Genomic DNA, 57,671 nt, shown 5'->3' with positions numbered 1-57,671 from the left:
TGAGATAATTCTCCTTTAAGAAGCTCGTTAATAATATTAACGCGTGATATTAATGATTCTCTCTCATCACGTGACATCAGCATGGTTAGCAGCATGTCATCTTGCTCACTGTCCATGCTAGTTCGAATTAGCTCAATAATCTGTTGCCAGTCTTTGTACTCGGGTTCGTGCGACATCAAGTTACCTCACTCAATACTTGGTATTGATCTCATGTTGATTCAAGAACGCGCCATCGATACCCAAAAGATCACGGTAATATGTTTCAAACATCAGGATGTTTTGTACATAACCGCGTGTCTCTCTAAATGGAATTGCCTCAATAAAGGCATAAGCATCCACTTTTCCTTGGGTACGCTCTCGCCACGTTTTTACTCTGTTAGGACCTGCATTATAAGCAGCAAGAGCAAAAATACGATTATTATCGTAATCCTCTAATAAGCCTTGCAAATAATGGCTACCAATTTCGATGTTTTTTCCCACATTGTAGAGATCCTGCGTACCTTGATAACTCAACTTATATTTACGTGCCGTGTACTTTGCTGTAGCGGGCATGATCTGCATAAGACCACGAGCACCAACTGGAGAACGGGCTTCGACATCCAACGCACTTTCCTGTCGAGCCAGGGACATCATCGTCACGGGATCTATGTTGTGTTTTTTTGCATAAAAGTTAAACCACCAGCGATGCGCAATCGGGAACCTCAGTTCGATATTATCCCACATCTGCGCTTGGATACTCGCGGTCACCGTTAGGTTATGCCAACGCTTAGAAGACGCATAAGCCGCCAACATCGCCTTTTCATCTTTCCCTACGCGGCGCAATAAATGTGCCCATTCACTTTTCGCTGCTGCGATTTTATCCGTCGCGATCAACTCTTCAATACGAACTAACGAGTCTTGGTAGGGTTGAACCACTCGCTTATCAAACTTAACCGTATGCGTAGGGTATTTGATTGATTGTCCAATCGCATTAGCGGCTGCCACACTATAAAAGTTTCGCTGCCCGACCAAAGTCGCTAAACGCTGTTTCCCTGCGATGTCATCACCTAACGCAATTTCACTTCGTCCAAGCCAGTATTGCCAGCGAAGCGACGCTTGCTCTTCTTTATTGAGAACGGCAATCCACTCTTGTACGCCCTTCCAATCCGCGTTCTGAATCGCTAAGCGAATGCGAGTTTCAATGAGCGGTAAGTACTGGCTGGTTTTCGTTTTATCATCGCGCCACTTAGCTAGTGACTCAGACTCAGTACGGGTCAATCGAAATGCGATATAGTCAGCCAGGGCTTGCGCCTTTTCTGGAGAAAACTTCTGCCCTTTAATGACGGCATCATACGCACTCTGCGCTTGACTGGTATTCATGCGAGCTAGCTTTTCCAACGCATATTCGCTTTGCGCTCGATTAAAATCATTAGCCGGTTTTTTCTTCGCGAACTCCGCAACGCTTGAAGGGTTATCAAACAACGCCTTCATTTTTTTCGCTTGTTGCCTTGCCTGCGAGGATTTAGGCAATTTAAGTAAGTAACTCATCAAACTGCCATTACGTGCATCAAACGCCAGTAGCATACGCTGGAGAATTAATTCATCAGTACGTTCACCGGCCTTGTCCCATGCTGCGAATAATGGATCGCACTCATCGGCAATACTTCTGCCACGCAACCACATATGCTCAGCCCCTTTAAACGCGGCGACTTTCTTACCTTGCTCTAACTGAGCCACGTAGAAAATACATTGGTAACGCTCGCCACTTGGAATGACTTTTTGAAACTCAGTAATGGTTTTCCAATCTTTTTGCTTATAAAGATGGTTGAGGTATGGAGCGCGAACACGACGAGAAAAAGGAAACGACTCGTACTCCGAAATAAATTCGTTCACCTGCTGTGGCGATTTTTCCGGTAACTGTCTAATAAATGTTCGGTAGTCCACATAAGGCGTCAGTGGATAGTCAGAAATTTTAGGACGGATCGAAAGGTATCCGTCGATGTCATTTTTATCTAATAAATCTTGAGCTTGCTCATAAACTTCACGCTGCTTTTCCAAGCTCAGCGCGGCATTAGCACTCAAACTCATCGCACACAGCGCGGCTGCGCAGCATACGTTTTTAGCCAATTCAGATACGTTGAATCTCATTTGTGTCATTTTCCCCAGACATATACTGCCCCAAAGCCTCGTTTTGTTAGCGTTCATGTGATGTTAAGGCAATTTTCACACATGCATCTATTTACACAGAATGCAGATGTCCATGTAAAGCAACTTAGTGTATTAAAAATTGTACTCGTGAAACTTTTAAGACGATGGAGACAAGGAGTTCCTAACTTGTGCAGAAAGCACTTCGTCATTTATAACGAATAACAAAAGTGTATACCCTAACCGTGTAAGTTTCCGGTCAGCTCAAAATAAGAAATCCATTCGAAAGGGAAATTCTTGCAATGCGGTAACAAAAACAAAGCACTTGGTATAAAATGATGGGTTTGAATGACAGTTAATTTAGGAACGATCGGCAATGGCTGAATACGTATATACCATGTCGCGGGTGAGCAAGATTGTGCCACCTAAGCGTCAAATTCTTAAAGACATCTCTCTGAGCTTCTTCCCTGGTGCGAAAATCGGTGTTTTAGGTCTGAACGGTGCAGGTAAATCCACACTGCTACGTATCATGGCAGGTATCGACACGGATATCGACGGTGAAGCGCGTCCACAACCTGGTCTAAACGTAGGCTACCTACCCCAGGAGCCAGTATTAGACGAATCAAAAACCGTTCGTGAAGTTGTTGAAGAAGCGGTTGCTGACGTTGCTGACGCACTGAAACGTTTGGATGCGGTCTATGCGGCTTACGCAGAACCAGATGCAGACTTCGACGCACTTGCAAAAGAGCAAGGCGAACTTGAAGCTCTGATCCAAGCGAAAGATGGTCACAACCTAGAAAACGCACTTGAGCGAGCTGCAAACGCACTTCGTTTACCTGAATGGGACCAAAAAATTGCGCACCTATCAGGTGGTGAACGCCGCCGTGTCGCTATTTGTCGCCTGCTACTTTCTAAGCCAGACATGCTGCTGCTTGATGAGCCTACCAACCACCTAGATGCAGAATCTGTCGCTTGGCTAGAGCGCTTCTTAGTAGATTACACAGGTACTGTAGTCGCTATCACCCACGACCGTTACTTCCTAGATAACGCCGCGGGTTGGATCTTAGAGCTTGACCGTGGTGAAGGTATCCCATGGGAAGGTAACTACACCTCATGGTTGGAGCAAAAAGACGCTCGTCTACAACAAGAAGCATCTCAAGAAAGTGCTCGTCAAAAAACCATCGAGAAAGAACTTGAATGGGTACGTAAAAACCCTAAAGGTCGTCAAGCGAAATCAAAAGCACGTATGGCACGCTTTGAAGAACTGCAAAGCTCTGATCACCAAAAACGTAACGAAACCAATGAACTGTTTATCCCGCCAGGTGAGCGCCTAGGTGATAAAGTTATTGAAGTGAAGAACCTAACGAAGTCATTTGACGGCCGTGTTCTCATTGATGACCTATCATTCAGCATCCCTAAAGGTGCGATTGTTGGTATCATCGGTGCGAACGGCGCAGGTAAATCGACCCTATTCAAGATGTTAAGTGGTACTGAACAACCAGATTCAGGCACAATTGAAATGGGTGATACAGTAAAACTAGCATCGGTCGATCAGTTCCGTGACAGCATGGACGATTCTAAAACCGTATTCCAAGAGATTTCTGAAGGCGCTGATATCATTAAGATCAACAACTTCGAAATCCCAGCTCGCGCATACTGTTCACGCTTTAACTTTAAAGGCAGCGACCAACAAAAAATCATTGGTGAGCTATCAGGTGGTGAGCGTAACCGTGTCCACCTTGCGAAACTGCTTAAAGCGGGCGGTAACGTGTTACTACTCGACGAACCGACCAACGACCTTGACGTGGAAACACTGCGTGCTCTAGAAGAAGCACTACTAGAGTTCCCTGGTTGTGCAATGGTTATCTCGCACGACCGTTGGTTCCTTGACCGTATCGCGACCCACATCATTGACTACCGTGACGAAGGCCAAGTTAACTTCTACGAAGGTAACTACACCGAGTACATGGACTGGTTGAAGAAAACGTTGGGCCCTGAAGCCGCAGAACCACACCGCATCAAATACAAGCGTATTGCGAAGTAATCGTAACCCGCAAAGTTTGATTGTAATTTGTACAAAGGCCGCTATCATAGCGGCCTTTGTTTTCTTTGTTATAAAAAAGAGCTCATTAGCCCGTCTCGTTCGTTAAGAACATGACATTGCACTTACGTCACTCTGTAGCGACCTCGACACTTTTCAAACAGCAATCGAACATTTTTTGTTCGCATTGATATACTATTCAATTCTGTTTGAAGACATGACGAGAAAATGCACATGGCAGAGAGACGACGCTTTTCACGCATTCTCCATCAAGCGCCAGCGAAGGTAGAACAACGTGACTTGGCAATTGAAGCTAGGATTCAAGATCTTTCCTTACATGGTTTACTCATGAAAGTGGAAGAGACTGAGGCTTTGGATCCAGCCCTTCCAGCCCATGTTACTTTTTCATTTGATCAATCCGAACAAGTGATTACGTTAAAAGCGCAAATTGTGGATGTTTCTAAGTGTGAGATTAGGTTAAAGATCATCAAGATAGACATCGAGAGCATTAGCCAACTAAAACGATTTATAGAATTGAATGTAGGCAATAACGACCTTCTGAACCGAGAGTTAGAACATCTCTCTGATTTAGGAGAAAAATAAATGAACGCCTATTTAAGTAACAATAACTATGTCTAAAAAAATCATCATGCAGATCCCGACGAAAGACGGCGATCAGCAGTTCTATTTGGGCCGCAGTTCGGTCCTAGCAGTATTTGCTTCGGTATTGGCATTACCCGCCGTCGTTGGTGGCGCGTGGTATCTCAATCAACAGCAGATACACAATAAAGACGAACTAACACAAACCATCGCCAAACTAGAAAGTGAAAAGGCCGAAATCACCGCGCTTTATGAAGAGCAGCTTGATACCAACCACTCGCTTTCTCAGTCATTGACCGATAAAAACAATCAAATTCAGCTATTAGGAAAACGGGTATTCGACGTCGAATCGGTTCTAGGTCTCGCTGACGAAGAGCTGATGATCGATGAAAACAACATGGCGTTAGAAGAGCGAATTGATGCAGCAGCTATCGATTCCGCGGTTCGAGCAACCATGTTTCGTTTGATTCCAAATGATAGCCCAGTGACATACCAACGTATTTCTTCTTCCTATGGCAGTCGCATTAATCCTATTTCAGGTAAACGACACGTTCATACTGGTATCGATCTTACCTGTAAACGAGGAGAAGAAATCCTCGCACCTGCAGACGGAGTGGTGGAAACCGTTCGCCCGAGTAATCGTGGCTATGGCAACTATGTCACTATTCGTCACTCATTTGGCTTTATGAGCTCCTTTGCTCACTTACAACGCTTTAAAGTGAAAAGCGGCCAATTTGTCAGTAAAGGCGATGTGATTGCTCAATGTGGTAGTTCAGGTAATTCCACTGGCCCGCACCTGCATTACGAGGTTCGCTTTCTCGGGCGAGCACTCAACCCTCAATACTTGATGGAGTGGACACCTGAAAACTTCAATTATGTATTTGAAAAAGAGAAAAAAGTGAAATGGGGCCCTTTAGTTCAATTGATTGATAATGTCGTGCGTCTGCAAGTCAATTTAACCAACTCCCCCTATCGCGACACCAGTATCAATACAGTATCAAGTGAAGATACCAGCAATACCGCGACTAACTGATTTATCTCTCGACACAAAAAAGAGCAGCGTAAGCTGCTCTTTTCGTTTCGGGCTCCACACGGATAGATAACCCGCGATTAACCGCGATGAATATTATCATTCGCCTGTTTGAGTAAGTTTTGGCTCTCATTCATAAATTGTTGTGAATAATCACCAAACCACTCACTCACCTGCTCAAAGCTTTCGACAAATTTGGCTTTATCTTTGCTATCCAAAATCGCAAGTGCTTCGCCGAAGCGTTGGTGGAATCGCTTAATCATGTCGATGTTTTCTTGCGATGAGAGAATAATGTCACCGTAGAGGTTTGGATCCTGACCAAACAGACGCCCTACCATCGCCAACTCCAGGCGGTAGATTGGTGAGCTCAACTTTAACAGTTGCTCAATGTTCGGGTTCTCTTTGCTTAGATGCATGCCGTAAGCAAATGAGGTGAAGTGACGCAGCGCTTGGATTAACGTCATGCCATGATCGTGCTCTTGCGCATCAATCTGGCACAAGCTCGCGCCCCAAATACCAAACTGTTGCAGCAACCATTGGTATTGATCATTTCCACGCCCATCACAGTACACAATCACCTGCTTGGCAAGGCTCGGCACATCTGGACCAAACATTGGGTGTAAACCAACCACCGGTCCTTGGTGCACATTCAACATTGCTTGCAGTGGCTTAGATTTTATAGAAGTCAGGTCACACAGAATACAGTCTTGTGGCAGATTACCTAGCTTTTCAATCACACCTTCTGTTAGGTGAATTGGCACAGTAACCACCACCAGGCCCGCATCTTTTAGGATGTCATCCGCACGCTCCCAGTCTTTGCTACCAAGCACTTTGACTTGATAACCAGATAGCTTGAACATACGTCCAAACAGGCCGCCTAACTGGCCATTACCACCAATAATGACAACTGAGCGTAATTCAGGGTTCAAACACTTAAAACCGGAGTCTTTTTCACTGGCATAAGACTCACGCATGGTACGACGCAGAATATCTTCAATAAGCTGTGGAGGAATTCCCATTTTCTCAGCTTCTGCTCGGCGAGAAGCCAGCATCGCCGCTTCACGATCAGGGGCATAAATAGGCAAACCATGTTCGCTTTTTACTTCCCCAACTTTCTCTACGAGCGCTAAACGCTGAGCCAATAGCTCCAACATTTGCTTGTCGACTGCATCAATCTGATCGCGTAATGCGTTAAGTTCAACTGCCATTGATGTTCCTTAAATCCTGTATTAATTAGCCTTTAGACGATTTTCTAAGAAAGGCACTAGCTCTTCATGTGCATGACGTAATAGTGCCTCAGTTGAATCCCAATTGATACACGCGTCAGTGATAGATACACCGTATTTCATTTCTTCGAGAGCTAAGTCAGAAGATTGATTTCCTTCATTGATATGGCTTTCAATCATAAGGCCGATAATGGACTTATTACCTTCACGGATTTGGTGAATAACATCTTCTGCGACCAATGGCTGGCGACGGTAATCTTTACGTGAGTTGGCGTGACTACAATCCACCATTAATGATGCATCAAGGCCAGATTTCGCCATTTCTTGCTCACACTCAGTAACTGACACTGAGTCGTAGTTAGTTTGCTTGCCACCACGTAAGATCACGTGTCCATTAGCATTACCCTGAGTGGTCAATAGCGCTACTTGTCCCTCACGGTTGATCCCCATAAAACGGTGGCTAGAAGACGCAGCTTGCATCGCATTGATTGCGGTTGCCAAACTGCCATCCGTGCCATTTTTAAAACCGATTGGCATAGACAGGCCACTTGCCATTTCACGGTGAGTTTGTGACTCCGTAGTACGTGCGCCGATCGCAGCCCAACTAAAAGTGTCCGCCAAGTATTGTGGGCTAATTGGGTCCAGAGCTTCAGTCGCGAGCGGGATTTCCATCTCTGCCAATTCCACTAGCAGTTCGCGTCCAACATGCAGACCATGTTCAATATCGAAGCTGCCATCGAGGTGCGGATCGTTAATCAGCCCTTTCCAGCCGACCGTGGTGCGTGGTTTTTCAAAGTAAACACGCATAACAATATACAGTTGGTCACTTAGTTGTTCAGAGAGCGCTTTAAGACGTTTTGCGTAATCCTTCGCCGCTTCCACGTCGTGGATAGAACATGGACCACATACAACCAGCAGGCGATGATCCTTTTTATGAATAATATTAGCGATAGTTTGGCGAGACTCTTGAATAAAGCGGCGCGCTTTTTCACTCAAAGGAAGCTTGGTTTTTAGCTCCTCTGGGGTAATAAGAACCTGCTCTTCGCTAATATTAATATTGCTCAACTCACTTTTCTGCATAACTCTAACCTGTATATTTATTTTTACACCCAACCAAATCCTTGGTGAGACAACTAAGCTTTAACGACAAGATAACAGGCTAAAAAAGAAAAACAAGCGTACACAATAAAAAACATTTGGTGTAAATTATTATTTACAGTCAAATAAAAAGCCAAAGTATAATTAACTTTGGCTTCTAATCGGTGTTTTGAATCGTTTACAAGAGGTTTAGCTGGTCAAGCGTTTCATCGCTTCACTCGCCGCTTTCCACTCTTGAGATAACTTGAGATCGCTTAGAGAAAACGACTGTTTTTTCAGTAACGCATCCGCCAGTGGCACTGTTGATACTGGCAAGTTATCCAACACCTCAATGTGTGCTTCACGCTTATTACACATCAATAGCATATCGCAACCGGCTTTCAAGGCTTGAACCCCACGCTCGGCAGGACTACCCATGATTGCAGCGCCTTCCATCGTCAGATCATCGGAGAAAACCAAGCCTTTAAAACCGAGTTGCTGTCGCAAAACTTGTTTCAACCAGTATTCTGAACCACTCGCAGGCTGAGAGTCGTAGTTCGGAAAAATCACGTGAGCAGGCATCATGGCATCTAAAATACCGGCATCAATTTGCGCTTTAAAGATGGCCATGTCTTGTTCAAAAATGTCGCTGCGCTCGTCGTATGGCGTTTCTAAGTGTGAGTCAGCAATCACACCACCGTGACCCGGGAAGTGTTTGCCTGTTGTTGCCATTCCAACGCTCTTCATGCCCTGCATGTAAGCGGTGCTAAATCGAAGAATGGTATCGGCATCTTCGCCAAATGCTCGGTTACCGATCGCTTTACATTGATGACCTTTATCGAGCACGGGTGCAAAGCTTAAATCAATGTCGTGTGCGATCAACTCCGCTGCCATTAGCCAACCGCCCATACGTGCTAGCTCTTCGCCATTTTGATGTTTGGCGTATTCTTCGGCTGCAGGGATCAACGAGAAACCTTCACGGAAGCGTTGTACTCGCCCCCCTTCTTGATCCACACCGATCAAAATCGGGCGCTTGGCAGCCTTGCGGATTGATTGAGTAAGTGCTTGAAGCTGTTCACTATCATGATAGTTGCGAGCAAATAGAATTAAGCCACCAACCGTAGGATGTTCCAGAATTTCTTTGTCTTCAGCGGTCAGTTCATAACCCGCGACGTCAACCCATAACGGTCCCATGTTTTCTCCTCAAAATCGGCTGAATATCTCGTATTCGATGAGGTTATTCGCTTCAGATTTGCTTTACAATAAGTGAATGAAGAATTGACGAGATCGGCTATGAAATTTAACGAACTGTACATTGGTGTGATGTCTGGAACGAGTATGGACGGCGTTGATACCGCTCTGGTTGAAATAAGTGATGAGCACGTTCGTCTGGTTGCGCACGACGATTACCCAATGCCCGCAGCACTGAAAGAAATGCTGTTATCTGTTTGTACCGGTCAAGCCACAAATTTAAAAGCCATAGGTGAATTGGATCACCAACTTGGCCACCTCTTCGCTGACGCCGTTTTACAACTGCTCAATAAGTCTGGCTGCGTCGCGGAACAAATTCGTGCGATTGGTAATCACGGTCAAACGGTATTCCACCAACCTACTGGAGAGTTACCCTTTACCACTCAGTTGGGTGATGCCAACATCATCGCAGTGAAAACAGGGATTGATACGGTTGCAGATTTTCGACGTAAAGATATGGCGCTAGGTGGTCAAGGTGCACCGCTGGTTCCCGCTTATCATAAAAGTATCTTTGCCATGCAAGATTCCACCACCGTCGTGCTGAACATCGGTGGCATTGCCAACATCTCTGTACTGCATCCCGAGCAACCAGTCATTGGCTATGACACAGGTCCGGGCAACATGTTGATGGACGCGTGGTGTGCTCTGCACACTGGGCAAAGCTTCGACAAAGATGCACAATTTGCACTGAAAGGAACGGTAAACGCTACTTTGTTGACTCAATTACTTAAAGAAGCTTACCTCGCCATGCCAGCCCCTAAAAGTACCGGGCGAGAACTGTTCAATATTGACTGGCTGCATCAGCAACTGGCTCATTACAATTTACCAACCGAAGACGTACAGCGTACACTCTGCGAATATTCTGCGATTACCATTGCCAACGAAGTCGACAAGTTTTCTCATGGCATCACACCTCAACTATTGGTCTGTGGCGGTGGAGCAAGAAACCCACTTTTAATGCAGCGATTGACTAAGTTATTGCCACAATGGCACGTTGCGACAACGGCAGAAAAAGGCGTTGATGGTGACTACATGGAAGCCATGGCATTTGCTTGGCTTGCGCAGCGCTATATTCATAGCCTCCCTAGCAACTTACCGGAAGTTACGGGGGCAAGTCGTCTCGCTTCACTGGGTGTACTCTATTCAAAAAATTAAGGGCAATAGATCCTAAACAAAAAGGCTTAATTCATTATGACGAACGATGCACTTATCGCAGCTTTATCCCATCTGGTATCTGAAGGGCGAAATCCAGACACCATGGACATCGACTTGCTGCCTTCTCTCGATATTGTTCAACGCATCAACCAACAGGACAAACTCGTTCCTCTTGCCGTTGAAAAAGTGTTGCCTGAGATCGCTGAAGCCGTTGATAAGATCACGGAAGCATTTAAGATCGGAGGTCGGTTGTTTTACATCGGTGCGGGCACCAGTGGTCGGCTCGGCGTCTTGGACGCTTCAGAATGCCCACCAACTTTTGGCACGGATCCAGAGATGGTCGTTGGCATTATTGCGGGTGGAAAAGAGGCAATGTTCCGCGCGAAAGAAGGGGCAGAGGACGATCCTGCACTAGGCGAGCAAGATCTTAAAGAGAATGCGCTAACACAACACGATGTCGTCGTTGGTATTGCGGCAAGTGGACGGACACCGTATGTGATCGGTGGCTTAGAGTATGCGAACGAACTTGGTGCCACCACTGTAGCACTATCTTGTAACCCTGACTCTCCGATTGCAGATATTGCCGATATTGCGATCAGCCCCGTTGTTGGACCTGAAGCGTTAACGGGATCCACTCGCTTAAAATCAGGGACGGCGCAAAAGCTCGTCCTGAACATGCTCACTACTGCAAGCATGATTCGCCTAGGCAAAAGTTATCAGAACTTAATGGTAGATGTGAAAGCGACGAATGCAAAGCTAGTTGCAAGAGCGGCTCGTATTGTTATGCAAGCAACAGATTGTACTAACCAAGAGGCTAAAACTGCGCTCAAAGAAACGGACTACGACGCCAAGTTAGCGATTTTGATGATTTTAACCGGGCTGGATAAAGAAAGCGCGACTGAGCAACTGAAAGCCAAACAAGGATATTTAAGAAAAGTCGTGATCGATCAAGCGAATCAATCTTAATCAATAAAGCGCCTCACTTATTTAAAAGTCAGGCGCCTTTTATGGCTTAATTTAGTAGTTCAATCGTTCAATGTGAGTAATACCGACTTTACCTTCAAGGTCGCTGAACATATGAACCATTGCTGGGTATGGTTGTGCTCCAGGGTAGACAACTTCTGCATTACAGAAAAACGCATAGTTTTGTCCGGCTACGACTTGAGTAGCCACAACCAAAGGGGAGTATTTGACGCCGACAAACCCCTCGATACCTTTAGCAAATACTTCTTTATCCTCTGCTTTGAGTTCATTAAATGGACTCCAGCCACCAGCCATTTGCGTTGACATAATGTGATTCCTTTTTTCTGTGCTCACTATCAAGCAATATGAACATAGTTTAATAATAGAGATTTTGCCACATTTATGTTATGCAGACGGTATCACAGCGGCTTTATTGACTATTAATTTGAGTACTCATTCCAGCCACGCTGCCATTCCATACGGAATTTTTGTGCTTGCTCAGTACCCTCACAAACCCCTTCATAATACTGACCAGATAACCCCATTTGATACGCAAAAGCAGGGTTACAGTATTCACGTAGCCCCTCTAAATAACCTTGGTCGTAGTCACTTTGCTTAACGCTACCCAACTCACGCAGCTCGCTCATCGTGCGTGATGTATGTCCGGCTACACCATCTTGATATCCGATCTGATGCCAATCTCCTGACTTGGCAAGATCTTCCGTCGTTGCAGCGCATCCTGCAAGTAAAGCCAGCGCCAAACCTAACGTTGCCTTTTTCATGGTTCTTCCTTAAGTAATTGTTTTCAAAAATAAGCTTACCACTAATTATTGGCGTTTGCCGCTTAGCTTGCAGATTAAACCACTGACGCCTCGAATCAACCGCTCACTACTGCAATCAACCGTTCGCCAATTTTAAAAACCGCTCAAGCAGTATATCGACCACTCAGTGCTCTATTCGACCACTCATCTACTAACCGAATGCATTTAACACAAGTGACGCATAACATGCATCCTGAGATTAAAAAATTACCCTACCCAACTAAGACCAAGGACAATTGCTATGATGTGGTTTCTAACCTGTGTCGCAGCCCTAATCGGCGGATACTTCATCTACGGCGCTTTCGTCGAGAAGATTTTCGGCATCAATGAAAAACGCCAAACGCCTGCTCACACCAAATCGGACGGTGTTGACTTCGTTCCAATGTCAACAAAGAAAGTTTATCTAGTTCAGCTACTTAACATCGCTGGTGTTGGTCCAATTTTCGGCCCAATCATGGGTGCACTATACGGTCCAGCGGCAATGCTTTGGATTGTTGTCGGTTGTATTTTTGCTGGCGCAGTACACGATTACTTCTCAGGCATGCTTTCAGTGCGTAACGGCGGCGCATCTGTACCTACTATCACAGGTCGCTACCTAGGTAATGGCGCAAAACACTTTATGAATATTTTTGCCATTGTCCTACTGCTTCTTGTTGGCGTAGTGTTCGTTTCTGCTCCTGCAGGCATGATTACTAACCTCATCAATGATCAAACAAGCTTGAGCGTAAGCATGACTACTATGGTTATCGCTATCTTCGCTTACTACATCATTGCGACGATTGTTCCTGTCGATAAAATCATTGGTCGTTTCTACCCACTGTTTGGCGCCCTACTCATCTTTATGTCTGTTGGCCTAATGACAGCCGTTGCTTTCTCTAGCGAACACACAGTAATGGGTGACTTCCAAGTTTCGGACATGTTCTCTAACCTCAACCCAAATGACATGCCGTTATGGCCTGCATTGTTCATCACTATTGCATGTGGCGCTATCTCTGGCTTCCACGCGACTCAGTCTCCACTGATGGCGCGTTGTATGGAAAACGAGAAAAACGGTCGTTTCGTTTTCTACGGAGCAATGATTGGTGAAGGTGTTATCGCGCTAATCTGGTGTGCTATCGCTCTGTCTTTCTTCGGCTCTCTAGACGCACTATCAGAAGCTGTGAAAAACGGTGGTCCTGGTAACGTGGTATACAGCGCATCATTTGGTCTGCTTGGTGTGTTCGGTGGTATCCTTGCGTTCCTAGGTGTGGTTATCCTACCAATTACGTCTGGCGATACAGCATTCCGTTCAAGCCGTCTGATCCTTGCTGAATACTTCAACATGGAACAAAAGACGCTACGTAACCGCCTACTGATGGCACTTCCACTGTTCGTTATCGGCGGTATCTTAACTCAAGTAGACTTCGGCATTATCTGGCGCTACTTCGGTTTTGCTAACCAAACAACAGCAGTAATGATGCTTTGGACTGCGTCCGCTTACCTACTACGTCACAACAAGCTGCACTGGATTACCACTATCCCTGCTATCTTCATGACCACGGTATGTGTCACGTTCATCTTAAACAACAGCTCGCTAGGTTTTGGCCTGCCAATGCAACTATCAACTATCGTCGGTATTGTGTTTGCCCTAGCAGTGACTGGTTACGTTATCAAAACCTCTAAGGGTAAAGGTGAAACTGAACTGGCTGACGAAGAGAAACCACAAGCCGTGTCAGAAACAGCGTAATACTCGTCACATCCGAGTGACTAAGATAGGAGCCTGCCAATTGCAGGCTCTTTTTGTTTTATACCCAAGTCACTTTAAGATTCAGAACTCGGAGCGCAGCGCCATGTATTTAGGTGTCTTTATTTATCTGAGCCAAGCATCTTGAGGTGACTTAGGTATACAATAACAACATTGATTCTAGGTTAGGTTCACTATGGAACTGGTCGTTTCCCTTTTACAACAGATGTGTGTGTACTTAGTTTTGGCTTACATGCTAAGTAAAACGCCAATCATCTTACCTTTGCTGAGTATTTCTTCGCGCTTAAGCCACCGCCTAATTTGTTACGTACTCTTCTCTGGCTTTTGTATTCTCGGCACCTATTTCGGTCTGCACATCAACGATGCTATTGCTAATACTCGCGCGATCGGCGCGGTCATGGGCGGGCTGTTTGGTGGACCTGTTGTAGGTTTCGCCGTCGGATTTACTGGTGGCATCCATCGATACTCTCTTGGTGGCTTTACTGACCTCGCCTGTGCAATTTCAACCACCGCCGAGGGTGTAATTGGTGGCTTGCTCCACGTTTACCTTATCAAGCGAAATAAAGGCGCATTGCTGTTTAATCCAAGCGTCGTATTCAGCGTCACGTTTGTTGCAGAAGTGGTGCAAATGATTTTGCTGCTCGCCGTCGCTAAACCCTTTGATCAAGCCTATGAGCTGGTGTCTGCCATTGCAGCACCGATGATCATCGCGAACTCATTTGGTGCGGCATTGTTCATGAGTATCCTGCAAGACAGAAAAGCGATCTTTGAAAAGTTTTCTGCGACGTTTTCGCGTCGAGCACTCACCATTGCTGATCGCTCAGTGGGAATTCTAAGCAACGGCTTCAACACCGAAAACGCAGAGAAAATCGCGCGTATTATTTATGAAGAAACCAAAGTGGGCGCTGTCGCGATTACCGACCAAGAAAAAATCTTGGCGTTTGTGGGCATTGGCGATGATCACCATAAACCGAACACGCCGATTTCATCGCAAAGCACATTAGACTCCATGGAGAAAAACGACATCATTTATCTTGATGGCGCAGAACGTCCATACCAATGTTCCATCGCAAAAGACTGCAAACTTGGCTCCGCGCTGATCATCCCACTGCGTGCGGGAAAAGAGGTCATTGGTACCATTAAGCTGTATGAACCGAAGCGTAAATTGTTCTCCACGGCCAACATGTCAATGGCGGAAGGGATAGCTCAGCTTCTCTCTAGCCAAATCTTGTATGGCGACTACCAACAACAACAAGCCTTACTCGCTCAAGCAGAAATCAAACTGCTTCACGCTCAGGTGAATCCACACTTTTTGTTTAATGCACTCAATACTATTAGTGCGATTACTCGTCGTGATCCTGACAAAGCGCGCGAGCTAATCCAAAATTTATCGCACTTCTTCCGCAGCAATTTAAAGCAGAACATTAATACCGTAACGCTAAAGGAAGAGCTTGCACATGTGAACTCGTACTTGAGCATCGAAAAAGCTCGTTTTACGGACCGCTTAGAGGTTGAAATCGATATTCAACCTGAATTGCTGGACATCAAATTGCCAAGCTTTACACTCCAGCCTTTGGTTGAGAATGCCATTAAGCACGGCATTTCAAACATGCTTGAAGGTGGTAAAGTTCATATATACAGCGAAGCACACCCACAAGGTCATTTGATTACTGTCGAAGACAATGCAGGCAGTTTTGAACCGCCAAAAGAAAACCACTCCGGGCTAGGTTTAGAAATTGTCGACAAACGTCTCACTAATCAATTTGGGCGTGATGCATCGCTAAAAATTACGTGCGAGCCACATCAATTTACTAAAATGAGCTTTATCATTCCCCAAAATCATAAAAGCACGCTGAAGCAATAAAGGTAATGTTGGATGTTAACCGCACTCGTCATTGATGATGAACAGTTTGCTCGTGAAGAGCTGACAGAGTTATTGGATGAAACAGGACAAGTTGAAGTGGTGGGCAATGCCTCAAACGCGATCCTTGGTCTAAAAAAAATCAATGAGCTCAAACCTGATGTGGTGTTTCTCGATATCCAAATGCCTCAAGTCACTGGGATTGAACTACTTGGAATGCTTGATCCAGAAACCATGCCTTATGTGGTTTTTGTCACGGCTTACGACCAGTATGCAATTCAAGCGTTTGAAGACAACGCCTTTGATTACTTGCTCAAACCTGTCGACCCATGCCGTTTAACCAAAACGGTCAAACGGCTAAATAAAGTCATTAGTCAATCCGCCCTAACTCAACAGCTGTCTGCTATTACGCCCGACACTTTAGATCAGATTCCGTGCATCGGGCACAACCGTATCGTCATCATGGCCACCGACACGGTAGAATGTGCATACAGTGACATCAGCGGCGTGCATGTACGCTCCACCAGCCAAGCCGCGAGCACTCAACTAACATTAAAAACGCTAGAAGAGAAAACCCCACTGGTACGCTGTCATCGCCAATACTTAGTCAGTATTAAGGCCATCAGCGAAATCAAATTACTCGAAAACGGATTAGCAGAAATCATCACCAAAACTGGCTTTGAGATACCAGTAAGCCGCCGCTACCTTAAAGTGCTCAAAGAGATGCTGGGCATTAGCCACTAACACAAAAAGTTCACACATCACCGCAGAGTTTCCGCTAGCGTATAAATAAGACGCTCCGGAAAGACGAGGCGATGATGTATAAAGTTTTGTTCATATGTAAGCACAATGCTGGACGAAGTGTGCTCGCTGAGTCGATCGCAACCCATATCCTGCCAGCAGAGTTTAGTGTCGCCAGCGGCGGCTCTCATCCTACAGGCACAGTTCACCCGGTGGTGCAAAAATATTTAGATGACCACCAACTTCCCATTCCACATATCCACACCCATTCATGGGAAGAGCGAACTCAGTTTCTTCCTGACATCGTGATTATTCTCTGTGACTCTTTGCATCAAGAGGCAGCTCCTCAGTGGCTTGCGGGTGGCGTTCGAGTAAACTGGCAAGTCGATGCCTTTCCGACTGAAGGTTCTGATGAAGAGGTGTACGCACATTGCGAAAGGGTTGCTCAGTCGCTTGAGCGAAGAATCACGAAGATGTCCGATATGATTATCGATGGTTTAGGGAAAGACCAAATTCGTGATTACCTAAATGAACTGAGAGAGATGTAAAAAAGACGACCCGCTGGTCGTCTTTTTAATATTCGATAAATGGAGATTAATCCACTTGCTTGATTTGCAGTTCTTTGGGTACTTCAAAGAACATATTCTCTTCACGACCAAGTACTTCATCAACCGCTTCGGCACCGACGAGTTCTTTGATTCGCTCTAGAATCTGATTAACGAGTTCTTCCGGAGCAGATGCCCCCGCAGTCACGCCGACCTTTGTTTTGCCTTTGAACCACTCAGGTTTGATATCTTCCGGACAGTCGGTTAAGTAGCCAGGTGTCCCTAGCTTTTCAGCTAGCTCTTTAAGACGTGTAGAGTTTGATGAGTTTTTAGAACCCACCACAACCATCACATCTACGTCACCCGCTAATTCACGTACGGCATCTTGGCGGTTTTGTGTCGCGTAACAGATATCGTCTTTACGTGGTCCTTGGATATCTGGGAAGACGCGGCGTAGCTCTTCGATAACATCGGCAGTTTCATCTACAGAAAGTGTCGTTTGGCTTACGTAATGAAGATCAGATGGATCTTTCACAATCGACTTCAGTTTCTCAACATCGGCCGGGGTTTCAACCAAGTACATACCACCGGTTTCACTCGCGTACTGCCCCATTGTGCCTTCCACTTCAGGGTGACCTGCGTGACCAATCAGAACCACTTCCATATTGCGGCGGCTTGCTCGCGCTACTTCCATATGCACTTTGGTTACCAACGGGCAAGTCGCGTCAAATACCGTCAAATCTCGCTGCTTGGCTTCCTGACGAACCGCCTGCGATACACCATGAGCAGAAAAAATCACAATGTTGTTGTCTGGCACTTCATGCAGCTCTTCAACGAAGACAGCGCCACGTTGTTTTAGCCCTTCAACCACAAAACGGTTATGCACCACCTCATGACGAACATAAATCGGTGGCTGATACATCTCTAGCGCACGCTCTACGATGCTAATCGCACGGTCTACACCAGCACAAAAGCCGCGTGGGTTAGCTAATAGGATTTTCATTTCATTGCTCATGGAAATTATCTTTATTGGGTTCGCTATTCTACTGACAAAATTTCAACTTCGAAAGTCACGTCTTGTCCCGCTAGAGGGTGGTTGAAGTCCACAGTGACTGAATCGCCAGCAATCTCTGTAATAATGCCCGGGATTTCCATGCCATCAGGACCACTGAACGCCATGATTGTACCCACTTCTACTTCTGCATCACCTACAAACTTAGTGCGATCCATATGGTGTACATGGTCTGGGTTTGGCATGCCAAACGCGTCTTCTGCTTTTAGCTCAATCGCTTTTTGTGCGCCTGTTTCGAGGCCTATCAAGCACTGCTCAAAGTTTTCACTCAAGCTGCCATCACCCATAACAAATTTCGCTGGTTTACCCATGTTATGAGTACTATCCGCAACCGATCCATCTTTCATTTTAATCGTAAAGTGAAGGGTTACTACAGATTCATTGGTTATTGTTGTCACGTTACTGCTTCCTTGTTCTTGGGTTATTACGCTGTCAGCTTGGTCTTTTTATACATTGATATGCTGATTGGCGCTCCAACATAATAAAAAGCGTCGCTCGAATCAACGGGCGACGCTTAGGGTTATTCAACTTTTCGCAATATACACTGCCACTACTTAGGCTTTCGCCTCGTCTTTCTTTCGAAAGCCGTCAAGAATAATCATCGCGGCACCAATACAGATCGCCATGTCTGCAAGGTTGAACGCTGGCCAGTGATAATTACCCCAGAAAAAGTCCAAATAATCCACGACAAACCCATGTATTACTCGGTCGAATACGTTGCCTACTGCGCCACCAATAATCATGGCATAAGCAATATTATTCCATTTCTCTTTCGCTGGTAGTTTGCTCATCCAGTAAGTCAAAAGACCTGTAACGATAAAAGCAATACCTGTAAATAACCAACGTTGCCAGCCCGCTTGATCACTCAAAAAGCTAAAAGCAGCACCATAGTTATGCACGTACAAAAGATTAAAGAATGGCAAAATTTCTATGCGGTTTGCCCAGCCATATCCCATGTTGTTCATTACAACATACTTAATGCCAATGTCAGCTAAAAAGATAACCACCGCTAACCATAACCAGCGAATACCAGATTGCTTTAAAGACAGTGCTTTTTCACTCATTACTTTACCTACAAACAGCCCCAGTAAATACTGGGGCTGTTAATTTTAAAAAAAGTTCAGTCGTTCTAGGCAATTACGCGAATTTACGTACTTCACCTTCGCCTTCTACGTTAGACACACAACGACCACAGATTTTCTCGTGACCTTCAATTGTGCCTACGTCTGGCGTATGGTGCCAACAACGATCACACTTCTCGCCTTCAGCTGCTGCTACTTCAACAAACAAGCCTTCGATATCCGTGGCTTGTGCTGCATCAGTCTTCTCACCTAGAGGCTTAACTTTCGCCGCAGAGGTTAGTAGAACAAAGCGCAGTTCATCTTCAAGTTTGTTGATCTTCGCCGCTAAAGCGTCATCAGCAAATAGAGTCACTTCAGCTTGTAGTGCACCACCGATGGTTTTCTCTTTACGCGCATCTTCTAGAAGTTTGTTTACTGCACCACGAACCGCTTGGATCTCAGCCCAGAATTCATTGTTCAGCTCTTCACCTTCAGCAAGGCCGAATAGACCGTCGAACCACTCACCAGTGAATACGAACTTGTCGCGCTCGCCTGGCATTTCGTTCCAGATTTCATCTGCAGTGAACGACATGATTGGCGCCATCCAACGAACTAGCGCTTCTACGATGTAGTAAAGTGCAGTCTGACAGCTACGTTGAGCGTTGCCGCCACGTTTTGCTGTGTACTGACGGTCTTTAATTACGTCTAGGTAGAAAGAGCCCATTTCGATCGAACAGAATTGCATTAGACGCTGAGTCACACCGTGTGTGTTGTACTCTTCGTATGCTTTAACAATCTCTTCTTGTGCTGCTAGCGCACGACCAACTGCCCAGCGATCTAGCGCAACCATCTCTTCAACAGGAACGATGTCTGTTTCAGGGTTGAAGCCGCTTAGGTTAGCAAGGAAGAAACGCGCTGTGTTACGGATACGACGGTAAGCATCTGCGCTACGTTTTAGGATTTCATCAGAAACCGCAACTTCACCAGTGTAGTCTGTTGAAGCAACCCATAGACGAAGAATGTCAGCACCTAGCTTGTTAGTTACGTCTTTTGGCGCAACCACGTTACCGATAGATTTAGACATCTTACGACCCTGACCATCAACCACGAAACCGTGTGTCAGTACTTGTTTGTAAGGCGCTTCGTCTTTCATCGCGATAGATGAAATTAGAGAAGACTGGAACCAACCGCGGTGTTGGTCAGAACCTTCTAGGTATAGGTCTGCACTATTACCGTTGTACTCTTCACGAGCATCAACAACAGAGAAGTGAGTCACACCTGAATCGAACCATACGTCTAGCGTATCTAGTACTTTTTCGTACTGGTCTGCTTCGTCACCTAGTAGCTCAGCTGAATCAACATCCCACCACGCTTGAATACCTTTCTCTTCAACCAACAGAGCAACCTTCTCGATAAGCTCTAGTGTGTTTGGATGAAGTTCTGCTGTTTCTTTATGAACAAACAGAGCAATTGGCACACCCCAAGTACGTTGACGAGAGATACACCACTCAGGGCGACCTTCGATCATACCTTCGATGCGGCTTTGACCCCACTCAGGCATCCACTCTACATTCTTGATTGACTCTAATGCTTTAGCACGTAGGCCAGCTTGGTCCATAGAAACGAACCATTGAGGTGTAGCACGGAAGATGATTGGAGTCTTATGACGCCAACAGTGTGGGTAGCTGTGCTCGTAAGCGTGGTGGTGTAGTAGTGCACCTTTTTCTTTTAGTACTTCTACTACTGCATCGTTCGCTTTAAATACGTGCTGACCAGCAAATAGCTCTGTATCTGGTAGGTAAACACCGTTTGAGCCAACTGGGTTTGCTACTTCTAGGTTGTACTTGTTACCAACCGCGAAGTCTTCTTGACCGTGACCAGGAGCAGTGTGAACAACACCAGTACCTGAATCAGTCGTAACGTGATCACCCAGGATCGCCGGTACAGTGAAATCGTAGAATGGGTGTTGGAATTGAGAAAGCTCAAGCTCCGCACCTTTAGCAAAGCCAAGGTTGTGGAAGTGCTCGATACCCGCACGGTCCATTACGTCTTTCGCTAGCTCAGCAGCAACGATGATACGCTCAGGTTGCTCGCCTTCAACTTGGATAAGTACATACTCAAGGTCATCACGTAGACACACAGCACGGTTCGCGGGAAGCGTCCAAGGAGTTGTCGTCCAGATGACAATAGAGATATCGCCTTTACCTTCATGACCTTCAGTCAGCTCAAACTTAGACAACAGTGCCGCTTCGTCAGCCGCTTTAAAACGAACGTCGATAGATGGCGATACTTTATCTTTGTATTCTACTTCCGCTTCAGCAAGAGCAGAACCACAGTCTGTACACCAGTGAACAGGTTTGAAACCTTTTAGCAGGTGACCATTGCTTGCGATCTTACCAAGAGCACGAATAATGTTCGCTTCAGTTGCGAAATCCATAGTGCGGTATGGCTTGTCCCACTCACCCATGATACCAAGGCGTTTGAAGCTCTCTTTCTGACCTTCAACCTGACCTGCTGCGTATTCACGACATTTCTCGCGGAATTCTGCTGCCGTCACTTTTTGGCCTGGCTTGCCTACTTTTTTCTCTACCATTAATTCAATAGGTAGACCGTGGCAATCCCAGCCAGGAATGTAAGGTGCGTCAAAACCTGAAAGTGTTTTGGATTTAATAATAATGTCTTTAAGAATCTTGTTTAGTGCGTGACCAATATGAATGTCACCATTTGCGTAAGGAGGGCCATCGTGCAATACGAATGACTTTTTGCCTTTCTTAGCTTTACGGATTTCACCGTAAAGATCTTCTTTGTACCAACGCTTAAGCATTTCTGGCTCACGATTGGCCAGATTGCCGCGCATTGGAAACCCTGTTTCAGGTAAGTTCAGGGTATCTTTATACTCACTCATCGATTCTTAATTCCGTTATATTGGGCGAAAATTAGACATTATGTTGAACGGTGGAATAAACCGCTCAACGCTTAAGCTGACGCAACCACACCCTTGCTGCTTCAGCATCCAATTCGATTTGTTGTTTAAGTGCTTCAAACGACTCAAACTTTTGCTCATCTCGAAGTTTATGCAAAAGTTCCACTTCTAGTTGCTTGCCATATAAATTGGCATGAAAGTCGAATAAGTGTACTTCTAACTGCTGGCGAACGCCATTGACAGTCGGTCTTTGACCAATATTAGCGACACCACCAATTGGCTTATTTCCTAAGCCAAGCGCTTGAACAACATAGACTCCGGAGACCGGAGAAACACAGCGTTTCAAAGGAATATTCGCAGTAGGAAAACCTATCGTTCTTCCCAGCTTTCTTCCGTGAGAAACACGACCGCTGATGCTGTAGTTTCTTCCCAGCATCTGTTGCGCGGAATGCAAATCGTCACGCGCCAGCGCTTGACGGATAGCCGTACTGCTGACACGTAATTGTTGTAAACAAAAGCTCTGGGTACTCACGACATCAAAACCGTACTTTTCCCCTGCTTCCTGCAGCATTGCAAAGTTGCCAGTTCGGCCTTTGCCAAAGCAGAAATCATCACCAACGACAAGAAACTTAACACCCAAACGCTCGACCAACAAGTCACGGATAAACTCTTCCGCGGTTAAACTTGCAAAATGACGATTGAAATTGACGCAGAGCAAGCGATCAATATCGAGCTTACTCAATTGCACGAACTTATCGCGTAATCGCGTCAACCGTGCAGGCGCCTTATCTTTGGCAAACAGCTCCATCGGCTGAGGTTCAAAGGTCATCACAACAGAAGGCAATGATAGCCTGTCCGCTTGCTCAGACACTTGCTGCAATACTTGTTGATGGCCTTTATGGACACCATCGAAATTGCCAATAGTCAGCACGCAACCATGATGTCGCGGGGTGATATTGTGAATGCCTCTAATCAGTTCCATTGGATACTGCTTTCTGCCTCTGTTTTTACTTTACACTGTGTGAAACTGACGGATTATATACTAATCACCCTTAGTCTGTCCCAGCTTTTAGGTCTTTTAAGCGTGCACCAGTTAAAAATAGAACCACTAGGTAAACCACGGCTCCTAGACCGATCAACATTCCTAGTACACCGCTGCGGTGAGCAAAGCTCCAATCTAGCCACACTGACATGTCTTCCAATTGCCATAAGATCGCAGCCACCATCGCCGCACCTGCAATAACCAAACGTATAATAAAGAAGACGGTTCGTTTGGTGATTTGGTATACCCCTGCGATATGTAGACCACGATACAGCAATGCCATATTCACAAACGCCGAAAGTGCCGTCGCGATAGCCAAACCAACGTAACCATAAAAGTACGCAAAAATTGCGTTAAATACCATGTTGGTCACCATCGCAATGATGCCGTACTTTACTGGCGTTTTAGTATCTTGACGCGAGTAATAACCTGGCGCGAGCACCTTAATCAGCATGAAGTTCAACAAACCTGAAGCGTAGGCAAAAAGCGACAATGATGCTTGATGTACGTCTTGAGGAGAAAATTCACCTCGCATAAACAGAACCATCAGCATAGGTTTTGCCAGTACCATCAGACCAAGCATTGCAGGAAGGCCAAGCAAGATCACCATGCGCACCCCCCAATCCATGGTTTGCGCGAAGCCTTCACTTTGTGCGTCAACGTGTTTACGTGAAAGCGCGGGTAAAATCACAGTCGCAATCGCAATACCAAACAGACCTAAAGGAAATTCCAATAAGCGGTCTGAGTAATATAGCCAGCTAATCGAACCGGTTTGCAAAAAACTGGCGATGAACGTATCAAACAACAGGTTAATCTGACTGACCGATACACCAAATAAAGCGGGGATCATCAAAGTGCGGATTTTCACTACACCCGGATCGCGCCAGCCCCATTTTGGCTTAACCATGACGCCTGCTTTAATAAGGAAGGGAATTTGGAATAAGAACTGGACCAAACCACCTAAGAAAACACCAATGGAAAGCCCTATTTCTGGCATTTCCATTTGCGGCGAGATAAACCACGCCGCCAAAATAATCATCACATTGAGGAAAACAGGGGTAAAGGAGGAGACAGCAAATTTACCTAATGTATTGAGGATAGCGCCCGATAGAGCGACAAAGGTAATGAACCATAAATAGGGAAAGGTGATTTTGAGCATCACGCTAGCAAGCTCAAACTTTGCTGCAGCCGGGCCACCATGCATCCAGTCAAGGAACCAACCAAAACCAAACACAGCAGTGACCACGCCGGAGCCTAGGACACCTAAAATGGTAACAATCGAGACTATCACCCCTAACGTACCCGCCGCGCGAGCAATGAGCTCCCGAGTTTTATCCATGTCGCCTTGAGCATGGCTTTCCGTTAAAACAGGTACAAACGCTTGGGAAAAAGCACCTTCAGCAAACAAACGTCGTAAAAAATTAGGAATTTTATTGGCGAAGAAAAAGACGTCTGCGCTTGCTCCTGCCCCCATTAAATTTGCCACTACAACATCACGAACTAGGCCAAGAACGCGGGAAATAAATGTCATAGCACTGACGATCATGCCAGACTTGAGTAGTCGTTTACTCACTGTAACCTCGGAATATCACCATAAGACAGCTAACCCTATACTGTTTCTCTGACAGGTGCTGTAAATAGACGTCAAAAATCTATCCGCGGGTTGTAAGGAATAAGTGTGCCTTTCGCGGATAATTATTAGCATTGGTATAAAAATGCTGTTAGAATCCCCGCCATCTTAACCGCGATAACCTCTCTTACCAAAATTTGTTTTGGCTTAGATCGGTTTTTGCACAAATCATTTGACATTTAAGCGCAAATGAGGGATATTCCTCGCCCTTAAATTGTCACAGAACTAAGTTTTTGGGAGTTAGACCCTTGGCAAATAGTAAATCTGCTAAGAAGCGCGCTATCCAAGCTGAGAAACGTCGTCAGCACAATGCTAGCCGTCGCTCAATGATGCGTACTTACATGAAGAAAACTGTTGCTGCTATCGAAGCAGGCGACAAAGAAGCTGCAACTGCTGCATTCGCTGTAGTTACACCTATCCTAGACCGCATGGCAACTAAAGGCCTTATTCACAAGAATAAAGCAGCTCGCCATAAGTCTCGTTTCGCTGCACAAATCAAAGCTCTTTAATAGAGTCCTGATTTTACAGTGAAGAAAAAACCGACCTTGTGTCGGTTTTTTTATATCTACAAAATTTTCTTAATAAAAAAGCTGGCAATGCCAGCTTTTTTTTTCTGCACGCCTATTCAAAGGCATCAGCTTATTTACCTTATAAAGCTCAAACTGGAAAGCACCAATAAAACACTTGAGAACAAAGCAAATTGGTCGATGCGCAGCAACTCTACCATCAAAAGTTTAACGCCACTCTCAAATATTCCAACGAGTTAGATTCACAGCCTAAAATGAACGATATATTAGGTATATGTAATTAACGCTAAGCGCTTTCAGCACAATAAAGACTATGCAGTGTTTTTATTAACGCTTTCACTTCATCACTCTTCAATGTGTAGTACACGGTTTGTGCTTCTTTCCTTGTCGTGACTAGCTCATCACGGCGAAGCCAAGCAAGATGCTGAGATAATGCCGACTGGCTTAGCTCTAACTTTGCACACAGCTCTCCCACGGACAGCTCTTGGTTATGCAGCATACAAAGGATTTGTAGGCGTCTCTCGTTTGCCATCGCTTTGAGCAACACGACGGCTTTTGCGGAGTTCTGCTCCATTTCTTGTAGATTCATGTGTTGGACCTCTAGCTACAACTTACTTATTCCAACCCTGGCCAGCTTGTTGTGTTGCACTGATTTATATATCTAAGAAAATCAAGATACACTTCCAGAGTCTTCATTATTAGAACCTCTAATTTAGTTGTTAGTGATACACCAATATTATCCACCAAAGTGGAGAATTGATGCGCCATCAATAATTAATAGTTTTGCTCACTAAAACAAGTATCTTGAGTTACTTAGGTATTATTTAGAATTATATTTTTATTGATAGTAATCTATTTATTTGCGCAACGATACGGGTTTACTCAAACATTTGACTGAAATCAGCATCACAAACATTTTTTACCGCTGGGTGTTGGATCATTCGTTCCGCAAAAATCACGTAGTACTCTTCTTTTAACCCATCGACATGACCAATTAGCTGTAGATTTCGGTCGTCCTCAATCTCCGACATATATACGGTCGGCGCTAAGAAAATCACATCATCGTGATACCGTGCGAAAGCCTTCATCAACGCAACATCATCAAATTCTCCCAACACATTAGGCTGAAGACCTTGACGATCAAACCACTGAATAACCTTACGCCCCATTGCTGTTCGGCTTGCAGGAATCAAAAGCTTTTTCTGTTCCAGAATCTCAGGGAAACGCACATTTTCAATTTCAGAAGAGGCGAAAAAGCTCATGCTGCTCTCACCTAGCTTTTTGCTATAAAGGCCAGGGCTTTGAGTTGAGTCAACGGGACAATCCGAGAGGATCATATCCAGCTTGTGCTGAGACAGTCGTTCAAGTAGCAATTCGTGGGTTGACTCATAACAGCGTAAATGAATACTGTTATCTTCCGGGACAGTCGTCATTAGTACTTTACTGACCAAGCGCTTAGATAACGCATCGGCTACGCCAACTTCAAACAGAATGTTCGAGTGCTGACTGTAATTGACGATATCTAACATCTCATAACTCAAACCAAACATTCGGTCGGCGTACTTAAAAACAAGTTGCCCTAACTCAGTTGGCTCAACTGTACGACCATTTCGTTTGGTTAACTTTCCTTTCATGCGTTCTTCAAGCGCTTTAATCTGCCCTGTCACGGTTTGCGGTGTTAGGAAAAGCGCATCGGCCGCTTTAGTTACAGAGCCCTGTTTGCACACCATCCAGAAATAATATAGATGGTTGTAGTTTAGATGTGACATGATCAAGTCCCGAAAAGAAAGTGATGCTTTTTATACCAAATGTGACAGAGACAAACAATAAACTCGACAAAACCATACAATACATTACAAAAACATAAGTTTTACCGAATATATAAAATTAACACTGTCATAAAAGTTGAACTGAGGCGCATTTTCTTTCTAAAGAAAACGCAAAAACCACACAAAACAAAAGTCAATTTTATTCATTAAATTCAAATGGTTAAAAACCTTCATTTTTCCCTACTCACACCACTATCAAAAAGAACAATAAAAATTACTCACAGCAAGAAATCTGTAATATTACTGAAATATTTGTTCTCTAACATCGCCCGCAGTTTCAACTACAGACCGAAAAATGAACTGAAAGGTCAACGGAGAAAATTATGATGAACCAAGCTACTTCAACAGTGGCGCCAATTTCGAGCACTGCTCGTTGGTTACGCTGGGCTAACTTGGCATTCATGTTGTATCTGCTTCTTCTAGCAGTATCTATGGTTGGTAGTGGCTTCAAATGGGCAACTGGCGATCAAGCTAAGGTGCTATTTGAGTTTGCCGCTCACCCTGTTGCAGGTCTAATGATCGGCTTGGTGGCAACAGCCTTAATTCAGTCCTCAAGCACTGTAACGTCTATTATTGTAGGTTTAGTTGCAGGTGGCTTACCAGTAGAAACCGCGATTCCAATGGTGATGGGTGCCAATATTGGAACCACAGTGACTAATACGCTTGTTTCTCTTGGTCACGTACGTTGTAAAGAAGAGTTCAAACGTGCATTTGCAAGCGCAACTATTCACGACTTCTTCAACTTACTTGCTGTTGCTATTTTCCTTCCGTTGGAAATGATGTTCGGCATTTTAGAGAAAGTTTCTCATTGGCTTGTTTCTCCACTACTTGCTACTGGCGATATGAGCATTAAAGGCTTCAACTTCATTAAGCCAATAACAAAACCAGTTGTGGGTGCAATTAAAGAGCCACTTTCAACATTCGGTGATACTGTTGGTGGCATCATGCTTATCGTTTTGGGTATTGCGACAATCTTCGTTGCAATTACGGTAATGGGTAAGCTAATGAAGAGCCTAATGGTTGGCCGCGCACGTGAAATTTTGAAAAACGCGATTGGTCGTGGCCCTATTCACGGTATTGTATCGGGTTCAATCGTGACTGTGTTGGTACAATCTTCATCAACAACAACTAGCTTGATGGTTCCACTTGTGGGTACAGGCGTTCTTAAAGTTCGTGATATTTACCCATTCACGCTAGGTGCAAACATTGGTACTTGTATTACGGCGCTACTAGCAGCAACAGCCGTATCGGGTGAGTTTGCGGTATTCGCGCTTCAAATCGCTCTGGTACACCTAGTATTTAATATCATGGCAACGCTGTTTATCTTTGGTATTCCGTTCCTACGTGAAATTCCAGTGAAAGGCGCTGAGATGATTTCTGAAATGGCTATCAAGAACAAAGCTGTTGTCGGTGGCTACCTAATGTCTGTATTCGTTATTTTACCAGGCGCGATCTTAGCCCTAACGACATAACAATAACTTACATACCATCGCTTATTGTTTAGGCTCCACATTGTGGGGCCTTTTTTGCGTTAATGACGCTGTTCAAATTCGTTGTCTGGTGATAATTTGAGCCATACCAGCATACTTATGCTGGGCTACCTCATTTGGAGTCGACAACATGACGCAGCTTAATGGCACTATTTCTGATCAGCTACTCGCAATAGACGAAAACCTAACTCAACTGGTTGCTGATATTGATATCCTCAGTAGCGTGAATCCTCTCAATTATGCTCAGGAAAGAGAGCGCTTTATTAAGAACAAATACTCTCAAGAGCCTAACTTCCAATACTCAACTACCAATCTAGATACTCACAGCGCAAAGCGACGTCTGTATGAACTGCCTTTAGAAAATATTCAAGACACCCAATTACAAAAGCTGTACGCGGATGTGATTCAGTCTTACGCAGATAAATTGGATCAAGTGAATACTATCGGTACACAAGAGTTTCTTTATAACTCCTTGCGCTATTACGGAGAGCCGAGCGCCAAAGATATTGCCAACGCCCATTTCATTTTACACCTTCCCACGGAAGAAGAGAGCAAACCGCAGCATGATAGCCGTGCGATAGCACACTTCATGCAAAACTTTGCTCAACGTAATGGATATGAGTGTGAAATACAGGTGTTGGATGGGATGTTAGCAAACGCACTCGTTTCGGGGTCTCGAGTCAAAATTAACCACGCAGCATACATCACGACCGATGAGTTAGAGGCTCTCGCACATCATGAAATGGGTGTACACCTTCTTACTACGCTTAACGGTCGTCAACAACCGCTAAAGGTCCTGAGCTTAGGGTGCCCAGCTAATACAAACACCCAAGAAGGGCTGGCTATATTGTGTGAATATCTGTCAGGACATTTCAGTATCAAACGCCTAAGAACCTTAGCCTTACGAGTCCTGGCGGTAGAGTCGATGATCAAGGATCGCGATTTCCGCCATACGTTCATGCTATTAAAAGAACAGTATAAAACGTCTGACCTTCAAGCATTTACAACGACTGCTCGTGTGTATCGAGGAGGCGGTTTAACGAAGGATTACTTGTATCTAAGGGGGTTCCGAGAGGTGCTCAATGCCTACGATAAACTGGGCGATGACTTTTCATTGTTGCTATGTGGAAAAACAGAACTGAAGTATTTTGAGCTTATCCGCTCATTAGTGAGCAAGCAAATATTCACCCAACCCAAGTTTATTAGCCCGGCACTGTCTGCACCGATGCAGACCAACCCTATTCACCGCTATATTGTCAGTGCACTCAAGTAATACCTTCAAAGTACAAAAAGCAAAAAAGCTCCATTTGGAGCTTTTTTCATATCTTGAAGAACAATACTGGTTACACTGAGAATGGGTAACGAATAGGGTCGTGATGCTCATACCCTTCAACCCAAAAGTCATCCAGTGTGACCCATGTTTCCAGATCTTCTAGAGATTTAATCTCTGGATTGATGTGAAACGTCGGCGCTTTTAATGGTTCACGTTTCAACTGAACATCACGCATCAGTTCAAGCTGATCTTCATAAATGTGCGCATTCACAATCTTATGAAATGCCTGACCAGGTTTCTTGCCCGTGATTTGCGCCATGATCGCCAAGAATACGTAAACTTGAACCATATTGAAGTTTAAGCCAAGCGGTACATCACACGAACGCTGAGTACTGTTCAGGTAAAGCATATCATCCAGCAATGAAAAATGGTGGCTATACATGCAAGGACGCAAGCACCCCATGTGGAATTCACCCGGGTTGTAGAAGTTCAAGATTTCACCGCGATCATCAACACTACGCGTTAAGTCATCCACTATCTTGCGTAATTGGTCAACATGCCCGCCATCAGGCTTCGCCCATGCGCGCCCTTGGACACCGTAGACACGGCCCATGTCGTCTTCGCCCTTACGATATGGATTATTTAACCAAGCATCATTTAGGTTGGCATTGGCATCCCAGGTTTTCGTGCCCAGCTTACGAAAATCTTCCGCATTATCGTAACCACGAATATACCCTAGTAGCTCTGCAACGGCCGCTTTCCAAAAACTTTTACGTGTGGTGACCAACGGAAATTGATTGTTCGCAACATCGTAGGTTAAATCCGCGTTGATTACGGTCAGGCAGCGCTTGCCTGTACGCTCATTTTCAACCCAAACACCTTGGTCAACGATGCGTTGACACAAATCTAAATACTGTTTCACACCAATACCTTACTTCGTCTTTTGTGGTAATTCGTCTTTGTAATGACCACGTTTGTATGCCCAAACCATCATGAGGACACCGATAACCACCATTGGCAGGGATAAAATCTGTCCCATGGAAATAAAGCCACCGAATAACCCCAAATGAGCGTCTGGTTCGCGCACGTATTCTACTAGGAAACGGAAGGTTCCGTAACCCGCAAGAAAGAGTCCTGAAACAGAACCTAGAGGACGAGGTTTCTTGATGAACCAATTCAAGATGAAGAAAAGTACGATACCTTCAAGCGCCATTTCATAAAGCTGCGATGGATGACGTGGCAGTGGACCACCATTTGGGAAAACGATCGCCCAAGGCACATCCGTTACTCGGCCCCACAATTCGCTGTTCATGAAGTTACCTAAACGCCCCATACCCAAACCAAATGGCACAAGCGGCGCGATAAAGTCGGCAACGCCGAAGAACGTTCGCCCGTTTTTGTGTGCATACCAGAACATCGCGGTAATCACACCCAGTAAGCCACCGTGGAAAGACATACCACCGGTCCACACTTTAAACAGATACAAAGGGTCAGCCAGGAAAAGCTCAAAATTGTAGAAAAGCACGTAGCCAACACGGCCACCAATCACCACGCCAAGGAAGCCTGCGAACAACAAATCAGAAACCTGTTCTCGTGTCCAACCACTTCCCGGCTTATCCGCACGTCGGTTCGCTAACCATAGGGCGAACATAAAGCCCACAAGGTACATCAAACCATACCAACGAACCGAAACAGGACCAATAGAGATTAAAACCGGATCAATATTGGGAAATTCAATATATCCCTGAGACATAAATCATTCTCTTCTTATCACAACAAAATAAATATACCCAAGTAACCTCTAGATGCTTGGTTCAGCGAGAATGACTTGGGTACAAACTTAGAGCAGCATGGTCGCTGCTACAAACATTAAGAACACCGCGAATATCTTTTTTAATACCGCAGTTGGAAGGTTAGTTGCCAGCTTTGCGCCCACTTTTGTTGTGAGCATCGAGGCCATGGCAATTGCTAATAAAGCGGGAAGATAAACATAGCCAATACTGTATGAAGGCAAGCCTTCTACTTTATAACCATGTAAGATGAAACCGATCATACCAGAAATAGCAATCACGCAACCACAAACGGAAGATGAACCTACCGCTTTACGCATTTCTATCCCGTGTTTATTTAAAAATGGGACCGATAGTGAACCGCCACCAATACCAGCAAGGCTTGATACGACGCCAATCCCCGTGCCATACGCAACGGTCACCGGGCTGCTCGGCATAGGTTTACTGCTCGTAACTTTAATGGAACGGAACATTTGTACTGACAGGCAAAGTACAATCACACCAAATACTTTCGGCAAGTAGTGCGTAGGGATCCACTCAGCAATATTGGCACCGACAAAACCACCAATAACCACACCTGGCATCAACCATTTTACGACGAACATATCGACATTGCCGAGCTTAAGGTGATTCATCGCCGATGAACCTGACGTAACAATAATACTCGCTAACGAAGTGGCTAGGGCCATGTGCATACTCATTTCTGGAGAGATTCCAGCAAGAGGAAGCAAATACAACAAGGCAGGAACAACTATCAAACCACCACCGATACCGAGTAACCCCGCCATCACACCCACAAAAGCGCCTAGCGCCAACAATAACAAAAATAAAGAGACGGTCACGATTTCCTACTTTTTACCTGCACGGATAAAGCCCGCAAAACCCTGTTGGATGAAGAAGTCATGCATCATTTGATGAATGTCCTCCCCGTAGGACTTTGTCATTGCTTGCTCCGCTAATTTTTCTAATTCTTCTTGTTGGCTATGACGAATCAAATATTTCACCTTAGCCACGTTGGAGGTGTTCATACTCAAACTGGTATACCCTAACCCAAGTAAGAGAAGAGCGCCAAATGGGTCGCCAGCTAACTCACCACAAATACACACTGGCACCTGATACTTATCGCACACGTCATGGATTTGCTTAAGCGCTAACAGTACCGCAGGATGCATAGATTCATAGACATCCGCGACGCGCGAATTGTTCCTATCAACTGCTAATAAATACTGGGTTAAATCGTTTGTCCCGACAGAAACAAAATCAACACGGTGAGCAATCGTTGGCAATAAATACACCATTGATGGCACTTCGATCATGACCCCAACTTGTGGGAACTGAATTCTATCATCAAGCAACACGGCTTCGCTGTGAGCTTGATTAATCAAGCTAATGGCATCGTCTAGCTCTTTTACCCCAGACACCATTGGCAATAAGATACTTAAGTTTCCGCTTTCTGCACTCGCTCTTAACATTGCACGCAGCTGGATCAAGAAAATGTCTGGATGATCCAATGTAAAACGAATGCCACGCCAGCCTAGAAACGGATTATCTTCTTCGATGGGCAAATACGGCAAAGGTTTATCACCACCAATATCCAAAGTACGCATCACCACTCGTTGATTCGGATAGCTGTTAAGTATTGCTTGGTATTGATGATACTGCTCATCTTCCGACGGAAAGTGATGCTGAAGTAAAAATGCAATCTCAGTTCGATACAACCCAACTCCATCAACACCTGTATTGATGGCAATATTGCTGTCTGCACTGAGTCCCGCATTCAGCATAATTTCGATATGGTGATTATCTTGCGTAACCGCAGGGAGTGCGAGGTCCTTGTTTACCATGGCAAACAATTCAGACTCTTCACTTACTAAGCTGCGATACTCTCGCAACAACTGGCGGTTTGGCTCTAAGAAGATCTCACCCGTATAGCCGTCGACTATCCCGAGTTTGCCATTCACCACATCCGGGTTAATGTTGGCGCCCATGACAGCGGGAACTCCAAGTGCGCGAGACAAAATAGCCGCATGAGAGTTCGCGCCACCTTCTAGTGACACGACGGCTAACAAAAATTCTTTAGGTACAGACGCGAGCAAGGTGGCAGTGAGTTCATTCGCCACCAAAATAATGGGGCGATCAATTGCAGAATTTTCTTGCTCACTGTTGTGCAGAAAATAGAGCAGCCTTTGCCCTAACTCTCGGATGTCTTGCGCTCTCTCGCGCATGTAGACATCCGACATTCTGGCAAATCGATTCGAGTATGATTCTACCACTTGGCGTAACGCCCAATCGGCCCTGTCTCCTTTTTCAATCTGCTTCTTCAAATCACCGCGAAGCATCGGATCATTCAGTAAGTGAGTAAACAGATCGAAGATCGCCAGCGCATCTTTGTTGATTTCACTGTCCAGCTTTTTCCGCATACGGCGAAAGTCATTTAACGCTCGCTCTATCGCCACCAGCAATGTCTCGTGCTCACGTTCTTTATCTAACGTGGACGAAGGGAAAACATCCGATAAACTCGGCTGGGTATTGTCGAACCAAAACTCTCCAATCGCGACACCAGTAGATGCAGGCAAACCTTTTAATACCGTGGGTTTAGATGCCAACTGCCAATGCCCAAGATTCTGCGCATGCGCAATAAGCACTGCTAGCTGAGCGGACAACGTGACAAGAAACGACTCTTCCATTTCACTGAACAAGCGCGGTGTTTTTTGCTGGATCACCAACACACCTAAAACTTGTTTTCGATGAATGATTGGAGTGGCTAAAAAGGAGTGGTAAATCTGTTCGCCGAGTTGAGGGAAGAATTTAAACTCGGGATGTTTTGAGGCTTCGGCAAGGTTGAGTGGCTCTGCGCTTCGTTTAACCAACCCAACCAAGCCTTCATTGAAGTTGATATGAATACTATCACCTTCAAAAATAAGGCCTTGAGTTGCCATTAACTCAAGGCGCTGCATTTCTTCATTAGCAAGATAGATAGTACAGCACTCAGTGCGAAGGGCAGCACAAGTCTCTTTCACCAATATATCGAGTGCCAGATGCACATCATCGACCCTGGAGACTTTCTCAACTATTTCCCTTAGCTGACTGAGCATGATTATCCTCTACGTTGCTTTTTTCTTTTCCCTTTCGCTTTTCTCTCTCGAAAAGGCATGGCTAAGGATGCAAACTCTTTCATCGCTCGTCGATAAACATCTCGCTTGAAAGAAACAACTTGCCTAACTGGATACCAGTAACTCACCCAGCGCCAACCATCAAATTCAGGGGATTTTCCGCGTTGCATATTAATACGAGATTCATCGCATTCTAATCTCAGCAGAAACCATTTCTGTTTTTGGCCGATACAAACAGGCTTGGAGTCCCAACGCACCAATCGTTTTGGTAGCTTATATCTTAACCAATGACGACTTGTTGCAATGATCTTAACGTCTTTTTTCGTTAAACCGACTTCTTCATATAACTCCCTGAACATGGCTTGTTCTGGAGTTTCACCTTCGTCAATTCCACCTTGTGGAAATTGCCATGAGTGTTGCCCGTATCGTTTAGCCCAGAAGACCTGACCATGGTTATTACATATCACAATACCAACATTAAGTCGGTAACCATCGCCATCTATCACTGGCTAACCTCTATGAATAAATTTTTTATTACCGTGATTTTTCCACATATCCCCATTACTAGCAAACTTACTGATGTGATATGAGCAAGATTTATTACCTTTTCACCATATTTGGATATCTTTTAATCAAATCATACCTTATCAACACAAGAGTGAGACATTGCCCACATTTATTCACCTTTTCTGTGAATAACTTTGTGAAGAATTCAATTCAAATGAGCAATTCAGTTCCCCCCTACAACAAGAAAAACAAATAAAGAAAAAACAAAATAAACATAAACAGTTGATAAATAAAACCTTATATTAAAAAACAACGATAAATCGATCTTCAGTTTCTTGATGATCTTTTCACCAAGCTCAGATCGGTCAAAGATCCACCAACAGGCTATTTATCCACACTCACCTGCTATTCGTTTAGATGATTACAACAAAATCAACCCCAAAAATGCATTTTAACCCCTGTTTATTCATACAGACCCCGTCAGGATCTTATCAATACCTCCTTCACCTGTGGATAAGTTATGAATTGATCGTTCTTACACCGCCTCGGTGAAATCTTAAACAGTAGATTTGGCCGGAGTTTGATAAACTATATGTTTTGTAATACCACCTTGTGACTATGAAACCAGAACCACAAACAGAAGCAGAGCTATTGGAACGCGCTCATGATATGGCAGGACTTAGCTTTGCAGAGCTGGCCGCCGAGGCGAATATGATTGTTCCTGAAAACTTAAAACGTGATAAAGGTTGGGTGGGTCAATTACTCGAATGGCACTTGGGCGCTCCGGCTGGCAGTAAACCTCAACAAGATTTCGCAAAACTAGGGATCGAGTTGAAAAGTATTCCGATCAGTTACTCTGGCAAACCTTTAGAAACAACCTTTGTTTCTGTGGCTCCCCTCACTGGTGTTCATGGTCTTACATGGGAAACAAGTCATGTTCGAAACAAGTTATCTCGTGTGCTTTGGGTACCAGTGGAAGGGGAACGAGAAATTCCACTTGCAGAAAGACGTGTTGGTAGCCCACTGATTTGGTCACCAGACGACGAAGAAGAGCGTATTTTACGAAACGACTGGGAAGAGCTAATGGAGATGATCGTCTTGGGGAAATTTGATCAAATTTCCGCCAGACAAGGAGAAGCGCTGCATCTTCGCCCTAAAGCCGCGAATGCAAAAGCACTCACCGAAGCATACAGCTCAAATGGCAAGCCGATAAAAACTCTGCCCCGAGGTTTTTACCTCAGAACACAGTTTACTGAACAGATCTTACTCAAGCACTACATCAACACGCAATCTGAGTAATGTTGTTTCCGCCATTTAGTGCGTCACGAGCGATAACTCGATATCACAGTACGAGGCTGCCTCTTCAGTGCCACATTCGTCATACGCATTGTGCAGCCTTAAGTACGCTTTATCTACCCCTAACCTCAGCAGCTCTTCTTTCACCAAATCTAGCGAACCGAAATGTATCGGATCTTCACCGTCTTTAATTGGCTCAAGTTGATGCTTGTACTCCACTGCTAGCAAATAGTCAGAGACATCAGAACACCCAATCACAAATACTTTGGGAGTTTTATAAGTATCTTTATGGGGACCGTGTAACCACATGTCCAATTGATGCTTCTGCATAACGTACCTCCTTCACACGATCATTTAAGTGTAGTTAGGCTATGTATAGCTTTCGAGTTTGGTCTTCCTTTATACGTAAATCATTTGCGATAGCGGTTAAAAATCCCCTATATTGGAATCACTTATTTAGTCGGTAACTCTTCAAGGACGTGATATGCAATACACAAAACTACCGCACTCATCACTTGAGATCAGTAAAATCTGCCTCGGAACCATGACGTTTGGCGAGCAAAATACAGAAAAGGACGCCTTTGAACAGCTCGACTTTGCCCTTGATCATGGGGTGAATTTCATTGATACCGCAGAGATGTACCCTGTACCTCCCAAAGCGGAAACGCAAGGACTCACCGAGCAATACATCGGTAATTGGTTAGCAAAGAGCGGCAAACGTGAAAAAGTTGTGCTGGCAACAAAAGTGGCTGGCCCTCGCGGCGTCCCTCACATCCGAGACAACATGAGCCTTAATCGTCGCCACATCCATACAGCAATTGATGACAGCCTTAACCGCCTACAAACGGATTATGTCGATTTATACCAGTTACATTGGCCTCAACGTCAAACTAACTGCTTTGGTCAACTCAACTACCCATACCCTGACAAACAAGAAGAAGTCACGTTAATTGAAACGTTGGAAGCGCTTACAGAATTAGTGAATGCAGGTAAAGTGCGCTATATCGGCGTATCAAACGAGACGCCGTGGGGTGTGATGTCGCTACTGCGTTTGGCAGAGAAACACGATTTGCCAAGAATTGTCTCCATTCAAAACCCATATAACTTATTGAACCGCAGCTTCGAAGTTGGCTTGTCTGAAATCAGCCACTATGAAGGTGTCCAGCTACTGGCCTACTCTCCTTTGGCATTTGGCTGCCTGAGTGGTAAATACCTAAACGGGGCAAAACCTGAAGGCGCTCGATGCACGAAGTGGGAGCGTTTTGCGCGCTACTTCACTCCACAAGGTGTTAAAGCGACCGAAGCTTACGTCAATTTAGCTCAAGAGCATGGTTTGGATCCTGCACAAATGGCACTCGCATTTGTCAATCAGCGCCCATTTGTAGCATCTAATATTATCGGCGCGACCAACCTTGACCAATTAAAAGCCAACATCGACAGTATCGATCTAAAACTAAGCGATGAGCTCCTTACTGAGATTCAAGCAATTGGTACAACCTACTCGAATCCTTGCCCTTAACAGTAAAGCTCCCCTCAAACGAAAACAGCTGACCTTCAAGGTCAGCTGTTTATCAAATGAAGTATGACTTCATATCGCACGTTAAGCGTGTTGAATGACTTGATAGCAACTCAGTCAGTCCAACACGCTAACGATTACGTCATTATTCGCGACGTTAAAACTCGACGAAGGTGACGAACTCGACGTTCAACTTTTACTGCATCCGGAACATTGGCGCGTGTGGAACGACCATCGCTATCTAAACCAATATCTCTCAATAAATGAACATTCGTCCATGGAACATCATGAGCAGTGCGACGTATGGTTCGCTGCCATTGCTTTTCTTCGCGTTTAAGGTCTGCTTTCAATAGCAAAGTTGCCAGTTGTAGGTAAATAGAGTGACGCATAATATTTTCTCCGATTATCGATGTATTCGACTGGGAAAAATAGTGCGTAAAATGAACAGAGGTGTTCTGTTGATACTAAGCCGCTACTTTTCCGCAGCCTAGTAATAAAATAGGTTACGGATTAATTTTTATCTTGTGAGCCAGTGGTATTGGTATCATCCGACTTAAGAGTCATCGGAGCGATAGGCATACGATCAGCGCAAGCAGTGGTGTTAACAACGTAATGTTTCATCTTGCGCCTCCTAGCTAAAAATTAATCCGTTTATGAAAGGTATAACTCATTGAGTTACGGTTAAATTGTAAGCTTTGATGAATATATATCAAACATTTTTTGTCTTTTTGATTAAAAACAAATCAATACACCGCAACTCAGTTTCATATACTTTTCTATATAACATATTCACCTAGGGAATATATGAAATTACGGATTTTATAAATCAAACTGAATACAAAACAAAAAGAGCGGCTTTGTAGCCGCTCCTTCACTGATATTCATTCACCAATTTAACTTCAGAAAGAACAAATTTACATGGCTTGATCAGAAATCAAATTATGTTTGTTCAGTAGTCGATACATCGTCGCGCGTGAAACACCAAGCTCTTTCGCCGCATTCGAAACTTGACCAGAATGAGATTCCAAAACAACCAGTAACGCGTCACGCTCACTCTTCTCACGAATCGATTTCAAACTACGCTTTGAGTCATTACGCTGAGGCAAATCTAGGTGATGCTCTTCAATCATTACGCTGTCAGACATCAGAACCGCTCGTTTCACTTGGTTCATCAACTCACGTACGTTACCTGGCCAGAAATAACGTGTCAGTGCCTTGAGTGCATCCTCAGAAAAGCTTTTTGCTTGCGAGTTATACTCTTTAGAAAACTCTTGTAAGTAGTAGCGCGCTAACAAAGAAATATCGCTCGCGCGCTCTTTTAAGCTCGGGACATTAATGCGTAATACGTTAATGTAGTGATAAAGCTCTTCATTAAAATCTCCGTCAATCAAGGCTTTTTCTACATCTGACGAGTTAGCCGCAAGGATACGCACGTTGACCGCTTTTACACCATCTTTGGTATCAATGGTGCCTTCTTGCAAGAATCTCAGCAGATTCATTTGTTGCTCTTTTGAGATGGTAAGAATGTCATTAAACAACACCGTACCGCCATCCGCTTGTTCGAGCATGCATGCTTCCATATCTTCATCGGCGTTAATACCAAATACTTCCGCCTGGAAACGTTGCTCATTGAGCGCGCGACAGTTAATTGCCATAAACGGTTTATGAGAACGTGAAGAGACTTTGTGGATAGCGCGAGCAACCGCTTCTTTACCTGTACCACTTTCCCCAGAAATCAGAATACTGACGTCCGTCGGACCGATTCGCTTTACTTGATCGCGTAAACGCTTCATCGGGATAGATTCACCGATCAGCCCCATGTCTAAGCTGCTACCAAAACTAGGCCAAACTTTTTTCTCCAACTTGAGCATACCAAGCTGGTGACCAATCGTGCTTAAAAGCTGGGCATCCGGGATTGGCGCAGTGAAAAAGTCGATACAAAAGTTAACAATGAACTGGCATATGGTGTCAGTGCCAAGCTGAGATTCACGAATAAATGCTAACCAACGCACGTGTTTGTGAGAACTGACTAAGTTCGCCAAACCGTTCAAGCTGAATTCGTCATGGCTGAGATCGACAATACCGATACATGGACCAATATCCTCTAACAACGTATTAGCTTTGCGTAAGTCACCCACTTGGTGACACTTCCAGCCCACTTGCTCAAGTACTGATAACCAAGGCTCATAAGTACCGCCAACTACCACAAGCGATCCCGGGATGGAATCCATCTTAAACTGCCCAGCCATTCTCTAACCCTTTTTCATTGTTAATAGAAATTTTGCGCCACAAACCTATCTTTGCGAACGGGTAACATTATCGAGACTCCGCGCCCCCACGTCTGTCTCAGTATTAAGACTATGCAATAGATTGAGATTTGGCGAATGTTTATTTGCATATCCTATTAAAAAGCAAATGCAACAACTTGAACTTATTTAACTAAAAGGCATAAAAAAACCACCCGAAGGTGGTTTTTTTGATCATCCTGCCAAATTACGCTTGTGGGCGCATTGCTGGGAATAGGATCACGTCACGGATAGTGTGCGTGTTAGTCAGTAGCATAACCAGACGGTCGATACCGATACCTTGGCCTGCCGTTGGTGGTAGGCCGTGCTCTAGTGCAGTGATGTAATCTGCATCGTAGAACATGGCTTCGTCGTCACCAGACTCTTTAGCTTCAACCTGTGCTTTAAAGCGCGCGTCTTGATCTTCTGCATCGTTAAGCTCTGAGAAGCCATTCGCTACTTCACGACCGCCGATGAAAAATTCAAAGCGGTCTGTAAAGAACGGGTTGTCATCGCTACGGCGAGCCAGTGGAGAGATGTCCGCTGGGTAGCCAGTGATGAACGTTGGCTGCATTAGCTTAGGTTCTGCTGTTTCACCGAAGATTTCTTCTAGAAGCTGACCACATGTCCAGAAGTCTTCTACTTCAACATGTACTGATTTCGCGATAGAAACCATCAGTTCACGGTTTTGTAGATCTTCTTCGGTTAGCGCTTGGATTTGCGCGTGATCTGGGTTGTACTGCTTGATTGCTTCAAACATGCTCATACGAGTGTAAGTGCCACCAAATTCAACCGTTTCATCACCGTAAGGCATTGATGTTGAACCTAGAACTTCTTGCGCTACCGAGCTTAGTAGTTCTTCAGTAAAGTCCATCAGATCTTTGTAATCCGCGTACGCCATGTAGAATTCCATCATAGTGAATTCTGGGTTATGACGTGGAGAAAGACCTTCGTTACGGAAGTTACGGTTAATTTCGAATACGCGATCAAAGCCACCAACCACTAGACGCTTCAGGTATAGCTCAGGTGCAATACGTAGGTACATTGGCATGTCTAGCGCGTTGTGATGCGTAATGAATGGGCGTGCACTTGCACCACCAGGGATCACGTGCATCATCGGCGTTTCTACTTCCATGAACTGTTTTGAGATCATGAAGTTACGAATTGCAGACATCACTTTAGAACGTACAATAAATGCTTTACGTGAATCTTCGTTCACAATCAGATCAACGTAACGCTGACGGTAACGCATTTCTTGGTCAGTAAGACCGTGGAACTTCTCAGGAAGTGGACGAAGTGCTTTAGTTAGCAACTCGTATTCTTCCATGTTCACGTATAGGTCACCCTTACCAGATTTGTGCAGCGCACCTTTAACACCGATGATGTCACCGATATCAAGACCTTGGTATTTCTCTTTTAGCTCTTTTTGTACGTCTTTAGCAGCGTAAGCTTGGATACGGCCAGATGTTTCTTGAATTACTAGGAATGGACCACGCTTAGCCATAATACGGCCAGCAATTGCAACCACGTGGTTAAGCTCTTCTAGCTCTTCCTTCGTCTTTTCACCGAACTCTTTTTGAAGGTCGCCCGCTAGTGCGTCACGACGGAAGTCGTTTGGGTGGCCGTTTGCTTTGCAGCTCTTTCGGATTTCATCCAGTTTAGCGCGGCGTTCAGCAATCAGCTTATTTTCTTCTAGTACAGTTTCGTTTTGAACAGCATCAGTCATTTTCGATGTATCCTGTTTTTGTCGGTGAAAAGCTTTATAGGCCTGATTTCAGGCTAGCTTCAATAAATTTGTCCAGATCGCCATCAAGAACCGCTTGAGTATTACGGTTTTCAATGCCCGTACGGAGGTCCTTAATACGTGAGTCATCCAATACGTAAGAACGGATCTGGCTACCCCAGCCAATGTCAGACTTAGCGTCTTCATTAGCTTGTTTTTCCGCGTTTTGCTTTTGCAATTCAAGCTCAAATAGCTTCGCTCGAAGCTGTTTCATTGCCTGATCTTTGTTCTTATGTTGAGAACGGTCATTCTGACACTGAACCACAGTGTTCGTTGGTACGTGCGTAATACGTACCGCAGATTCTGTGGTGTTGACGTGCTGACCACCTGCGCCTGACGCACGGTAAACGTCGATGCGTAGGTCAGAAGGATTAATGTCGATGTCGATGTTTTCATCAATCTCTGGATAGATGAACGCAGACGCAAATGACGTATGGCGACGGCCGCCTGAATCGAACGGAGATTTACGAACAAGACGATGAACGCCCGTTTCAGTGCGCAACCAACCGTACGCATACTCACCAGAGATGCGAACTGTTGCCGACTTAAGACCCGCGACTTCACCTTCAGAAACTTCAATCACTTCAGCTTTGAAGCCCTTCGCCTCTGCCCAGCGTAGGTACATACGCAGCAGCATGTTGGTCCAGTCTTGTGCTTCCGTACCACCAGAGCCAGCTTGCAAATCGATGTAGCAATCTGAACTATCATGGTCGCCCGAGAACATACGACGGAATTCAAGCTTTTCTAGCTTCTCTTCCAACTCAGCAAGTTCTGGTTCAATTTCGTCAAATGTTTCTTGATCTTCTTCTTCTACAGCCAGCTCAAGAAGACCTTCTACGTCTTCTACACCTTGCTCTAGTTGATCAATAGTTTCAACAACCGCTTCTAGCGATGCACGCTCTTTACCCAGTGCTTGTGCACGTTCAGGTTCGTTCCATACATCGGGTTGTTCAAGCTCTGCGTTGACTTCTTCTAGACGCTCTTTCTTCGCGTCATAGTCAAAGATACCCCCTCAGGACATTTGTGCGCTGAGACACGTCCTGCAGACGGTTTTTAATTGGATTGATTTCAAACATGTTTACTCAACATTTTAGAATAGAATTTAACCGAGAAATTCTACTGAAAAATGTGACCGAGATACAGGAAAATTTCGGATGAGAAATCAGATTGCGGTTAGAGAGAGCACGGTCATAAAATTTTACACCCTCTTAGGGGCAACCGTACTCTATAAGAAAGGTTAATCTAGATATTACTTAGCTTCGATATGATCGATCATCAATTGCAGTGATTGATTCCCACGAAATTCATTCACATCCAATTTGTAAGCTAAACGTACCGTTTTAACTGATGCATCCGGCCAGCGACGCAAATCGACATTAAATGCAATGCCATCGATCATCACATTGGTAGGATGACCTTTGTAAAGCGGCTCTAACATTAATTTAAGATGCTTCTCACCCACCAGCTTTTGATGCAACACTTTAAACTCACCATCAAAGATTGGTTCAGGGAAGGCTTGTCCAAAAGGGCCACCAGACCGTAGCTGTTCAGCGACATGCATAGAGAATTCTTCAGGCTTAAGTTCACCATCTGACATGATCACGCCTTTTAGCGCCGCTTCATCGAGTTCCTTTTTTACCACTTCATCAAATAAACGGCTGAAACGTTCGAAATCCTGCTCTTTAATTGTTAAGCCTGCCGCCATCGCGTGACCACCAAATTTTATGATCAAACCTGGGTTTTGCGTGTCGATGAAATCCAACGCATCACGCATGTGTAACCCCGGAATAGAACGACACGAGCCCTTAATTGTCCCTTCTCCGCCATCAGCAAATGCGATGACTGGACGGTGAAACTTCTCTTTGATGCGCGAAGCCAAAATACCAATCACACCTTGGTGCCAATCACGTTGGAACAAGGCTAATCCGTAAGGAAGCTCACTGCCTTCACCAAACTGGAGACGCTCGCAGAAAGCCATCGCTTCTTGCTTCATGCCTTCTTCAATCTCTTTACGAGTTTGGTTCAAACCATCCAGTTCACTTGCCATACGACGAGCGGCGTGAATGTTGTTACACATCAACAGTTCAACACCAAATGACATATCATCAAGGCGACCTGCAGCATTGATACGAGGACCTAAAGCAAAACCAAAATCGGACGCCACCAAACGACGCGCATCGCGCTTCGCGACCTCAATCAATGCTTGAATGCCAGGGCGCGCTTTGCCCGCACGAATACGCTGCAGGCCTTGGTGCACAAGAATGCGGTTGTTTTCATCCAGTGGGACAACGTCAGCTACAGTGCCGAGTGCAACAAGGTCAATCAGTTCCATCAACTTAGGCTCTTGCATGCCCTGCTCAGCAAACCAATTGTGTTTTCGCATATGAACGCATAGTGCCATCATGAGATAAAACGCGACCCCGACACCAGCGAGCGCTTTAGACGGAAAATGACAGCTCTCAAGGTTTGGGTTCACCATTGCATCCACATCAGGCAACACTTGTCCCGGTAAATGGTGGTCGGTAACGAGCACGGTAATACCGTTTTCTTTTGCGTAACGCACGCCTTCGATTGATGACACACCGTTATCTACCGTCATGATCATCTCAGCGCCAAGCTCTAATGCTTGGTCAACGACTTCTGGGCTTAACCCATAACCGTCTTCAAAACGATTCGGTACTAGGTAGTCCACATTGTGACTACCAAGCATACGCAGCGCGAGCACCGACAATGCAGAGCTCGTCGCACCATCAGCGTCAAAATCACCGACAACGATGATGCGTTTTTGTTCTTTTATTGCCTGAAACAAAAGCTCGACAGCTTGCTCAATCCCCCCGAGTTTTTGGTAAGAATGCAAACCACGAGCTGACGTTTCTAGTTGCGCAGGATCCGTAATCCCACGGTTGATGTAGATACGTTTTAGAATCGGAGGAATGGAATCAGGAAGAAGGGAAAGATCAGGTTCAGGACGTCGTTGAATTTCTATCATGCTTGAAAAGAGCCGGCGACTTTGCCGGCTCTGCTCCTAAAGGATTATTGTTGCTTTAAACGTTTCAATAGCTCTGCAGGTGGTAGGTAACCGCCAACCATTTCGCCATTCGGTAAGAAGATCGCTGGCGTACCAGAAATTCCCAATTGGCGACCTAAATTGTAATGTGATTGAATGGTTTCTTTACACTGTTTTAAGTCTTTCGCAGGGTTATCAAACGTACGATTCACTTTCGCATTGTGCATTGCCGACTTTGGATCTTCAGCACACCAAATCGTCGCCATTTGTTCTGCCACTGGGCCAGTAGCACCTTGGCGAGGGTAAGCCATGTAGCGCACTGTAATGCCTAGATCGTTATAGCCTTGCATTTGGCTGTGCAGACGCACACAGTAACCACAAGTGATATCAGTAAATACCGTCACAGCATATTTTTCATCGTCTGCTTTGTATTCAATCATGCTATCGGAGAACTGCGCGATTTTCTCCGCATTAAGCGGCGCTTGGCGCTCTGCAATGACATCTTTGTAACTACCATCGTCATTGATGGCATAAAGCGTACCAGCGATAAAATGGCTACCATCATTTGAAGCAAACAAGATCCCGCCATTAGTTTGGATTTCCAATAAACCAGCAACTTCTGATGGCTGAATATCAACGATAGATAAACCAAGCTTTGAGAACTTAGTTTTTAATGCTGCTTCATCAAAACTGCTTTGCGCAGCTGGTGCCACTTGCTGTGCAGGAGTGTCCGTTTTAGCCTGACTTTCTTCTGCACCACAAGCGGTAACAAAAAATGGTAAAGTCAGCAGAGTTAGTCGGCGTAATACGCTCATGAAATTCACCTTAATATAAAATCGTTTTTCCAAGAAGACATGGATGAATCTAACCATTGTTATGCTCTTGGGTGGTGTTGACTGTGGATCTGCTTCAATCGTTCAGTCGCCACGTGAGTATAAATTTGCGTGGTCGATAAGTCACTATGTCCTAATAGCATCTGTACGACCCTGAGATCTGCGCCATAGTTCAATAAATGCGTGGCAAAGGCATGACGCAGTACGTGCGGCGACAGCTGTTCAGTGTCAATCCCTGCTATCAAAGCATAGTACTTAATACGGTGCCAAAACGTCTGACGAGTCATTTGCCTTGCGCGTTTGCTAGGAAAAACAATATCAGATGATGTATCACCAAGTAACGCAGGGCGCCCTTGTTGAATAAACGTCTCGATCCAATCTACCGCGTTCTCCCCCATTGGCACTAAGCGCTCTTTACCGCCTTTACCTGTGACACGTACAACACCTTGACGCAAACTTATGTTTTCCATAGTTAAACTGACCAATTCCGTCACACGCAAACCAGTCGCATACAGCAGTTCCAGCATCGCTTTATCCCGCAATTCCACAGGATCATTCGGGTCTGGCGCTTCGAGCAAGGCGTCCACTTGCTCTTCACTAATATCTTTGGGCAAGCGTTGTGGCAGTTTAGGACTGACCAAGAGCGCACTCGGATCATCAGCACGTACTTTCTCACGATGCAGATATTGGAATAAACGGCGAATTGCCGACAACATACGCGCACGGGACGTCTGCTTGTAATCCAAGTCTACAAGGTAGCTTTGGTATTCTTGCAAGCCAGACAAACTAATGAAATCAAGACGGTAGCGATGTTTCTCCATCCACGTGAGCAGCTTCATCAAATCATTTCGATAGGAAGCCAGCGTGTTCTCTGATAGCCCACGCTCCATCCACATCGCATCTAAGAATTGCTCAACAAGCGAAAAATCTTGTTGATTGACAGGCTGTTGTGCCGTCATGAACGCTTCCTTATCTGTTTATATTTACAGTATTTAGATTAAGGCACCTGCCGATCCAATACCATAAAAAAATCATCCCGCTTAGGATATTCGCTGCAATCTTCCTCAATTTATGGTTAGAATCTTCCACAACAGCAACACAAATAACGATGAATATAATGAAAATCGGACTCTTTTACGGCTCAACGACCTGCTACACCGAAATGGCAGCAGAGAAAATTCGTACCATTATTGGTGAAGACCTTGTCGACATTCACAATGTGAAAGAGACACCGTTATCACTAATGGCGGACTACGACTTATTACTCCTTGGCATCTCAACTTGGGACTTTGGTGAAATTCAAGAAGATTGGAATGCGATTTGGCAAGACATCGCAACAACACCATTAAAAGGTAAAGTTGTCGCGCTGTTTGGTCTGGGTGACCAAGAAGGCTACGGTGAGTGGTATTTGGACGCGATGGGCTTACTTCACGATGAATTACAAGCGACCGGCGCAACCTTTATCGGTTACTGGCCAAATGAAGGCTACGAATTTGAAGCATCGAAAGCACTGATTGAAGATGGCAGCAAGTTTGTTGGACTAGCGTTAGATGAAGACTCGCAGTACGAACTGAGTGATGAGCGCATCGAAAAATGGTGTGAACAAGTTCTTGTGGAGTTCCACGACACACTTTAATAGTGTGAACGCTTCAAAGATAAAAAATAAAAAGCCCGATGAAGTCATTCATCGGGCTTTTTAATATCTTGATAGTGCGAAGTTATTACGCTGTTTCTTGTGCTAGCTCTGGACGAGGTTTCGCGATGAAGAACATGCACACGATAGCCGCAAATGTTGGAAGCACCCAACCCATGCCCACTTCGAATAGTGGCAACATGTTAAACGCAGAAACATCAACACCCGATACTTTTGCCGCATCAACCAACGCAAACAGCAAAGATACAAGCAGTACCGCGCGGTAAGCAAAACGTGGATTTGGCAGTTTGCTGCGTACAAATGTTAGTGCAACCAACGCGATCGCCACAGGGTACAGCGCAAACAATACTGGCACTGACAGAGAAATCAGTTGTGCAAGGCCGACATTCGCAACCAACGCACAAACAGAACCGTTAATAAGTACCCATTGCTTGTATGACAGTGGCGTTTTCGAGCTGAAGAAGTCTGAACACGCAGAAATCAAGCCAATAGCCGTTGTCAAACACGCTAGTAATACAATGACAGACAGAACGATTTGACCGTATGGACCAAACAGCGCTTGAACGTATTGGCTAAGTACCAGACCACCGTTATCTGCACCAGCAGCAACAGTTGCACTTGTCGCGCCCAAGTAGAATAGTGAGATGTAAACAAACGCAAGACCGGCAGCGGCAATACAACCTGCATAGATCAGATATTTAGTCGTTGCAGAACGCTCAGTAATGCCTTTACCGCGCAGTGCATCAACCATCAGCATGCCAAACATCAGTGACGCGAACGTATCCATTGTGTTGTAGCCTTCTAGGAAGCCTTTGGTCAGTGGTTGCGTTAAGTACTCACCGTGCGCGCCCAGCATGTCACCTTGAGGATCAATAAATACCGCGACAGCAAGAATGATCAAACCCACGAACAATGCCGGCGTTAGTACTTTACCGATAAGATCAATCAAACGGCCTTGGAACCATGAGAACATCATCGCCACAATAAAGAAGATCACTGAAAATGCAGTGAGATGCGTTTGTGACGCTTCGAGGAAGAAAGGTTTCACCGCCATCTCGTAAGCCACTAGGCCAGTACGAGGCGCAGCAAACGCAGGACCGATGATGATGAAGATCAACGCAGCCATAATAACCGCTGCTTTTTTCGGAAGGTCTTGCGTTAAGTGATCCCAAGAACCACCAGCAACAGCAATAGCAACGATAGTAATAAGAGGTAGACCTACCGCTGTTAGCAAGAAACCAAACATCGCTGGCATTAAGTTTTCACCGGCTAGCTGACCCGCTAGAGGTGGAAAGATGATATTGCCCGCACCTAAAAAGAACGCAAATAGCATAAAGCCTACTGCGATAATATCTGTTAGTTTTAACGTCTGCTTCACAGATAACCCTTGTCTTTTAATTAATGAATGTTGTGTATGCTTAGACCACTTTTTGTATACCTAAAGTCAATAAGTACACGTGGTTCAATCTATAAAATTTTCGCCGCATAATGACGAAAGACTCATCATTTGGCAACCTTTAAGAAAAAAACACCATATTAATTTAGTTTTCAAACTTAAAAGCAGTGGATATAACCAGATCTAAATAACAGACCAGTTCTTTATCTCGATCAATTAACAATACAATTTAATAACCAACAAAACAACAATCTATACAATTAAGAAACAATAGAGAAATTCACTTAATTATTGAGCAAACATAAAACAATCATGAAGAGCAAAAAACTGAAAACTAAAGGCTTCAATTTTAAGCAATTTTGTATTGAGGGCGGCGAGAGTGGTATGCCCGTCAGCACTGATGGGGTCATGCTTGGTGCTTGGATTCAAAGCCCGAACAACGCTCAAATTCTCGATATTGGCACTGGCACCGGGTTGCTTGCCCTGATGTGTGCCCAACGCTTTACAGAAGCTCAAGTAACCGCGGTCGATATTGAATTAACAGCCATTGAAGCTGCGCAAAAAAATGTGGTTCAGTCGCCTTGGTCAGATCGTGTGAGTGTGCATCATTCCGACATACTAGACTTTACGCCGACGCATCCATTCCAACGCATCATTTGTAATCCGCCCTACTTCAACAGCGGCGAGCAATCGAAACACAGTCAACGTGCAACCGCGAGGCACACTGATACGCTACGCCACAACGCATTGCTACAGCGTTGCTATCAGTTGCTTGATGAACAAGGGAAAGCTAATTTTGTGTTACCAATCACCGAAGGCGAACGGTTTATTGAACTAGCATTACACCAAGGTTGGCATCTATCGCGAGTCTGTCGTGTACAGCCATCAGAAAAGAAACTGGTACATCGACTGTTGTTTGAACTGTCGAAGCAGCCTTGCGATACTCAAGAATCACATTTAATAATTCATTCGCAAGACGGTTACAGTGACGATTTCGTCCAATTAACCCGCGAGTTTTATCTTAAGATGTGAAATAACATGTGATCCTTATCACCAATCACTTTATAATGTGCGACCTTTTTGTATTCTATGCTGTTGTGGCGAACCATTAACCAAGCTTTGCTTGTGGAGAACTCATTGTGATCAGAACCTTTGCTGAACTTGATCTAGACCAAAACCTACTTGAAGCCATTGAAGAGATGGGTTACGAACGCCCAACAAAAATTCAGGCAGAAGCGATTCCACAAGCGTTGGATGGTCGTGACATTCTAGCGTCAGCGCCAACAGGTACTGGTAAAACGGCAGCCTTCGTTCTGCCAGCATTGCAATACTTGCAAGACTTCCCTCGTCGCAAGCCTGGACCTGCGCGTATTTTGATCCTAACGCCGACGCGCGAATTGGCGATGCAAATCGCTGATCAAGCACGAGCTTTGGCAAAAAACACTAAACTGAACATTTTCACCATCACAGGTGGTGTTCAATACCAAGAGCACGCCGATATCCTTGCGACAACACAAGACATTGTGGTTGCAACGCCTGGCCGTTTAAAAGAATACATTGATGCAGAGCGTTTTGATTGCCGTGCGATTGAATGGTTAATTCTGGATGAAGCAGACCGTATGCTAGACATGGGTTTTGCTCCTACTGTCGATCGTCTATCTAACGAGTGCCGCTGGCGTAAACAAACCCTTCTATTCTCAGCAACGCTAGAGGGTAAAGGCGTAGAAGGCTTTACCGCTGATCTGTTGAATGACCCTGCAGAGATTGATGCAAAATCGCCACTGCGTGAACGTAAGAAGATTGCTCAGTGGTACCACCGTGCTGATGATGCTGAACACAAACTTGAATTACTAAAACACATTATTACTCAACAAGCAGAACGCACCATCGTCTTCTTGAAGACCCGTGAGCGTTTGGCAGAGCTACGAGCGCAGCTTGAGAGCGCACAGATTCCATGTTCTTGGATTCAAGGTGAAATGCCTCAAGATCGTCGTAACAATGCGATTTCTCGCTTCCGCGATGGTACTGTAAACGTGCTGCTCGCAACGGACGTTGCTGCGCGTGGTATCGACCTTCCGGATGTGTCACACGTTATTAACTACGACATGCCACGCACGGCTGATGTCTACCTTCACCGTATTGGCCGTACGGCTCGTGCGGGTAAGAAAGGTAACGCTATCTCAATCGTAGAAGCACACGACCAACCAATGATGGATCGCGTTGCACGTTACGTGAAAGAAGACATCAAAGAGCGTTTCGTGAAAGAGATGCGTCCGAAACACAAAAAACCTGTGTTTAAGAAGAAAAAGAAAAAAGAAGACAAGAAGAAGCCAGCGAAAAAGAAAACCGCTAAGAAGAAGTAATCTTGTTGGGGCGAAATAGCCTAAGCTAAAACATAACAAAGGGTTGGCATTGCCAACCCTTTTTCGTTTGTGTTTATTGAGATTAACGTAGACTGCGTCTCAATCAGTTTTAGTTTTGCTCTTCGCGTTTAAATACTAACTCTGTTGGTGTCGATTCATCTTCAACAAAGTAGTAACCCGCCGTATCAAACTTAGTCAGGTCTGCCACGCTCTCAATACGGTTTTCGATGATGTAACGCGCCATCATGCCGCGCGCTTTCTTCGCGTAGAAGCTGATGACCTTGTATTGGCCATTCTTACAATCTTTGAATACTGGCGTGATCACTTGCGCATCTAAGTTCTTTGGCTTCACCGCTTTAAAGTATTCATTTGATGCAAGGTTGATAAGCACATTATCACCTTGAGCAGAAATCGCTTCGTTAAGCTTATCCGTAATCACATTGCCCCAAAACTGGTACAAGTTTGTGCCCTTGTCGTTTGCAAGCTTGGTACCCATTTCAAGACGGTATGGCTGCATCAAATCGAGTGGTTTTAGTAAACCATAGAGGCCAGACAACATGCGCAAATGATCTTGAGCATACTCGAAGTCCGTTTCAGATAAGCTTTCGGCGTCTAGTCCTGTGTAAACATCACCTTTAAACGCTAGGATCGCTTGTCGTGAGTTTTCTGTGGTAAACGTTTCACTCCACTCTTGAAATCGCCCGACATTCAAATCGGCAATCTTGTCGCTCACTTTCATTAAAGAGGCAACATCAGCAGGAGTCAGTTTGCGGCAAACATCGATAAGCTCTTTTGAGTATTCGACCAACTCAGGTTGAGTAAATTTTTCTGTCGCTAACGGAGACTCGTAATCAAGAGTCTTCGCTGGAGAAACTACGATAAGCATGACTTTCCCTTCTCTAATTTTGTTTTTTAATAGGGTACAAAAAAAGCCATGCATTGTCTGCATGGCTTTTTACATCGTACTAATAGCTTTCAACTATGAGTGATAGCTCACTTAGTCTTTTTTATCGTTGTACCAAATGCCTTCTTCAAGCTGAGATTTCAGCTCAGGGAAGTCATTCGCATCAAACGTTGGTACTTTACCTTCACCAAGTTGGCGGTTGTAATCTTTTGCTAGCTTAATCACGATGCCAGATAGCAAGATGATTGCCACCAAGTTGACTATCGCCATCAGCCCCATCGAAACATCAGCAAGTGACCATACGACTGGGAGCGAAGCAAGTGCACCAAACATCACCATACCAAGAACAACAACGCGGAAAATGCTTAGGCCCGCCTTATGGTTGTGCTCTAGGAAGATTAGATTCGTTTCAGCGTACGAGTAGTTCGCGATGATTGATGTAAATGCAAAGAAGAAGATTGCCACGGCAACAAAGATGCCACCCCAATCACCAACTTGCGAGCTCAATGCACGTTGAGTTAGCTCAATACCCGTCACTTCTGTTGCTTGACCGACATACTCACCTGACATCAGGATGATAGCCACTGTCGCTGAACAGATAACGATCGTATCCATAAATACACCTAGCATCTGAACATAACCTTGAGATGCAGGGTGTGGTGGGTAAGGCGTTGCTGAAGCCGCCGCGTTTGGCGCAGAACCCATACCCGCTTCGTTCGAGAATAGACCGCGTTTAATACCGTTAATCATTGCCTGTGCAATCGCGTAGCCAAGACCACCAGCCGCCGCTTCTTGCAGACCAAATGCACTCTTAAAGATAAGCATTAATACATCAGGTAGCTTCTCTAGATTAGAGAACATGATGAACAGTGCTAGAGCCAAGTAAAGCAGCGCCATGATCGGAACGATCATCTCTGCGACTTTTGCGATACGCTTGATACCACCGAAAATTACAATCGCAGACAGTACTACAACCGCGATACCAACGTACAGGTCACTCCAACCAAATGCGGTGCTCATTGCATTTGCAATTGAGTTAGCTTGTACGGCGTTGAATACCAAACCAAAAGCGATGATTAGGAAAACTGAGAACAATACGCCCATCCAACGCATGCCCAGGCCTTTTTCCATGTAGTAGGCAGGACCACCACGGTAGTTGCCATCATCATCTTTGGTTTTGTATAGCTGCGCCAGAGTACTCTCTGCAAACGACGTTGCCATACCAAGCATTGCGATCAGCCACATCCAGAAGATCGCGCCAGGACCACCTGCAGTCAATGCAACTGCAACGCCCGCCATGTTACCTGTACCAACACGTGCAGCAAGACTAGTACAAAGCGCTTGGAAAGAAGAAATACCAGCTTTGTCTGCTTTACGACTGTTCTTAAGAACAGAGAACATGTGGCCGAAATGGCGGAACTGAATGAACCCTAATCGAACGGTGAAGTAAATACCAACACCAACAAGAAGATAAACCAGAATCGAACCCCAAAGGAGATCGTTCATCAAATTGATTAAGTCTGTCATGTGTACCTCAAAGTGAGTTGCGCCGGTCTATGCGTCCAAGCCATCCACCAAATTGCCTGCTAAGTGTCAAAGTGTGCTTAGCTTTTTAAGTAATGTTTATGGGCAATCTAGAATCGTAAACGTCGCTTCATGCATCCATTTTACGTACCAGCGTATTTTTTGACGGGCGGATAATGCAACCTAGGAGCGCAAAAATCAATATGCAATCATGATAATAACATTGTTATTTTTCACTATAAAGTCACCAAAAAATAACATAAATGGAAGACTTAACACCCATAAACCGCAACATTTCAATTACCAAATACCAACATAAATAATTATCGCCCACCAAACAGAACGGAGCCCCATATAATTAAGACCAAGCTAGTATTCACAAGGTGTTACATAAATTTGCTCTAGTGCCTTACCATCTAATTGAACACTATTTCATCAAACTGGTTTTATGCAACTTTGACCTTTGCACTGTTCCCCCACTCGCCAAATAGAATTAACATTGAAAATCTCTCTATTTAATCGTTTTCTTGAGATCGTTTGTGCATTTTTTAGCCACCACATTGCAATGAAAAGTGTGATTTTGAGAATATTTTTGCACGAAAATGTCATGCTACCGACACAAATGCGAAATATATCATGGTTATTCTCACGGCTATTGTGGTACTTAAAAAACTCCACAAGGACTGGTTACAACAGTTTAGCTTAAGAAAGGTAAAGGTGGCTTATGGAAGGCTTTCAACTAGATGACATTTTTAATCTGGATACTACCTCAACAACCAAATCTCGTGCCAAACCAGTAAAGCGAAAGTGGCGTGAAATAGAAGAGATGAACGACAGGCGCAATTTGCTTAAAGAGCTACGCGAACTTGATGCCTGTACCGACTACAACTTGGAAGACATTAAACTCTAATTCAAACAAAAGGCACCTTAAGGGTGCCTTTTGTTTTTGTTTACAGTAACCGTAAACGACTTGAGTTTAAGCGCCAGGATTTAAGTATGAGTACCGTTATTACTCAATAAGAATTTTCCTGTCTTTTGGTCGAGAAGCGCAAACGATAAATTTACGTCCAATTCTCAATAAATAAGAAATGCAGCTAACAAACCCGAGTGATACTTTCGCTCGCTCAGGTTTTATCGCACACACTTAAACATACTCAGCATCACTTTGACGCACACGTTCAGCTAACTGTTTATAACGATCGGCAATAGTGTCACCAAAAACTGGGTCATCTTCGCTGACGCTCCATAAGCTTTCAACATGCTGCCAATCTTCGGTAGTGAATAGCTCCTCAATGAGAGGCAGGATTTTTCGCTCCTCTAACTCCAAGTGGCGTCTTTGTGATTCAATGAAGTCCTCTAGGTGGGCCACAAACATGTCTTGAGGCACAACAGCATCCTGCAGGATCATCTCTATCAAGGAAGCAAACTCTTTGGTTTTACTTGCTAGCTCTTGGTGTTCTTTCTCTAAGTTTTCCATGGTCTGTTGCTTACCATAGTGCTCCAGAAAGTGGTGATAGAGAATATCTTCTTTCGGATGGTGAACTTTTTCTGAATGATTAGAGAGGTAATCAACTATCTCGCTTACTAATGCGTAGTTGATCGCACGTTCTTCTTTTATCTCATTAAGTTTATGGCGCAGTATCGCCAACAGACGAACCATATAGCCGTGTTCGCGTCGAATTCTTTCGATCATCATAGCGTCTCTCCTTAACACCTACTTTTAATAAGTGTACATGAGAAATTTGCCATCAGCCTCGAGCGTGCTCAAAAAAACAGCGATAATGGCAGCATTATCGCTGTCTCTTCTTTTATACAGTTAATGGCAAATGCCAGTTGATTGGTGCTTTTCCTTGCGAGGCAAGTAACTGGTTTGCTTGAGAGAAATGCTTACAACCAAAAAAACCTCGGTGTGCTGAGAGTGGTGATGGATGTGGTGCGGCTAACACATGATGTTTATTGCGATCAATAAAGCGCCCTTTCTTCTGAGCGTGAGAGCCCCACAATAAAAACACCACGCCTTCCTGATGCTGGTTTATCGCTTCAATCACTCGGTCAGTGAACGTTTCCCACCCCGTTTTTGAATGTGAATGCGCTTTACCTTGCTCAACCGTCAATACCGTATTGAGCAGCAATACACCTTGCTCTGCCCAGCTTTGTAAGAATCCATGCTGAGGGATTTGGAACCCTTCAATATCTTGAGCCAGCTCTTTATACATATTAACGAGTGATGGTGGCGTTTTGATTCCAGGAAGAACGGAAAAGCACAAGCCATGCGCCTGATTTGGACCATGGTATGGGTCCTGCCCCAGAATCACTACTTTAACATCGTTAAACTCGGTAAAACGAAACGCATTAAAGACATCTTTCGCTGGCGGAAAAATCGCTTTGCCTGCGGCGCGTTCTGCTTCTACAAAATTCAAAGTGTCTACAAAGTAGCTCTGTTTTTTCTCTTCGCCGATCACATCGTGCCAAGTGGGTGACTGATTCATGGAAAGTTCCCGTCCTAAATTTTGCTTCTATTCTAACGAGCGAAACCCAAACAAACAAAAACTTACCACGAACTTGAGAACAGTAATAAAAGACTAATGCTTCTGTGGCGTTCGAAAATGCCCCTGTCCGGTAATGTGACGATTAGGCATCGGCAAACGAAGCACGCGGCGGCTATATGCGTAAGAAGCAAAAGAGTGTGGTCGAGACATAGTGGCATCCTTCTTTCTTAATTCAAATTGACTTAAGTGACTAAGAAAGAAAAGTGCCAACTCTGTGATCACATCATTGGTTATCTATCGCCGCTAGATGAAACTGACGCAGTGCGTTGATTTCTTGCTGCCAGATGTCCGGATCAATTGTTTCTAAAATCAGAGGGATACCATCAAAGCGAGGGTCTTTCGCGATGTACTCAAAACAATCCCACCCGATCTCTCCTTTGCCTAATGAGTGGTGGCGATCCACTTTGCTGGCAAACTCAACTTTTGAATCATTTAGATGCATTGCTCTTAAATAGTGCATCCCAACAATACGGTCGAATTCAGCAAAGGTATGCTCACAATCCTCTTTAGTACGCAGATCGTAACCGGCGGTAAACGTGTGGCAAGTATCGAGACATACACCAACACGTTCTTTGTCTTCCACTTGCTCGATGATTTCAGCAAGGTGCTCAAACTTCCAACCTAGGTTTGTACCCTGACCAGCCGTATTCTCGATTACCGCGATCACATTCGGCACCGCTTTGTGCGCAAGATTGATCGACTCTGCGATCGTCGCTAAGCACTCCTGTTCCGAGACTTTCTTTAGATGACTACCCGGGTGGAAGTTAAGTAAAGTCAGCCCCAACTGATTACAACGCTCCATCTCATCAATAAATGCCGCGCGTGACTTATCCAACTTATCCGCTTCTGGTGCACCTAAATTAATTAGATAAGAGTCATGGGGAAGAATATGTTCTGCACCGAAACCCAGCATTTTACAGTTCGCTTTAAACGCACTGATGGTTTTTGCTTCTAAAGGCTTCGCCACCCACTGGCGTTGGTTTTTTGTAAATAGTGCGAACGCATTCGCGCCAATTTCGCGAGCTCTCAACGGCGCTTGATCGACCCCACCAGCAGCAGAGACATGTGCACCAATGAGTTTATTCCCAAGCTTGTTTTTCATGTTTGTCATTTAATCACTTTAGA

General features: G+C 44.8%; 52 protein-coding genes (1 of these 52 cut by a window edge). 18 read left to right on the top strand and 34 right to left on the bottom strand.

Annotated elements, in window-relative coordinates:
* Positions 1-176 carry the 5' portion of a trp operon repressor gene (gene trpR / locus CBX98_RS06690; RefSeq protein WP_012842123.1) on the bottom strand. It extends 133 nt beyond the left edge of the window, so the window shows 176 of its 309 coding nt (coding positions 1-176); the start codon lies at positions 174-176; its stop codon lies off the left edge, out of view.
* A 13-nt stretch (positions 177-189) separates the two neighbouring features.
* Positions 190-2,127: a murein transglycosylase gene (sltY, locus tag CBX98_RS06685; protein ID WP_172605933.1), complete on the bottom strand. Its 1,938-nt coding sequence runs from the start codon at positions 2,125-2,127 to the stop codon at positions 190-192.
* A gap of 373 nt (positions 2,128-2,500) precedes the next feature.
* Between sltY and ettA the strand changes: the two genes are divergently transcribed.
* From ettA to CBX98_RS06670, 3 genes are all read left to right on the top strand, one after another.
* On the top strand, positions 2,501-4,168 hold the full coding sequence (gene ettA, locus CBX98_RS06680; RefSeq protein WP_005381894.1) for an energy-dependent translational throttle protein EttA: 1,668 nt from the start codon (positions 2,501-2,503) through the stop codon (positions 4,166-4,168).
* Positions 4,169-4,399: 231 nt separating this feature from the next.
* Positions 4,400-4,768, top strand: a complete 369-nt coding sequence (locus CBX98_RS06675; RefSeq protein WP_012842125.1) for a PilZ domain-containing protein — start codon at positions 4,400-4,402, stop codon at positions 4,766-4,768.
* A gap of 28 nt (positions 4,769-4,796) precedes the next feature.
* Entirely contained in the window at positions 4,797-5,798 is a 1,002-nt protein-coding gene (locus tag CBX98_RS06670; protein WP_005397491.1) for a M23 family metallopeptidase, read from the top strand.
* A gap of 77 nt (positions 5,799-5,875) precedes the next feature.
* On the opposite strand, the gene tyrA is transcribed toward CBX98_RS06670, so the two are convergent.
* The 3 genes from tyrA to nagZ form a co-directional block, all read right to left on the bottom strand.
* Positions 5,876-7,003 (bottom strand): bifunctional chorismate mutase/prephenate dehydrogenase, encoded by a 1,128-nt coding sequence (gene tyrA / locus CBX98_RS06665; protein ID WP_065645177.1) that lies wholly within the window; start codon positions 7,001-7,003, stop codon positions 5,876-5,878.
* A 21-nt stretch (positions 7,004-7,024) separates the two neighbouring features.
* The gene (locus tag CBX98_RS06660; RefSeq protein WP_005397501.1) at positions 7,025-8,101 is read right to left on the bottom strand and encodes a 3-deoxy-7-phosphoheptulonate synthase; all 1,077 of its coding nucleotides are present in this window, start codon (positions 8,099-8,101) and stop codon (positions 7,025-7,027) included.
* 207 nt (positions 8,102-8,308) lie between these two features.
* A complete protein-coding gene (gene nagZ, locus CBX98_RS06655; protein WP_006743111.1) occupies positions 8,309-9,292 on the bottom strand; it encodes a beta-N-acetylhexosaminidase in 984 nt (327 codons plus the stop codon).
* Positions 9,293-9,391: 99 nt separating this feature from the next.
* Here nagZ and CBX98_RS06650 point away from each other — a divergent pair, with 99 nt between their 5' ends.
* Positions 9,392-10,504, top strand: coding sequence for an anhydro-N-acetylmuramic acid kinase (locus CBX98_RS06650; protein ID WP_109168807.1), 1,113 nt, complete (start codon positions 9,392-9,394; stop codon positions 10,502-10,504).
* A 36-nt stretch (positions 10,505-10,540) separates the two neighbouring features.
* Complete coding sequence (gene murQ, locus CBX98_RS06645; protein ID WP_109168806.1) at positions 10,541-11,470, top strand: N-acetylmuramic acid 6-phosphate etherase; 930 nt, start codon at positions 10,541-10,543, stop codon at positions 11,468-11,470.
* Positions 11,471-11,521: 51 nt separating this feature from the next.
* Here murQ and CBX98_RS06640 read toward each other — a convergent pair whose 3' ends face one another.
* Together CBX98_RS06640 and CBX98_RS06635 are read right to left on the bottom strand one after the other, a co-directional pair.
* Positions 11,522-11,794, bottom strand: coding sequence for a hypothetical protein (locus CBX98_RS06640; RefSeq protein ID WP_012842127.1), 273 nt, complete (start codon positions 11,792-11,794; stop codon positions 11,522-11,524).
* Positions 11,795-11,907: 113 nt separating this feature from the next.
* Positions 11,908-12,249, bottom strand: a complete 342-nt coding sequence (locus CBX98_RS06635) for a DUF2799 domain-containing protein (protein ID WP_012842128.1) — start codon at positions 12,247-12,249, stop codon at positions 11,908-11,910.
* Between the two features lie 280 nt (positions 12,250-12,529).
* On the opposite strand from CBX98_RS06635, the gene CBX98_RS06630 reads away from it, so the two are divergent.
* The 4 genes from CBX98_RS06630 (at position 12,530) to CBX98_RS06615 (ending at position 17,182) form a co-directional block, all read left to right on the top strand.
* A complete protein-coding gene (locus CBX98_RS06630; protein ID WP_005381914.1) occupies positions 12,530-14,014 on the top strand; it encodes a carbon starvation protein A in 1,485 nt (494 codons plus the stop codon).
* Positions 14,015-14,207: 193 nt separating this feature from the next.
* Positions 14,208-15,896, top strand: coding sequence for a sensor histidine kinase (locus CBX98_RS06625; RefSeq protein WP_109168805.1), 1,689 nt, complete (start codon positions 14,208-14,210; stop codon positions 15,894-15,896).
* A 12-nt stretch (positions 15,897-15,908) separates the two neighbouring features.
* On the top strand, positions 15,909-16,637 hold the full coding sequence (gene btsR / locus CBX98_RS06620) for a two-component system response regulator BtsR (protein ID WP_006743107.1): 729 nt from the start codon (positions 15,909-15,911) through the stop codon (positions 16,635-16,637).
* Positions 16,638-16,708: 71 nt separating this feature from the next.
* Positions 16,709-17,182, top strand: coding sequence for a low molecular weight phosphatase family protein (locus tag CBX98_RS06615; protein WP_109168804.1), 474 nt, complete (start codon positions 16,709-16,711; stop codon positions 17,180-17,182).
* 46 nt (positions 17,183-17,228) lie between these two features.
* On the opposite strand, the gene ispH is transcribed toward CBX98_RS06615, so the two are convergent.
* The 6 genes from ispH to murJ form a co-directional block, all read right to left on the bottom strand.
* Positions 17,229-18,194, bottom strand: a complete 966-nt coding sequence (gene ispH / locus CBX98_RS06610; protein ID WP_172605932.1) for a 4-hydroxy-3-methylbut-2-enyl diphosphate reductase — start codon at positions 18,192-18,194, stop codon at positions 17,229-17,231.
* A 23-nt stretch (positions 18,195-18,217) separates the two neighbouring features.
* Positions 18,218-18,649 carry an FKBP-type peptidyl-prolyl cis-trans isomerase gene (gene fkpB / locus CBX98_RS06605; RefSeq protein WP_012842130.1) on the bottom strand — a complete coding sequence of 144 codons (432 nt, stop codon included), beginning with the start codon at positions 18,647-18,649 and terminating at the stop codon, positions 18,218-18,220.
* 156 nt (positions 18,650-18,805) lie between these two features.
* Positions 18,806-19,315, bottom strand: a complete 510-nt coding sequence (lspA, locus tag CBX98_RS06600) for a signal peptidase II (protein ID WP_005397302.1) — start codon at positions 19,313-19,315, stop codon at positions 18,806-18,808.
* A 73-nt stretch (positions 19,316-19,388) separates the two neighbouring features.
* On the bottom strand, positions 19,389-22,217 hold the full coding sequence (ileS, locus tag CBX98_RS06595) for an isoleucine--tRNA ligase (protein ID WP_109168803.1): 2,829 nt from the start codon (positions 22,215-22,217) through the stop codon (positions 19,389-19,391).
* 64 nt (positions 22,218-22,281) lie between these two features.
* Positions 22,282-23,217 (bottom strand): bifunctional riboflavin kinase/FAD synthetase, encoded by a 936-nt coding sequence (gene ribF, locus CBX98_RS06590; RefSeq protein ID WP_046873948.1) that lies wholly within the window; start codon positions 23,215-23,217, stop codon positions 22,282-22,284.
* Between the two features lie 70 nt (positions 23,218-23,287).
* The gene (gene murJ / locus CBX98_RS06585; protein WP_046873949.1) at positions 23,288-24,850 is read right to left on the bottom strand and encodes a murein biosynthesis integral membrane protein MurJ; all 1,563 of its coding nucleotides are present in this window, start codon (positions 24,848-24,850) and stop codon (positions 23,288-23,290) included.
* Between the two features lie 305 nt (positions 24,851-25,155).
* On the opposite strand from murJ, the gene rpsT reads away from it, so the two are divergent.
* Positions 25,156-25,416 (top strand): 30S ribosomal protein S20, encoded by a 261-nt coding sequence (gene rpsT / locus CBX98_RS06580; RefSeq protein WP_005381938.1) that lies wholly within the window; start codon positions 25,156-25,158, stop codon positions 25,414-25,416.
* Between the two features lie 304 nt (positions 25,417-25,720).
* Here the strand turns inward: rpsT and CBX98_RS06575 are convergent, their stop codons facing one another.
* Together CBX98_RS06575 and nhaR are read right to left on the bottom strand one after the other, a co-directional pair.
* Positions 25,721-26,023, bottom strand: coding sequence for a metalloregulator ArsR/SmtB family transcription factor (locus CBX98_RS06575; RefSeq protein WP_005397309.1), 303 nt, complete (start codon positions 26,021-26,023; stop codon positions 25,721-25,723).
* A 289-nt stretch (positions 26,024-26,312) separates the two neighbouring features.
* A complete protein-coding gene (gene nhaR, locus CBX98_RS06570; RefSeq protein WP_005381942.1) occupies positions 26,313-27,203 on the bottom strand; it encodes a transcriptional activator NhaR in 891 nt (296 codons plus the stop codon).
* Between the two features lie 386 nt (positions 27,204-27,589).
* Here nhaR and CBX98_RS06565 point away from each other — a divergent pair, with 386 nt between their 5' ends.
* Together CBX98_RS06565 and CBX98_RS06560 are read left to right on the top strand one after the other, a co-directional pair.
* Entirely contained in the window at positions 27,590-28,735 is a 1,146-nt protein-coding gene (locus tag CBX98_RS06565) for a Na/Pi symporter (protein WP_031780616.1), read from the top strand.
* Positions 28,736-28,883: 148 nt separating this feature from the next.
* On the top strand, positions 28,884-30,026 hold the full coding sequence (locus CBX98_RS06560) for a flavohemoglobin expression-modulating QEGLA motif protein (RefSeq protein WP_109168802.1): 1,143 nt from the start codon (positions 28,884-28,886) through the stop codon (positions 30,024-30,026).
* A gap of 70 nt (positions 30,027-30,096) precedes the next feature.
* On the opposite strand, the gene CBX98_RS06555 is transcribed toward CBX98_RS06560, so the two are convergent.
* The 5 genes from CBX98_RS06555 to rppH form a co-directional block, all read right to left on the bottom strand.
* Positions 30,097-30,948, bottom strand: coding sequence for a thymidylate synthase (locus CBX98_RS06555; protein ID WP_109168801.1), 852 nt, complete (start codon positions 30,946-30,948; stop codon positions 30,097-30,099).
* Positions 30,949-30,957: 9 nt separating this feature from the next.
* Positions 30,958-31,779, bottom strand: a complete 822-nt coding sequence (gene lgt / locus CBX98_RS06550; protein WP_005381948.1) for a prolipoprotein diacylglyceryl transferase — start codon at positions 31,777-31,779, stop codon at positions 30,958-30,960.
* 87 nt (positions 31,780-31,866) lie between these two features.
* Positions 31,867-32,658, bottom strand: a complete 792-nt coding sequence (locus tag CBX98_RS06545) for a sulfite exporter TauE/SafE family protein (protein ID WP_006743341.1) — start codon at positions 32,656-32,658, stop codon at positions 31,867-31,869.
* A gap of 6 nt (positions 32,659-32,664) precedes the next feature.
* Complete coding sequence (gene ptsP, locus CBX98_RS06540) at positions 32,665-34,911, bottom strand: phosphoenolpyruvate--protein phosphotransferase (protein WP_047009107.1); 2,247 nt, start codon at positions 34,909-34,911, stop codon at positions 32,665-32,667.
* Positions 34,912-34,913: 2 nt separating this feature from the next.
* Positions 34,914-35,435: an RNA pyrophosphohydrolase gene (rppH, locus tag CBX98_RS06535; protein ID WP_005381953.1), complete on the bottom strand. Its 522-nt coding sequence runs from the start codon at positions 35,433-35,435 to the stop codon at positions 34,914-34,916.
* A gap of 619 nt (positions 35,436-36,054) precedes the next feature.
* Here rppH and mutH point away from each other — a divergent pair.
* The gene (gene mutH / locus CBX98_RS06525) at positions 36,055-36,735 is read left to right on the top strand and encodes a DNA mismatch repair endonuclease MutH (protein ID WP_109168800.1); all 681 of its coding nucleotides are present in this window, start codon (positions 36,055-36,057) and stop codon (positions 36,733-36,735) included.
* A gap of 15 nt (positions 36,736-36,750) precedes the next feature.
* Here the strand turns inward: mutH and CBX98_RS06520 are convergent, their stop codons facing one another.
* A complete protein-coding gene (locus tag CBX98_RS06520; RefSeq protein WP_005397320.1) occupies positions 36,751-37,062 on the bottom strand; it encodes a DUF6482 family protein in 312 nt (103 codons plus the stop codon).
* Positions 37,063-37,216: 154 nt separating this feature from the next.
* On the opposite strand from CBX98_RS06520, the gene CBX98_RS06515 reads away from it, so the two are divergent.
* Positions 37,217-38,251 (top strand): NADP(H)-dependent aldo-keto reductase, encoded by a 1,035-nt coding sequence (locus CBX98_RS06515; RefSeq protein WP_109168799.1) that lies wholly within the window; start codon positions 37,217-37,219, stop codon positions 38,249-38,251.
* 134 nt (positions 38,252-38,385) lie between these two features.
* On the opposite strand, the gene CBX98_RS06510 is transcribed toward CBX98_RS06515, so the two are convergent.
* The 7 genes from CBX98_RS06510 to xerD form a co-directional block, all read right to left on the bottom strand.
* Positions 38,386-38,637: a hypothetical protein gene (locus tag CBX98_RS06510; protein WP_005397324.1), complete on the bottom strand. Its 252-nt coding sequence runs from the start codon at positions 38,635-38,637 to the stop codon at positions 38,386-38,388.
* Positions 38,638-39,162: 525 nt separating this feature from the next.
* The gene (vpsR, locus tag CBX98_RS06505) at positions 39,163-40,497 is read right to left on the bottom strand and encodes a cyclic-di-GMP-binding transcriptional regulator VpsR (RefSeq protein ID WP_046873964.1); all 1,335 of its coding nucleotides are present in this window, start codon (positions 40,495-40,497) and stop codon (positions 39,163-39,165) included.
* Between the two features lie 244 nt (positions 40,498-40,741).
* Positions 40,742-42,259 (bottom strand): lysine--tRNA ligase, encoded by a 1,518-nt coding sequence (lysS, locus tag CBX98_RS06500; RefSeq protein WP_005397328.1) that lies wholly within the window; start codon positions 42,257-42,259, stop codon positions 40,742-40,744.
* A gap of 34 nt (positions 42,260-42,293) precedes the next feature.
* A protein-coding gene (prfB, locus tag CBX98_RS06495) for a peptide chain release factor 2 (RefSeq protein WP_100068604.1) occupies positions 42,294-43,392 on the bottom strand; the annotation gives its coding sequence in 2 pieces (ribosomal slippage) (positions 42,294-43,316 and positions 43,318-43,392; 1,098 coding nt in all).
* Positions 43,393-43,565: 173 nt separating this feature from the next.
* Positions 43,566-45,305 carry a single-stranded-DNA-specific exonuclease RecJ gene (gene recJ, locus CBX98_RS06490; RefSeq protein ID WP_006742673.1) on the bottom strand — a complete coding sequence of 580 codons (1,740 nt, stop codon included), beginning with the start codon at positions 45,303-45,305 and terminating at the stop codon, positions 43,566-43,568.
* Between the two features lie 44 nt (positions 45,306-45,349).
* Entirely contained in the window at positions 45,350-46,138 is a 789-nt protein-coding gene (gene dsbC / locus CBX98_RS06485) for a bifunctional protein-disulfide isomerase/oxidoreductase DsbC (RefSeq protein WP_012842135.1), read from the bottom strand.
* 59 nt (positions 46,139-46,197) lie between these two features.
* The gene (gene xerD, locus CBX98_RS06480; RefSeq protein WP_005397336.1) at positions 46,198-47,115 is read right to left on the bottom strand and encodes a site-specific tyrosine recombinase XerD; all 918 of its coding nucleotides are present in this window, start codon (positions 47,113-47,115) and stop codon (positions 46,198-46,200) included.
* A gap of 158 nt (positions 47,116-47,273) precedes the next feature.
* Here xerD and fldB point away from each other — a divergent pair, with 158 nt between their 5' ends.
* A complete protein-coding gene (fldB, locus tag CBX98_RS06475; protein ID WP_005397338.1) occupies positions 47,274-47,792 on the top strand; it encodes a flavodoxin FldB in 519 nt (172 codons plus the stop codon).
* An 85-nt stretch (positions 47,793-47,877) separates the two neighbouring features.
* On the opposite strand, the gene brnQ is transcribed toward fldB, so the two are convergent.
* On the bottom strand, positions 47,878-49,188 hold the full coding sequence (gene brnQ, locus CBX98_RS06470; RefSeq protein ID WP_109168798.1) for a branched-chain amino acid transport system II carrier protein: 1,311 nt from the start codon (positions 49,186-49,188) through the stop codon (positions 47,878-47,880).
* A 330-nt stretch (positions 49,189-49,518) separates the two neighbouring features.
* On the opposite strand from brnQ, the gene CBX98_RS06465 reads away from it, so the two are divergent.
* The gene (locus CBX98_RS06465) at positions 49,519-50,238 is read left to right on the top strand and encodes a tRNA1(Val) (adenine(37)-N6)-methyltransferase (protein WP_109168797.1); all 720 of its coding nucleotides are present in this window, start codon (positions 49,519-49,521) and stop codon (positions 50,236-50,238) included.
* A gap of 107 nt (positions 50,239-50,345) precedes the next feature.
* The gene (srmB, locus tag CBX98_RS06460; RefSeq protein WP_005396291.1) at positions 50,346-51,569 is read left to right on the top strand and encodes an ATP-dependent RNA helicase SrmB; all 1,224 of its coding nucleotides are present in this window, start codon (positions 50,346-50,348) and stop codon (positions 51,567-51,569) included.
* 109 nt (positions 51,570-51,678) lie between these two features.
* On the opposite strand, the gene yaaA is transcribed toward srmB, so the two are convergent.
* Together yaaA and CBX98_RS06450 are read right to left on the bottom strand one after the other, a co-directional pair.
* Entirely contained in the window at positions 51,679-52,455 is a 777-nt protein-coding gene (gene yaaA, locus CBX98_RS06455) for a peroxide stress protein YaaA (protein ID WP_109168796.1), read from the bottom strand.
* A gap of 111 nt (positions 52,456-52,566) precedes the next feature.
* The gene (locus tag CBX98_RS06450) at positions 52,567-54,000 is read right to left on the bottom strand and encodes a sodium:alanine symporter family protein (protein WP_005396293.1); all 1,434 of its coding nucleotides are present in this window, start codon (positions 53,998-54,000) and stop codon (positions 52,567-52,569) included.
* A 721-nt stretch (positions 54,001-54,721) separates the two neighbouring features.
* Here CBX98_RS06450 and CBX98_RS06445 point away from each other — a divergent pair.
* Entirely contained in the window at positions 54,722-54,907 is a 186-nt protein-coding gene (locus tag CBX98_RS06445; protein WP_005396294.1) for a DUF3545 family protein, read from the top strand.
* Positions 54,908-55,141: 234 nt separating this feature from the next.
* Here CBX98_RS06445 and CBX98_RS06440 read toward each other — a convergent pair whose 3' ends face one another.
* From CBX98_RS06440 to nfo, 3 genes are all read right to left on the bottom strand, one after another.
* Positions 55,142-55,693 (bottom strand): hemerythrin domain-containing protein, encoded by a 552-nt coding sequence (locus tag CBX98_RS06440; protein WP_005396296.1) that lies wholly within the window; start codon positions 55,691-55,693, stop codon positions 55,142-55,144.
* A 112-nt stretch (positions 55,694-55,805) separates the two neighbouring features.
* Positions 55,806-56,486 (bottom strand): uracil-DNA glycosylase, encoded by a 681-nt coding sequence (ung, locus tag CBX98_RS06435; RefSeq protein ID WP_005396298.1) that lies wholly within the window; start codon positions 56,484-56,486, stop codon positions 55,806-55,808.
* A 283-nt stretch (positions 56,487-56,769) separates the two neighbouring features.
* Positions 56,770-57,657, bottom strand: a complete 888-nt coding sequence (gene nfo / locus CBX98_RS06425) for a deoxyribonuclease IV (protein WP_109168794.1) — start codon at positions 57,655-57,657, stop codon at positions 56,770-56,772.
* Positions 57,658-57,671 lie beyond the last annotated feature (14 nt).

Source organism: Vibrio sp. T9, assembly GCF_003123985.1.
Lineage (GTDB): Bacteria > Pseudomonadota > Gammaproteobacteria > Enterobacterales > Vibrionaceae > Vibrio > Vibrio diabolicus.
The sequence above is the reverse complement of the archived record's forward strand: the minus strand, read 5'-3'. Positions and strand labels throughout refer to the sequence as shown.

Bases quoted from the DNA above. Each gene is read 5' to 3' on its own strand.
- sltY (WP_172605933.1), bottom strand. From the start codon at position 2,127: ATGAGATTCAACGTATCTGAATTGGCTAAAAACGTATGCTGCGCAGCC.
- ettA (WP_005381894.1), top strand. From the start codon at position 2,501: ATGGCTGAATACGTATATACCATGTCGCGGGTGAGCAAGATTGTGCCA.
- CBX98_RS06675 (WP_012842125.1), top strand. From the start codon at position 4,400: ATGGCAGAGAGACGACGCTTTTCACGCATTCTCCATCAAGCGCCAGCG.
- CBX98_RS06670 (WP_005397491.1), top strand. From the start codon at position 4,797: ATGTCTAAAAAAATCATCATGCAGATCCCGACGAAAGACGGCGATCAG.
- tyrA (WP_065645177.1), bottom strand. From the start codon at position 7,003: ATGGCAGTTGAACTTAACGCATTACGCGATCAGATTGATGCAGTCGAC.
- CBX98_RS06660 (WP_005397501.1), bottom strand. From the start codon at position 8,101: ATGCAGAAAAGTGAGTTGAGCAATATTAATATTAGCGAAGAGCAGGTT.
- nagZ (WP_006743111.1), bottom strand. From the start codon at position 9,292: ATGGGACCGTTATGGGTTGACGTCGCGGGTTATGAACTGACCGCTGAA.
- CBX98_RS06650 (WP_109168807.1), top strand. From the start codon at position 9,392: ATGAAATTTAACGAACTGTACATTGGTGTGATGTCTGGAACGAGTATG.
- murQ (WP_109168806.1), top strand. From the start codon at position 10,541: ATGACGAACGATGCACTTATCGCAGCTTTATCCCATCTGGTATCTGAA.
- CBX98_RS06640 (WP_012842127.1), bottom strand. From the start codon at position 11,794: ATGTCAACGCAAATGGCTGGTGGCTGGAGTCCATTTAATGAACTCAAA.
- CBX98_RS06635 (WP_012842128.1), bottom strand. From the start codon at position 12,249: ATGAAAAAGGCAACGTTAGGTTTGGCGCTGGCTTTACTTGCAGGATGC.
- CBX98_RS06630 (WP_005381914.1), top strand. From the start codon at position 12,530: ATGATGTGGTTTCTAACCTGTGTCGCAGCCCTAATCGGCGGATACTTC.
- CBX98_RS06625 (WP_109168805.1), top strand. From the start codon at position 14,208: ATGGAACTGGTCGTTTCCCTTTTACAACAGATGTGTGTGTACTTAGTT.
- btsR (WP_006743107.1), top strand. From the start codon at position 15,909: ATGTTAACCGCACTCGTCATTGATGATGAACAGTTTGCTCGTGAAGAG.
- CBX98_RS06615 (WP_109168804.1), top strand. From the start codon at position 16,709: ATGATGTATAAAGTTTTGTTCATATGTAAGCACAATGCTGGACGAAGT.
- ispH (WP_172605932.1), bottom strand. From the start codon at position 18,194: ATGAGCAATGAAATGAAAATCCTATTAGCTAACCCACGCGGCTTTTGT.
- lspA (WP_005397302.1), bottom strand. From the start codon at position 19,315: ATGAGTGAAAAAGCACTGTCTTTAAAGCAATCTGGTATTCGCTGGTTA.
- ileS (WP_109168803.1), bottom strand. From the start codon at position 22,217: ATGAGTGAGTATAAAGATACCCTGAACTTACCTGAAACAGGGTTTCCA.
- ribF (WP_046873948.1), bottom strand. From the start codon at position 23,217: ATGGAACTGATTAGAGGCATTCACAATATCACCCCGCGACATCATGGT.
- CBX98_RS06575 (WP_005397309.1), bottom strand. From the start codon at position 26,023: ATGAATCTACAAGAAATGGAGCAGAACTCCGCAAAAGCCGTCGTGTTG.
- nhaR (WP_005381942.1), bottom strand. From the start codon at position 27,203: ATGTCACATCTAAACTACAACCATCTATATTATTTCTGGATGGTGTGC.
- CBX98_RS06565 (WP_031780616.1), top strand. From the start codon at position 27,590: ATGAACCAAGCTACTTCAACAGTGGCGCCAATTTCGAGCACTGCTCGT.
- CBX98_RS06560 (WP_109168802.1), top strand. From the start codon at position 28,884: ATGACGCAGCTTAATGGCACTATTTCTGATCAGCTACTCGCAATAGAC.
- lgt (WP_005381948.1), bottom strand. From the start codon at position 31,779: ATGTCTCAGGGATATATTGAATTTCCCAATATTGATCCGGTTTTAATC.
- ptsP (WP_047009107.1), bottom strand. From the start codon at position 34,911: ATGCTCAGTCAGCTAAGGGAAATAGTTGAGAAAGTCTCCAGGGTCGAT.
- mutH (WP_109168800.1), top strand. From the start codon at position 36,055: ATGAAACCAGAACCACAAACAGAAGCAGAGCTATTGGAACGCGCTCAT.
- CBX98_RS06520 (WP_005397320.1), bottom strand. From the start codon at position 37,062: ATGCAGAAGCATCAATTGGACATGTGGTTACACGGTCCCCATAAAGAT.
- CBX98_RS06515 (WP_109168799.1), top strand. From the start codon at position 37,217: ATGCAATACACAAAACTACCGCACTCATCACTTGAGATCAGTAAAATC.
- CBX98_RS06510 (WP_005397324.1), bottom strand. From the start codon at position 38,637: ATGCGTCACTCTATTTACCTACAACTGGCAACTTTGCTATTGAAAGCA.
- vpsR (WP_046873964.1), bottom strand. From the start codon at position 40,497: ATGGCTGGGCAGTTTAAGATGGATTCCATCCCGGGATCGCTTGTGGTA.
- lysS (WP_005397328.1), bottom strand. From the start codon at position 42,259: ATGACTGATGCTGTTCAAAACGAAACTGTACTAGAAGAAAATAAGCTG.
- recJ (WP_006742673.1), bottom strand. From the start codon at position 45,305: ATGATAGAAATTCAACGACGTCCTGAACCTGATCTTTCCCTTCTTCCT.
- dsbC (WP_012842135.1), bottom strand. From the start codon at position 46,138: ATGAGCGTATTACGCCGACTAACTCTGCTGACTTTACCATTTTTTGTT.
- xerD (WP_005397336.1), bottom strand. From the start codon at position 47,115: ATGACGGCACAACAGCCTGTCAATCAACAAGATTTTTCGCTTGTTGAG.
- fldB (WP_005397338.1), top strand. From the start codon at position 47,274: ATGAAAATCGGACTCTTTTACGGCTCAACGACCTGCTACACCGAAATG.
- CBX98_RS06465 (WP_109168797.1), top strand. From the start codon at position 49,519: ATGAAGAGCAAAAAACTGAAAACTAAAGGCTTCAATTTTAAGCAATTT.
- yaaA (WP_109168796.1), bottom strand. From the start codon at position 52,455: ATGCTTATCGTAGTTTCTCCAGCGAAGACTCTTGATTACGAGTCTCCG.
- CBX98_RS06450 (WP_005396293.1), bottom strand. From the start codon at position 54,000: ATGACAGACTTAATCAATTTGATGAACGATCTCCTTTGGGGTTCGATT.
- CBX98_RS06445 (WP_005396294.1), top strand. From the start codon at position 54,722: ATGGAAGGCTTTCAACTAGATGACATTTTTAATCTGGATACTACCTCA.
- CBX98_RS06440 (WP_005396296.1), bottom strand. From the start codon at position 55,693: ATGATGATCGAAAGAATTCGACGCGAACACGGCTATATGGTTCGTCTG.
- ung (WP_005396298.1), bottom strand. From the start codon at position 56,486: ATGAATCAGTCACCCACTTGGCACGATGTGATCGGCGAAGAGAAAAAA.
- nfo (WP_109168794.1), bottom strand. From the start codon at position 57,657: ATGACAAACATGAAAAACAAGCTTGGGAATAAACTCATTGGTGCACAT.